Genomic DNA, 49,735 nt, shown 5'->3' on the forward strand with positions numbered 1-49,735 from the left:
GGCGCGCGGCGCCCTCGGGCCCGTCCTCGACCTGCCGCCCGCGGAACGCGACGTGCTGCTGCGCACGCTGTCGGTCTGGTACCAGGAAGGCCGCTCGGCATCGCGCGCGGCGGCCCGGCTGTTCTGCCACCGCAACACGATCATGAACCGGCTGCGCCGGGTGGAAGGCCTCAACGGCAACTCGCTGGAGGACCACCGCTATCTGCTCGCCTGCTACTTGGGCCTGCTGACGCTGGAACTCATGCCCGCGGCGGTGCCGTTCCCGGCCGAGGCCGCCGCCACTACCTGAGACGGGGACACCGAAGCGGTTGCGCCGCCCGCTGTCGCGACCGCCCGAGTGCTCGCGACCGCTCGAGCCGGCGCGCCTGCCCAAGCCGTCCGAGCCGTCCGTGCCGTCCGGGCCCCCGACACTGTCGCCACGGCCTGACCACCGCACCTGACGCTGTGCGCGAGCACAGCCGCAGCCCCCCGGACGCTGGACGTTCGCCCATCGATCGGCGCCGTGCGGTCCGCGAGCATCTACCGCACTGCGTACCGCCCTTCCGCGCGCCCGTGTTCCGGCCGGAGGCACCGGCCGAGTGCCGTGCCCCGCCGGCCGTCCGGCCCCGCCCGGCCCGACGTCAGGAGACCAGGCCATGACGACGCACGCCCGCACGCCCCGGCACCCCCGCACACCCCGGCACCTCCACTCGCTCCGGCACCCCCACGCGCTCCGGCGCCGCCGCACACCCCGGCTCGCCCTCGCGCTGCTCGCCGCCACCGCGCTCGTGGCGACCGGATGTGCCGCGGAGTCCGATTCCTCGAAGATAAGACCGCAGTCGTCATGGCAGGCCGTCGCGTCCGGTCCGGGGGTGGACGACAAAGTGGTCAGGCTCGGCGCCCTCACCGACCTGAGCGGCGTCTACGCGACCCTCGGCAAGAGCCTGACGCAGGCCCAGCAGCTGTACTTCGAGCGCTTCAACGCCGCCGGCGGAGTCTGCGGCCGCAAGGTCGAACTCGTCGTGCGCGACCACGGATACGACGTCAAGCGCGGGGCCGCCGCGTACGCCGAGATCGCCCCGCAGATCGCCGGACTGCCGCAGCTGCTCGGCTCGCCGGTGGTCGGCGCGGTGCTGCCCGACCTGGCCCGCGACCGGCTGCTGGCCATCCCGGCGGCGTGGCCCTCATCGATGCTGAAGGAGAAGTACGTCCAGATCGTCGGGGCCACCTACGACATCGAGATGATCAACGGAGTGGGCTTCCTGCTCCAGGAGGGCCGGATCGCCGCGGGCGACAAGATCGGCCACATCTACTTCGAAGGCGAGTACGGCGAGAACGCCCTGACCGGCGCCAGGTACGCCGCGGAGCAGGCCGGCCTCACCCTCGTCGAGCAGCGCATCAAGGCCACCGACGCCGACATGGCAGCGCAGGTCGCCGCGCTCAAGCGGGCCGGGGTCAAGGCGATCCTGATGAGCACCGGCCCGAAGCAGTCCGCGTCCGCGGCCGGCACCGCCGCCGCGGTGGGCCTGAACGTGCCGATCGTGTCGAACAACCCCGGCTTCTCCCCGCAGCTCCTCGCCACCCCGGCGGCGGCCGCGCTGCAGAAGAACTTCTACGTCGTCAACGCGGTCCAGACCGCGAACGCCCAGGTCTCCGGCGTCATCGAACTGGTCTCCGCGTACCAGGCCCGCTACCCGGACGCGCCGCTGGACAGCGCGGTGTCGCTCGGCTGGGTGACCGCAAAGGTCTTCGGCGACAGCCTCAAGCGGGCCTGCGACGCCAAGGACCTGACCCGCGAGGGCATCCTCGCCGCGCTGCACACCATCGACCAGTTCGACTCCGGCGGCGTCACCGCGGTGCTGGACTTCAGCAAGATCGGCCATGTCGGCACCCGGCAGTCGTTCATCCAGATGCCCGACGCGAACGCCAAGGGCGGCCTGGCCGGTATCGCCGGACCGCTGCCGTCCCAGATGGCCATGCAGTACCCGATGCCCGGCCAGACCTGACGGCGCGGAGCCTTCCCGGGTGGGAGCGCACAGCGCGCCGACACGTGTCGGGTTTATCCAATACCCGCCGGTAGCCGGTCCTGGACGCTTGCCACGCGTCGCCTGGCGCTCCCCCTCCAGGAAGGTTCCGAAGCATGTCTGCACGCAAGCGGTTCGCCGCGATCGGCCTGTCCGCCACGATGCTGTCCGGGGTCGGCGTCGCGCTCACCGCGACCGACGCGGCGGCCGCCACGTACGCCTGCAACTACACGCGGACCACGAACCCGTACCGCACCTACGCCGGGCACTACAGCGGCAGCACCCACATTCCCACCAAGGGCAGTTGGAGCAAGGCCAACATCGAGGCCCAGTGCCTGCTGAAGAAGGACGGCTGGAACCCCGGCCCCATCGACGGCATCTACGGTGACCAGACCCTCTCCGCCGTCATGTACATGCAGGCGCGCTACGGCATCGGCATCGACGGATACATGGGCCCGGAGTCCTGGCCGATCCTGCGCTACTTCGCCTGACCGGCGCGGACCGCGGTGCCCCGCCCACCGGCGCACCGCGGTCCCCAGGGTTCGTGACGGACCGTCACTCCCAGACGGTGACCTGGAACTTGACCGGCGTCTCGATGGCCACGGCAGTGAGGACCTTGAGGTAGGCCGTGTGCCCCTCGTCGGTCTGCACGCAGTACCGGGCGCCGCGCGTCAGGTCGCCGGCCTGGTAGCTGCCGCGCTTCTGGACGGCGTCCGCGCATTCGGCGGCGGTCGGGTCGGGGCCCTCGGCGGGCAGCAGCGCGAGGGTGTTGGGGGAGCCCTCGGTGACCAGGCCGGGGGAGCCGACGTTGAAGAGGGCGACCAGGTCGGCGCTCTTGCCGGACGGCATCGCCAGCGGCGGCGCGGTGTCCAGGTCGAGGTAGTTCTGGCCCGGCTTCAGGGTGATCTCGGCCGGACCGGACAGCACCTTGGCGGGCGCGTCCGGGGCCGGCGCCGGCGGTCCGGATGCCGACCCGGTGGATCCGGCAGACCCCGACGACCCCGACGCGCCGGCCGACGCGTTCCCGGCGGCACCGCCCGACTGGCCGCCCGACTGGCCCCCGCCCGACTGCCCGCCGGTCGCGGACTGCGTCTCCCGCGCGGTGTTGTCCGCATCGGACGACGAACCCCCGGCCGCCCAGATCGTCACCAAGATGCCGATCACCGGGATCACGATGCCGACGACCCACCAGGCCCACTTCGGCTGGCTCGAAGCGCTCACTCGACTCTCCGCACGCTGTGGTTCCTCGAAGCGTGGCGACCCTACCAGCGGGATTCGGCTGCGGTCGGGGTGCGGACGCGGAGCGGACGGGCCGATATCGTCGTGCACGAACCGCCCCGACGGACCGGGAGTGACCGTGACCGTGCCCAGTTCTGCCGAGCAGTCCGCTTCTGCCGTCGCCGAGCTCAGCGGTGTGAGCGTGCGCAAGTACACCACCGGTCAGGTCATCCTCGACGGCATCGACTGGACGGTACGCGCGGGCGAGCACTGGGCGCTGCTCGGTCCCAACGGCGCCGGGAAGACGTCGGTGCTGCGGCTGGTCGGGGCCACCATGCACCCGACGACCGGCACCGTCGACGTGCTGGGGCACCGGCTCGGGCGTGTCGACATGCGCGAACTGCGGGCCCGCATCGGCTTCGTGTCCAGTGCGCAGAAGGTGCCGCTCGACGAGACCGCGCACACGGTCGTGCTCACCGGTGCGACCGGCACCATCCAGCCGCTGTGGCGCAAGTACGACGACGCCACCCGGCAGCGCGCCCACGAACTGCTCGCCGAACTGGAGCTCAAGGAGCTTGCGGACCGGCCGTACGGGGTCTGCTCGGGCGGCCAGCGGGCCCGCATCCTCATCGCCCGCGCGCTGATCGCGGACCCCGGACTGCTGCTGCTCGACGAGCCGTTCAACGCTCTGGACCTGCCCTCGCGCGAGGACCTCATCGACGCCATGCACCGGCTCGCCGAGACCCGCCCCGCGCTGGCCACCGTCACGGTGACCCACCACCTCGAGGAACTCGCCCCGAACATCGGGCACGTACTGCTGCTGCGCGACGGCCGGGTGCAGGCGTCGGGTGCGGCCGCCGAGATCCTGACGGGCGCGCAGATGACGGCGTGCTTCGGGCGGCCGATCGAGGTCGTCCACCACGAGGGCCGCTGGTCGGCCCGCTCGGCCCGCGGCGGCATCCGCAGCTGAGCCTGCGCCTCCGGGTCCTCCCGACCGGCTCCGGCCGCCGTTCCGCCGAACCGTTTCCGGCCCTCTGCATCCCTGCGGGTTCCCGCATGTTCCCGCACCTCGCGCGCTGCGGGAACGGCACTTCACGGTGGTGAAACCCGACGCCTCGTTGTGTCCAGCGGCCCTTGCCCCGACAGGTTGACGGGGCATCAGCTTGCTTCGGTCACATTCCCGTGTCGGCGCGAGAATCGTTCCCGCAAACTCTTGCGGAGGAACGTTCCCGCATCAATACTCACCGACACCTGCCAGGACGCGTCGTCCGTTGGCAAGCATCTCCGGGCTTCTGCCGTCCCTCCGAAAGGGGTGGGTTCTTTGCGCATTTTCCGAACTACCGCACTGGCCGCCGCACTGGTCCTGTCCGCCGCGGCCTGCAGCGGCGGAGGGAGCAGCGACAACTCCTCCGACTCCGGCAAGCCGTACGAGATCACCAACCTCACGCCGCCCGGCAAGGGGCCGGTCGACCAGGTCAAGTGGTCGCTGTACGCGGAACCGCAGACCCTGGACTACGCCTACGCCTTCGACTACCCGATCAACGCGGTACTGGCGAACGTGTGCGAAAGCCTCCTCCGGGTCACCCCGGAGTTCAAGCTCACCCCGGGCCTCGCGGCGAGCTTCGCCAACCCGGACCCGCTGACGTGGACCTACAAACTGCGCAGCGACGTGAAGTTCCACGACGGCACCGCGATGACGTCCAAGGACGTCGTGGCCAGCCTCGAGCGCCAGATGGACCCCGAGGTCGGCTCGGTCTACGCCACCGTCTTCAAGGACGTCGAGTCGATCAAGGCCACCGGCCCGCTCGACGTCACCATCAAGCTCAAGCGCCCCAACGTCCTGCTCAACGAGCAACTGGGCGCCTCCGCGGGCACCATCGAGAGCGCCGACTTCCTGGCCAAGGCCGGCAAGGACTACGGCAACCCGCAGGGCGGCGTGAACTGCACCGGGCCGTACTCCCTCAAGGAGTGGAAGCCCGGCACCGCGATCACCATCAAGAAGAACGACGCCTACTGGGACAAGTCGCTGACGCCCCAGGTCGGCGAGCTCGAGTTCGTCTTCATCCAGGACCCCGCCGCGCGCGCCAACGCGCTCATCACCGGCGAGGTCGACGGCGGCTACCTGCTGCCCACCGACGCCTACCAGAAGCTGCAGGCCGGCGACGGCAAGCTCTACTTCGGCGACATCACCGGCAACTACTCTGCCGCGGTCACCAACCTCAAGGGCGCGCTCGGCGACCAGAAGGTCCGCCAGGCGCTGTCGCTGGCGATCGACCGCGAGGGCATCATCAAGGCCGGCCTCAACGGCTACGGCGTGCTCGCCAAGGCGCCGATCCCGGCCTCCGGCTGGGGCACCATCCCCGCGGTCCAGGCCGCCCAGCAGTACACCGACCTGCCCGAGCCGAAGCAGGACCTCGAGGCCGCCAAGAAGCTCGTCGCGGAAGCCGGCGCGACCGGCAAGAAGATCGTCGTGGCGACCAGCCCGCTGGCCACCGAGATCACCGTCTCCACCAACGAAATCCAGCGCGCCGGCCAGGCCATCGGCCTGGAGGTCGAGCTCAAGACCATCTCGCCGGACGCGTACACCGCGCTGTTCACCGACCCGAGCGCGCGCGACGGCATCGACATGCTGGTGACCAGCGGCTACGACGTCACGCCCGACCCGCTGGAGTTCTACCAGACGCTGCAGACCGGTGAGTTCGCCAACTACGGCAGCTGGTCCAACCCCGAGTACGACGCGATCATCCAGGAGGCCCTGGGCACCGCCGACCCGGCCGCCCGCGCCGCCCTCACCGCCAAGGCCCAGGCGATCGCGCTGCGCGAGCTGCCCGGCATCCCGCTGTGGGAGTCCCCGCTGTCGCTCTACATGAGCAAGCGGATCACCGGGGCGACCTCCAACATCAGCCACCTGTCCTTCCCGTGGGCCGCCACCCTGGGTGCCGCGGGCTGATGAACCGCAACCTGCTCCGGTTCATGCTGGGGCGCGTCGTGGGCCTGGTGCTCGTGCTGCTGGCGACCTCGTTCGTGGTCTTCAGCGCCGTGCACCTGGCCCCGGGCGACCCGGTCACCTTCCTGATGCGCGGGCGTCCCATCACGCCCGCGGCCCGCGAGGCCATCACCGCGCAGTACCACCTCGACGAGCCGTTCCTGAAGCAGTACTGGATGTGGCTCACCGACGTGCTGCAGGGCGACTTCGGCCGCTCGGTGCAGTTCCGCCAGGACATCGGCGACCTGGTGATGCAGAAGCTGCCGCTGACCGGGTTCCTCGTCGGCTACGCGATGGTGCTGATCCTGGTGGTCGGCATGACGCTCGGCGTCGTCTCGGCGCTGCGCCCCGGCTTCGTCGACAAGCTGGTGCTGGGCTGGACCGGCTTCTCCATCGCCATCCCGTCCTACCTCGCGGGCACCATGCTCGCCTCGGTGTTCGTGGTGAAACTGGGCTGGTTCCCGGGCTTCGGCGGCGGCGAGGGCTTCACCGACCGGCTGTGGCACCTCACCCTGCCGGCCATCGCCCTGGCCCTGACGTTCGCGGGCCTGCTGGCCCGCGTGACCCGGTCCGCGATGCTCGACGAGCTCTCCCGCGAGCACGTCGAGGTGGCCCGCTCGCGCGGCGTCCCGGAAGGCCAGGTCATCCGGCGGCACGTGCTGCGCAACGCGCTCGGCCCGATCGTCACGGTGATCGGCACGATGGTCGCCAGCCTGCTGGTGGCCACCGCCATCGTCGAGCAGACCTTCAGCATCAAGGGCATCGGCTCGATGCTGATCGGCGCCGTCACCGCCAAGGACTTCCCGGTGGTCCAGGCACTGACCCTGCTCGTGGTCGCGGTGTTCCTGGTCGTGAACCTCATCGTCGACCTGCTGCAGCCGCTCATCGACCCCCGCGTGACCCTTGGAGGTGACAAGCGATGACGAGCCCCGCGCTCATCCAGGGCGGCGGACCGTCGGCCCTGCCGGTCACCCGGCGCGGCGTGCCGCGCCGGATCCGGGCCCTGGCCGCCAACGGTCCGCTGTTCACCGCGGCCGGTTCGTGCTCGTCCTGCTGGTCCTGGCCGCGGTGTTCGCCCCGCTGATCGCGCCGTACGACCCGAACGAGATCAACCTCAAGAACTCGCTGGCCGGTTCGAGCCCGGACCACTGGCTCGGCACCGACCAGTCCGGCCGCGACCTGTTCTCCCGGCTGCTGTACGGCGCCCGCACCGGCCTGCTCGGCCCGCTCGCCGTGGTCGGCGTCTCCACGATCCTCGGCATCGCCATGGGCGTGGTGGCCGCGTGGCGCGGCGGCTGGGTCGACTCGCTGCTGTCCCGCTCGATGGACCTGCTCTTCGCGTTCCCCGCGATGCTGCTGGCGATCCTGTGCGTCGCGGTCTTCGGGGCGGGCATGACCGCGCCGGTGATCGCGATGATGATCGCCTACACGCCGTACGTGGGACGCCTGGTGCGCTCCATCGCCCGGCAGGAGCAGGCCCGCCCGTACATCGAGTCGTACAAGGTCCAGGGCTGGTCCGGGTGGGCGATCTGCACCCGGCACCTGATCCCGAACATCACCCCGACGGTGCTCGCCCAGTCGGCGATCAACTTCGGGTACGCCCTGGCCGAGCTGGCCGGCCTGTCCTTCCTCGGCTTCGGCGTCCAGGCGCCCACCGCGGACTGGGGCGTCATGGTCAACGAGGGCCAGAGCCCGCTCCTCAAGGACGTCCTGATGCCGGCCCTCGCCCCGGCCACCGCGATCATGCTGGCCGTGGTCGCGTTCGGGATCGTCGGCGAGGGCATCGCCGACCGCATCGCGAAGCGGGAGAAGTGACCGGCATGGCCGAGACGACCACGAGCACGGACATGAGCAAGGGCAAGAACAAGAGCACGGCGGCCTCTTCGCCGGCCGCCGGCCCCGGCGGCAGCGCCGAACCGCTGCTGGACATCCAGGGCCTGACCCTGCGGCTGCCCGCGAGCGCCGCGGCCCGCCCGATCCTGGACGGGATCGGCCTGCACGTCGGCCGGGGCGAGACCGTCGGCTTGGTCGGCGAGTCCGGCTCGGGCAAGTCGGTGGCCTGCCGCAGCGTCCTCGGACTGCTGCCGCGGACCGCCGAGACCGAGGGCGCGGTCCGGGTGAACGGCACCGACGTGCTCGGCCTGGACAAGCAGGGGCTGCGCGACATGCGCCGCAACAAGGTCGCGATGGTCTTCCAGGACCCGCGCGCCTCGGTCAATCCGATGCGCCGGGTGGGGGCCTTCCTCACCGAGGGGCTCCGGGTGCGCGGCCTGTCCAAGGCCGATGCGCTGGCCCGCGCCGAGCAGTTGCTCGAAGAGGTCGGCATCCGCGACCCGAAGGGCGCGCTGCGCAAGTTCCCGCACCAGTTCTCCGGCGGCATGCTGCAGCGCGTGGTGATCGCCGCGGCGCTGACCGGGGACCCCGAACTGCTGCTGGCCGACGAGCCCACCACGGCTCTCGACGTCACCACGCAGGCCGAGGTCGTCGGCATCCTGCAGCGCCTCCAGGCCCGGCACGGGACCGGCATGCTCTTCGTCACCCACGACCTGGAGCTGGCCGCGGCCATCTGCGACCGGATCTACGTCATGTACGCCGGGCGGATCGTGGAAAGCCAGCCGGCCGCCGACCTGTTCGCGCGGCCCCGGCACCCGTACACCGCGGGCCTGCTGGCCTCCACACCGCGCCTGGACCCCGATGCGGAGCCGCCCAAGCCCATCCCGGGCCGGCCGGTGTCGCTCGCCGAGGCGCCCACCGGCTGCGCGTTCGCGGACCGCTGCGCGTTCGCCGAGGACCGCTGCCGCGCCGAGGCGCCGCCGCTGGTGACCCAGGGCGCGGTGTCGGTGGCCTGCCTGCGCGCCGACGAAGGGATTCTGCCGTGACCAAGGAGAAAATCCCGGCTCAGGCGTCCGATCCAGGCGAGACGGCCGGACCACTGCTCGAAGTCGCCGGCCTGTGCCGGACGTTCGGCGACCACAAAGCCGTCGACGACGTCGCCTTCACGCTCGCAGCGGGCGGCTCGCTCGGCATCGTGGGCGAGTCCGGCTCGGGCAAGACCACGACCGCGCGCATGCTGGTCGGCCTGGAGACCCCGGACGCCGGCAGCATCAGGGTGGCCGGGCACGAACGCGCCCGGCAGCCCCGGAACCGCGCCGAACGCCTGCGCCGGGCCCGGGAGATCCAGATGGTCTTCCAGGACCCGTACCTGTCGCTGGACCCGCGCATCACGGTCCGCGACAGCATCGGCGAAGTGCTCCGGCTGCACGCCCCCGAGCTGGGCAAGACCGGCCGGGCCGAGCGGCTGGCCGAACTCCTCGACCAGGTCGGCCTCGGCGCCCGCGAGGCCGGCGCGGTGCCGCGCCGGCTGTCCGGCGGGCAGCGCCAGCGCGTGGCGATCGCCCGCGCGCTCGCGGCCTCGCCCAAGGTGCTGATCCTGGACGAGGCGGTCGCCGCCCTCGACGTGTCCATCCAGGCGCAGATCCTCGACCTGCTGGTCCGGATCCGGCGCGAGGAAGGCATCGCCTACCTGTTCGTGAGCCACGACCTCGCGGTGGTCAAGCACATCACCGACGACGTCGTCGTGCTGCGCAACGGCCGCATCGTCGAGGCCGGGCGCACCGCGGAGGTACTGGCGAACCCGCAGCACCCGTACACCCGCCTGCTCATCGACTCGGTGCCGTCCGAGGACTGGGATCCGGACCGGATCGCGGAGAGCAGGCGCGCCCTGGCCGCGCTGGAGGCCTGACACCCCGGAGGCCCGCGGCCGCCGCCCGCCGGCGCGGCCGCGGGCCTTCGGGCGCCGTACAAGTCCGTACCACCGAGGCTGAGGAGTCAGCATGCCGTCCGACGTGCCCACCGATCTTGCGTACCTCTCCGCGACGGACGCGCTGGCCGCGTTCCGCACCCGCGAACTGTCCCCGGTCGAACTGCTCGACGCCGTGCTGGCCCGGGCGCAGGAGACCGAGCCGGTCGTCAACGCCGTCGTCGAGTACCTCCACGAGGAGGCGTACGCGGCGGCCCGCGAGGCCGAGCAGCGCTACCTCGGCAAGGGCGGCGGCGACCCGCGCCCGCTGGAGGGCGTGCCGGTGGCGGCCAAGGAAGAGCACCCCATGCAGGGGCGCAAGCTGCAGCTCGGCTCGCTGCTGCACGCCGACGACGTCGCCGAGGTCACGCACCCGATCATCGAGCGCATCGCGGCGGCCGGCGGCGTGATCCACCTGCGCACCACCACCCCGGAGTACTGCGCCGCCGGGTTCACCCAGTCGAAGCTCTGGGGCGTCACCCGCAACCCGTGGAACCCCGAGTACTCGTGCGGCGGTTCGTCGGGCGGCTCGGGTGCCGCGCTGGCCGCGGGCTACGCGCCGCTGGCCACCGGCTCGGACATCGGCGGATCGATCCGCATCCCGTCGTCGCTGAACGGCGTGGTCGGCTTCAAGCCGCCGTTCGGCCGGGTGCCCGCGCTCGCGCCGTACAGCCTGGACCAGTACTGCCACGACGGCCCGATGGGCCGCACGGTCGCGGACGTCGCACTCCTGGAGAACGTCATCGCCGGGCCGTGGAAGCGCGACGTGGTCTCGGTGCGGCCCAAGCTCGTGCTGCCCGAGACGTACACCGGTGCGCGCGGCGTCGAGGGCATGCGCATCGCGCTGTGCGTCACCCTCGGCGAGTACCTCGTGGACCCGGTGGTCGCGGCCAACACCCGCGCCGCGGCCGAGTCGCTGCGCGCCGCGGGCGCGGTGGTCGAGGAAGTCGAGATCGCCTGGACCAAGGAAATGATCGACACCGCCTACAAGACGCACTTCGCGGCGATCATGGGCGACGAGGCGCTGACCGCGGTGCGCGAGGCGCCGGACCTGGTGAACCCGTACCTGGCCGCCTTCGCCGAGGATGCCGGCAGCGGCGCCGTCTCGATGATCGAGGGCATGGCGCTGGAGGGCCGCATCTACGCCGAACTCGGCGAGCTGCTCGACCAGTTCGATGCGCTGGTGTGTCCGACCACTGCGGTGCCGGCCTGGGTCGCGGACGAGGACTTCACCGCGACCAAGCTCACCGTGGCCGGTGTCGAGCTCGGCACGTACATGGACGCGGCCATGACGCTGCCGTTCAACATCTGCAGCCGCGTGCCGGTGCTCGCGGTGCCCTCCGGCTTCGCGCCGAACGGCGTGCCGACCGGCATGCAGATCGTCGGCAAGACCTACGACGACGAGACGGTCTTCCGGGTCGGCGCGGCCCTGGAAGAGGTGCGCCCGTGGGCGTACGCGGCCGGGTCGCGTCCGGCTCTCTGACGGGCTTCACCGCTCCAGCCCGATCCACGGCAGCTCTGAGAGGGACCCATGACCAGCCATCAGCTCTTCATCGACGGCACGTTCGTGGACGGCACCGGCGACGGCGCCTACGAAGTGCACAGCCCCGCCACCGGCGAACTCGTCGGAACCGTCCCGGTGCCCACCGCCGCGGACCTGGACGCCGCCGTCGCCGCGGCGACCCGCGCGCAGGCCGACTGGGGCCGCCGCACCGTCTGGGAGCGCGCCGCGGTCCTGCACCGCGTCGCCGACGAACTCGACAAGCGCCTCGACGAGTTGGCCCGCCTCACCGTGCTGGAGCAGGGCAAGCCCCTGGCCGAGGCGGTCAGCGACATCTCCGAGACCGCGATGCTGATCCGCCTCCAGGCCGAGGACGCGATCCGCATGTACGGCGCCACGATGCCCTCGCTGTTCCCGAACAAGCGGCTGTTCACCACGTACCGCCCGGTCGGCGTGTGGGGCGTCATCACCCCGTGGAACTTCCCGCTGCACTCGGTCGTCGAGTTCGCCGCCCCGGGCCTGGCCATGGGCAACGCCCTGGTCGTCAAGCCGCCCGCCAACACGCCGCTCTCGGTGCTCGCGGGCATGGAGGCCTTCGCCGCCGCCGGGCTGCCGGACGGGCTGATCAACATCCTCCCCGGCGACGGCATCGTCGGCGACGCGCTGGTCCGGCACCGCGGCATCCACGCCATCGGCTTCATCGGCTCCTCGGCCACCGGCGCCAAGATCCAGGCCGCCGCCGGCCTCAAGCGCTCCATCATGGAGTGCTCCGGCAACGGGCCCCTGGTGGTCCTCGCGGACGCCGACGTCGAGGCCGCCGCCAAGGCCGCGGTGTACGGCGCCTACTTCTGCGCCGGCCAGGTCTGCTGCGCGACCGAGCGCGCCCTCGTCCACCAGGACGTGCACGACGAGTTCGTCGCGGCCGTGCTGCGCGCCGCCGAAGACGTCGTGCTCGGCGACCCGTTCGACCCGGCCGTCAACCTCGGCCCGCTCAACAACGAAGGCGTCGCCGCCAAGATGGACCGGCACGTCGCCGACGCCCGGGCCCGCGGCGCCAAGATCCTCACGGGCGGCAACCGCCGCGCCGGCATGCCGACCGACCTCTACTACGAGTTCACCGTCATCGACGGCGTGCCCTTGGACAGCCTGGTCTCCCGCGAGGAGTCCTTCGGCCCGGTCGTCCCCATCATCACCGGCACCGACGACGACGACCTCCTGCGCATCGCCAACGACGACGAACTCGGCCTGCAGGGAGCGGTGTTCACCAAGGACATGGGTGCCGCCTTCCGGTTCGTCGAGGAGATGGCGGTCGGCCAGGTCGTCGTCAACGACAGCACCTGCTTCTGGGACGCCAACATGCCGTTCGGCGGCGCCGGCGGCCGCGGCACCGGCTGGGGCCGGATGGGCAGCCGGCTCACCCTGGAGGCCATGTCCGACGTCCGAACCGGAGTCTTCACCGTATGACCGCCGACGCCCACCGCACCGCGCTCGCCGGCACCGCCGCCGCGCCGTACTGGCTCGACCGCCCCGAACGCCCCGAACCCCTCCCGCGCTTGACCGCGGACACCGCCACCGACCTCGCCGTCGTCGGCGGCGGCTACACCGGACTGTGGACCGCGCTGCTGGCCAAGCAGCGCGACCCGGACCGCGACGTCCTCGTCCTTGAGGCCGGCACCTGCGGGCACGCGGCGAGCGGCCGCAACGGCGGATTCTGCTCGCCGAGCCTGACCCACGGACTCGCCAACGGCGCCACCCGCTGGCCCGGCGAGATCGCCACGCTCCAGCGCCTCGGCCACGCCAACCTCGACGCCTTCGAACGCGACCTGGAGATCCACGGCATCGACTGCGGCTTCGCCCGCACCGGCAAGGTCTCCGTGGCGGCCACCCCCTGGCAGGCCGACGCCCTGCGCGGCGCCGCCGAACTCGGAGCCCGGCACGGCGAGAACCTGCGCCTGCTCGACCGCGCCGAACTCCGCGAGTTCGTCGACTCGCCGCTGTGGACCGCGGGCCTGTGGCACCCGGACTACGCGCTGCTCGACCCCGCCCGCCTGGTGTGGGGGCTGCGCGACGCGTGCCTGGCCGCAGGCGTCCGCATCGCGGAGCGCACCGAGGTCACCGCGCTGGACACCAAGCACCCCGACCGCGTCCGGCTCACCACTCCGTATGCCGAAGTCACCGCGCTCCGCGTCGCGTTGGGCACCAACATCTACCCGCCGCTGCTGCGCCGCCTCGGCATGGCCATGGTCCCGGTCTACGACTACGCGCTGACCACCGAGCCGCTCACCGAGGACCAGTTCGCCGCGATCGGCTGGACCGGCGACCACGGAGTCACCGACTCCGGCAACCAGTTCCACTACCTGCGCAAGACCGCCGACGGCCGGATCCTGTGGGGCGGGTACGACGCGATCTACCCGTTCGGCGGCCGCGTCGACGAGGCGCTGACGCAGCGCCCGGCCACGTTCGACGTGCTGGCAGCGCAGTTCGCCGAGACCTTCCCGGCCCTCGCAGGGGTTTCCTTCTCCCATGCGTGGGGCGGCGTCATCGACTCGACCACCCGGTTCTGCATGTTCGCCGGCACCGCGGCCGCCGGACGGGTCGGCTACGCCCTCGGCTTCACCGGACTCGGCGTCGGCGCAACCCGGTTCGGCGCCGAGGTCGTGCTCGACCTGCTCGACGGCCGCGAGACCGAGCGCACCCGGCTCGAGATGATCCGCCGCAAGCCGCTGCCTTTCCCGCCCGAACCGGCGCGCTACCTGGGCATCCAGGCGACCCGCTGGTCGATGGCCCGCGAAGACCTGCACGGACGCCGCAACCTGTGGCTCCGTACGCTGGACCGCCTGGGCCTGGGCTTCGACTCCTGACACCGCACGAAACCATGAACGGGGAGACGCGTCAGAACATGGACGACCAGCATCCGGCGACGCCGGGAGCTTCGGCGCTCCGCAGCGCACGAGTCGCCGCGGGACCGCTCGACGACATCGACCGGCGCATCATCGCCGCCCTCCAGGCCGACGGACGCCGCGCCTACAGCCAGATAGCCGAAGACCTCGGCATCCCGGCCTCGTCCGTGCGCTACCGCGTACAACGCCTCGAGGAAACCGGGGTACTGCAGATCGTCGGCATCGCCAACCCGCTGACCATCGGGTTCGACCGGCTGGCGATGATCGGCATGCGCGTCCGCCCCGGCACGGCCCACCAAGTGTGCTGCGAGCTGCGCGAATTGCCGGAGACCTCGTACGTCGTCATGACCGCCGGGCAGTACGACGTCATGGTCGAGGTGATCTGCCGGGACACCAGCCACTTCACCGACCTGCTCAACCGCCGCCTGCACCTGATCGACGGAGTGGTGTCCACCGACTCCTTCTTCGTCCTCGAAGTGCACAAGCTCGCGTACGGCTGGGGCGTCGGCGGCGTCGAGACCGGGCTGCTCGACACCCCCGGCGCGCACGGCAACGGCGCGCTGGACCAACGGCCGGCGCGCTGACGCATCGCCTCCGGCCGGACCGCGCAATTCTGCGGAAAACTGCCCCGGACCGCAGTCCTGCCGGCGAAGTGGTTCCGGCAGGACCGCGTGTCGATGTCAGGGATCAGGTGACCCGATTGTCGTTGATGAAGGTCTTGTAGCCGCCGGTGCCCGCCGCGGCGCCGATGAAGCTGAGGCCGATCTGCACGTTCTCCTGGAGGTCGTACACGCCGCCGTTGCCGGCGCTGCGCGTGACGCAGGAACCGTAGCCCCCGGTGACTGTCATCTGGTACCCCGGGCCGTACGGTTCGGCGACGTCCACCCAGGCCGAGTAGCCGTTGGCGGCCGAGTCGCAGACGGAGATGACGTCCCCGTTCTCCTTGACGTAGACCGTGACGCCGGAGGCGATGTACCTGTGGTCCCACGTGGTGGGGACCGGGTCCGGGGCGGCCGAGGCGGTCGGCGCGGCTATGGCGCTCAGCGCTGCCAGGGCCGCGGCCCCGAACAGGCCGCCGACGACGCGATGCGCGCGCCGGGAGCGCTTGGTGGTGGGGCTTGTGGTGATGCGGGGCATACGTGTCCTCTCGCAGGTCGGTCAACTGCGGTCACCGTAGAACCCATGATCACGCTGGGGTGCCGCGCTGGCGTGATGTGGATGACGCACGGCTCCCTTTGACCCGAATTGCGGTTATACCAGAGCCGGTTGCCCTCGATAATCCGTCAGGTCCCGAGGCGAGCGGATGCGCGAATTGGCCTGATGCGGCTGATCGAACCGGGCACCCGGCGCGGTCGCGACCGCGGTCGCCACGGCCGGCGGATCGAACGAGCCCTCGGAAGCCGCGACGTCGCCGACCGTGGCTCCGGTTCAGGTTCCGTGACGAAGCATCGATGGCGCGACGGGGTGCGCGGGCGATGGCGCACCCCGCCGTATGTGCCCGCGCTCGGATCGGTGTCCTGACACCCCATCAGCCCGTCGCGGGTGCTGATAACGCGAAGCGTTCACCCTTTTTGCGCGAGCCGGGGAAGCCGCACAGGCAACGCAATGACCGGGTCCCTACATTGTCGCCAGCAACGCCCGACACCACAGCTGGAGAGCCCATGAACCACGCCGCTCCCCTCCGCGCCGACTCCCCGCCGGCCCGAGGCGTCAGCCGGATCAGCGGCGTGACCACCGCCCGCGCCGCCGGACAAGCGTTCGCAAGCTTCGTCGGCAACAACCAGAGCTGAACCCGGACGGCACCGGTCGGCCACGAGCGGCCGAACGGCGCGATGACGATACGCGTCTGCCCGAACCGGCTACGTGGATCACCAAGTGCCCCGTATTCATTGCCCGTTCCCCTTGGCGCCGATGACCGCACGACGCGAATCGCCGCCACCTGCCGGACCGCACAGCCGCGGCCCTGGGCGTCGAGACCAACGGTCTGCCGATCTTCTTCCCCAGGGAAACGGGACGACGCATCCCCTCGGCGGACCACACCGACGGAAGACCCCTCCATCTCCTGCCCTGACCTGCTGCGCCTCGTCGCGTGCCCGTGTTCGGGCCACGCGGGACACGGTCGGCGGACGCTGAGGGTTCCCACATTCATGAGCAATTTGCGCGCCCTGTGCGCGCCTGCGTCGGACCAGGAGGCAGCCGAATGAGCTATGTCGCAGCAAACCCGAACGTCGGGTCCGGCTACGCCTCCGCCGACCCGGCGACGCCGACTGGCTCCGCGACGGGAGACGTACCCAGGAGAGTGCCAAGCGTCGCCGTCCCGACGGGACGGCCCGAGGCATGCGGTGGCTGGCCGCCCGAGGCCCGCGCACTGTGCGGTCACTTGCGTGAACTCACCGACGAGGCCGGAGAGTTGGTGTACGGCCTCGACGACTCGCTGCCGGACCTCGTCGGGGCTTGGATCGCCTCGCTGCGTTCCGACCGGACCCGCCATGCCTACGCACGCGCGTTCGTGGTCTGGGAGGAGTACGTCCGGGCACGCGGCGTCCACCCGCTGCGGGTCGACTTCCCGCTCGCCGACTCCTTCGCCGGTCATCTGAAGACCGCGCGGTCCCTCAAGCAGGTCGGCGGAGGCGGGAACTCGGGCGCCCCTGCCCGATACGCACCCGTCGGCCCCCCGTACCAGCCGACCACGCAGACAGCCCTGCTCTCCGGAGTCAGATCGTTCTACGTCCGCGTGGTCCGCCGCCAGGGCCTCGCAGTAAGCCCGTTCGCGTTCGCCGAGCTGCTCGCGGTGTCCCCGCTCGGTTGCGGAGGCGGCAATCCGCCTTCCGAAACCGCGCTGCTGATCCAAACCGCCCGCCAGTACTCGCGGCGCGCGTTTGCGCTCTGCACGATGCTGTACCTGATCCGCCCTCGCATGGGCGAACTGCTCGCCCGCGACGTGGAGCATCTCGGCTACGACCGAGGGCACCACACCCTGCCGTTCACGGCCCAGGACGGCCGCACCCGACCGGTCCCGATACCGCCGCTCGCCTGGCACGCGCTGGACCTCTATCTCGGCGGCCGCAATTCCGGCCCGTTGTTCATGATGCACAACCGGCGCCGCGTCACCGAGGACGTGGCACGGAAATGCCTCCGCGACATCGCCATGCGCGCCGAACTGCCGGACCGACCAGACATGTTCGCTGCTCCGGCCAACAGATACCCGGACCTTGCCGATCGTGCCGTGGGCCCCGAGGCAGCGACGGGAAGGCAGGAAGCGATCGGTGAATCATCGATGCGAAGACCATGAGCGCCATCGGATCCCAGCAACTCCGCGCCTTCGCGAAACGGCGCGCCCCCTGCTTGCAACGGGTCGAAACCCGTTGACCGGTGCGCAAGCCGCTGTCCGCGTACGCGGGTGCTTCGGGCAGCTGATCGCAGCGGCCGGGCAGGCAGGTGCGGGAACGGTCTCCCGTTGCCGGCCTGCCTGCCCGGCGGCATCCCGCCAACGCACGGACCACGGAGAGAACGTCATGCTCGAAGTCCCCGCACCGCACGAACCGGGCTCGCCCAGCCCTTCAGCCGGCAGCAAGCCGCGGCCCCGGGGCCCCCTGCCCGAGACCGTTCTGGAGGCTCTGAGCGGCTCCGGCGGAAGCCTGGAGGCCACCTGCGCCTTGCTGGACACCGTATTCGAGACGCGGATGCTGCAGGTCTTCGAGGTGGTCAGGGCCGTGCGCGCGCAAGCCGCGGCGGAGCCGCTCGGGGCACCGGATGACGCATGGGCGTACCTCGAGGCCGCCCAACGGGCCGAACCCGGTGCTGTGCGGGGCCTGTTCCTGCATCCGCAGACGGGTCTGTGGGCCGCTCAACTGCTGCGCCGCCTGGCAGAACCGACCTCGGACGCGTCGGATGCCGGGCGCCCGCCGCTCTGGGTCGAGGCCGGCTACCTGAGCCAGTTGGCGGTGTCTGCGATGCTCCGCGCGAACCTGGAGGGCACACTGACGGTGCCGTTGCGGAAGGGCACGGTGGTCCTGCCCGGTCTCGGACGCCTCCGGCTCGGCAGTTCGGCAGCGGATTGGGACCGCGCCGTCGCCGACGTGCACGACGGCCGCATCATGCTCCGGCACGGGAACGTCACGGTCCCCGTTCCCGCGGACCCGACGGCGCAGACCGACGCGTGGGAGCCGACGCGCATCCTGCGCGTCGAAGCCAAGGGCGGGGCCGTCTCGATCGGCATCGGTGTCGAGGTCGACGATCTGGGCCCCTGGGGATTCGGCGACGGCGCGGATCCGGTCGACCGCCTGGACACGCCTGCGGCCGCACGCTGGCAACGCACCCTGCAGGGCGCCTGGAGTGTTCTGGTCCGCGACCATTTCGAAACCGCTCCCGCCATCGGCTTCGGCGTACTGACCGTGATGCCCCTGCCCCGCGCCGAATACCTGCGGCCGCGCAGCGCCTCGACCTCCGACGCCTTCGGATGCGTCCTGATGTCCGAGCCCGAGGGATGGGACGAGGAATCCCGGGCCGTCCAGGCCGCGGTGACCCTCGTTCACGAGATGCGCCATTCGCTGCTGAACGGCCTGCTCGCGCTGACCCCGCTCGTCGAGGACCACGACGGACTCTTCCACGCGCCCTGGCGCGATGACCCGCGACCGCTGACCGGCATACTCCACGGCGCCTACTCGTTCTCCGCCGTCACCCGCTTCTGGCGCGAACAGCTCACGCGCGAAACGGCTTCCACACCCGAACACCTCTTGGCGGCATTCGAGTTCGCCCTGTGGCACCGGCAGACCTCACAGGTCGCCGGCCGTCTGGCCGCGAACCTCCATCTCGCCCCCCAGGGCCGGTCCCTGGTCGCGGGCCTGCGGCGCGACCTCGCCAGTTGGGACATGCGGGACGTCCCCGAAGCCGCGGCGCGCATGGCCGCACTCGCGGCCCGGTTCCACGCATCGGGATGGCGCGCACACCACACGCGGGTCGATCCCGCGTTGGCATCCGCGTACGCCGACGCCTGGGAGGCCGGCGGCCCGGCCTCCCCGCAGGGGACCTACCTGTCCCGCATCAGCCCTGATCCTCAGGCATGCGGACTGGACGCCCTCGGATACGCCGCCCGCCATCTGATCGTCTCGTCCGCCCTTCACCAGCAAGGACGCCCCGCCCCGGCCGACCCGGACGACCTGCACGCGGCCGACGTGGCGCTCCTGAGCGGCGACGAGGAGGCCGTCGACTTGTACGCGTACGAACTCGCCGAGCCCGGCGCCCGGCCGGCGGCCTGGGCCGGACTGGGACTCGCCTTGCAAGAGCGCGGGCGTCCCCAGGATGCTCCGGCCGCGGCGGCGCTGCTCGACCGCCCCGAACTCGCCCTCTCCGTCGCGGAACTCCTCCGCCGGCGCCGCGGCCGGATGCCCATCCCGCTCGCACTCGCCCGCTGGATGACCGACGCCGGCCCGCGTGCCTGATCGCCCCCGAAGCGCGCCCGGGCAGCCGTCCGCCCCCGAAGAATCCCACGTGAACGCCGCCCCTCCCACGGCGATCAACTCCCCCTCTACCAAAAAGGATTCGTCATCATGCCCAGTGAGCACGCACTGCCCAGCAGAAGAACCTTCGGCCGGCGGGCGGTGGGCCTGGGCGCCGCGGCCGGCGCCGGCGCGGTGGCCGTCGCGGCGACCCAGTGGTCGGCCGACGCGGACACCGCGGGGTCCACGTATGCCGTCAACGTGCGCGACCACGGCGCCAAGGGCGACGGCAAGACCGACGACTCGGACGCCATCCGCGCCGCCGTGACGGCGGCGATCGCCGGACGCGTGGGCGGGGCCGCGCAGAAGGAGGTGTACTTCCCGCCAGGCAACTACAAGGTGACGAAGAAGGACACCTTGATGTGGTCGCCGACCGGCGGCAGCGCGGACCAGATCTTCGGCCTCCGGTTCCGCGGCGCGGGACCGCGCGTGACCAACATCGACTTCGCGACGACGTTCGGTGCGAACCCCGACCCGAGGGAGAACAACCTGATCACCGCCGCGGTGCGGCTGCGGTACACGTACTTCCTGGACATGAGCTTCCGCTCGACCAACCCGAACAACCGCTTCGCGTACCTGTGGTCGCGCGACGGCGACGACACCGCGCTGCACTACCCCCAGTACGGGGTCGGCCAGAACCAGTACTTCGTGTACCAGAACGTCGAGTGGCGCGGCGTGTGGGACCGGGTCATCGGCCTCGACGGCGACAAGCAGGCCAACAACAACAGCGAGCACCACTTCCTGATGTGCTCGACGGACACCCAATCGCGCTACACGGACGCGTTCCTGCACTGCGGCATCACCAACCCAGGTGCGAACTCGCAGCAGAACCAGTTCCTCAACTACTTCATGATGTCCTGCAACTTCGCGCTGGCAGGCGGCGACTTCTTCCGCTTCGACCGGGGCGGTTCCATCAACGTGCTCGGCGGCTCGTGGTCGATGGTCGGCACCGACCCCGCGCGCTACTTCTACATGCCGCTCGGCAACGGGGACATCACCGCGACCCGGCTCAACGTCAACGGTGTGCGCTTCGAACCCAAGCAGAGCCCCGACCAGAGGATCATCGACTGCGGCTGGGGCAACGGCAACGTCACCTTCACGTCCTGCTCCGACATCGCCGCCGTGCAGGTCCCCGGCGCCGCCAACTACAACCTGCACCGCTACACGGGCACGCAGAACCGGATACCGATCGTCCGCTACCAGGACTGCATCCTGGCCGGCTACCACCTGGTCGACAATCCGGGCGCGGCACTCTCCAAGGGCAAGATGATCTACGAGGGCTGCCGGTTCTACCACTCGAACCAGGCACTCGGCCCGGCCTCCGGGACGTCCTTCCTCCGCTACACCGGCCCCACCGGCCGGTACGCCTTCCGCGACTCCTGGGACACCGCCGACATCAGCGGCTGACGTCAGGACCCGACGTAACGGATCGGCTCTGCGCCGCACTTGCGGCTCCCGGAGGGCGCTCCGGGCCCAGGGCCGAGGTTCCGCCTGCGGCGCAGGCACGCCGGGCCGGCCTCTCCTTTCCGAGAGGCCGGCCCGGCTCCGGACAGCTCAGGTAGGTCCGCTTCGTCGCACGTACCCAGGAGCGGGGCTACCAGGCACCCATGGCGGGGATCTTGGCTCGGACCCACTGCTCCCAAGCCGGTTCGAATTCGTCGTAGGGCATTCCGGTCGCCTTCTCGATGCTCGCCTTGACCACGTCCCGGCGGGGGTCGGTGTACTGGTCGATCACCATCGCGAATGCCTTGCGAGCACCGTATTTCTCGGCGACGAACTGCACCGCGAGGCGGCCGAGCGCGTAGGACGCGGCGACCACCCGGGCGTCTGCGTCCTCGAACTCGGTGTCGTCGGGCAGGTGTCCGCCGAACGGGTAGCCCTGCAGCGCCGCTTCGAGGGCCTTCGCGGTCTGGGGATTGTTGACCACCTCGATGTACTGGGCGAAGCCCTCCACCAACCACTTCTCGGGGACACGGCGGGTGCCGCTCAGCGGGGCCACGAGGGCGTGGGCGATCTCGTGCTCGAAGATGCTGGGCACCCCGGGGCTGTTGCCCTTGGCGGTGAAGAAGCTGGTGGAGGTGTCCACGACGATGCGCGAGACCCCCTGCCCCGGGCCCTTCCTGATCGCCTCTTCCTCGGACTCGGCATCGGGGGCAGGAGTGTAGGCGTCGTCGACGTGCCGGTTGAACCAGATAGCGACACCGGCCTCGCTGCCACCGTCCTGCGACCCCTCGCGGTACATGGCGTCGAACACCTTGCGGTCCGGTTCAAGGACGACGACGAAGCCCTGGGCGGTGGGCGTCCCCGGCGGGACGTTCTTGGACCACAGGGCCAGATTGGTCTCCGCCGCCTTCTGTGCTGCACCGGAATGCTGCTTGACCAGCGCCGCGTTGGCCGCGCTCGCGATGACGACCGCGTTCGCGGAGGACGCGACCTCGATGTCGTCGTACACGTCCCACGGAGCCGGGTAGTACGAGCGCGGGGCAGCGGTGTCCCCGGCGACGTGGGACACCGTCATACGCCACTGGTTCTTGGATTCCTCGCGCGTCTGGGTCGTCCACACATAGCGCTCGGCGACGGCGTAGGTGTCCACGTTCCTGATGCGGTGGACGAAGGCGACCTTGAGCTGCCCGTTGGCGTCGGGACGGCCTATCGGCTGGAAAGACACCTCATCGAAGGGCACCTTGGCCACGTTGCGGAAGAATATGCGCTGCTGATCCACAGCCGCCCCGGTGAAGCCGGCCAGATAGGCCGCCTCGTCCTTGGTGGTGAGCGCGGCGGTCAACTGCGAGGCCAACCGGTCCCACACGAAGTCCGTCGAGCCCGCCGGACCCGAACGCTCCTCTTGCAACAGGCTGCAGCCGCTCACCATGCACAACAGTGCAATCAGCACCGCCAGCGCACCCTGGCGCCGACGCGGAACGGCGCGCACGCCACCCCGCCGATCTCCGTACGGTGTGGCCAATCTTGACGCTGCGGCGCGGTGGTCGAGCATTACTCCCTCTCAATCGGAACCGTCCACGGCCCGCTTCTCCGGCGAAGGCCTGAAACGCCGCGCAGAGCATCGCCACACATGTCGGGAAAATGGTGGGGCCGTGACATGGCATGTGCGTTGCCGCGCGGACATTCAGGGTCCGGGCGTGAATCGGGCACGGGAAATTCAGGCTTCTTGCCTGAGCGGTCTCCAGGGGTCGCCGATGCCGGTGCACCAGGTGGCGATGAGCTTCTCGGCGCTGCACCATGGCAGTCTCTTGCGCACAGGCATGCGGGTGCTCACCTCTGAAGACGCATACGGGAAACCAGACTTGGACCCTCGGTCGAGTGCCGCGTCGCCCCCGATGGCGTCTCCAGGTACCGAAATTCCGATCGGAATCTAGGGCTCCGGATCGTACTTTGCAATCCCAAGCGCACGGTCAAGGCGTGCCGGTCAAGTATCGACAAGTACGACGACAGCAGTCGCCGCACACCCGCAAACCACGCCATATCTGCCGGCCGGGACCGGCTCGGTATCCGCGCCACGCCGAGCAGCATCCGAACCACGCGGACAGGAAGTCGATTCAATACGCGACCGCTAAGGTGCCACCGCCGGTTCTCCTTACGACCCATGGGAGTCACACATGGCCCACAGCGCCGCAGTCCTCGCGGGGCGCACGCCCGCCGAACTCATCGACTCGCCCGCGATCGAAGCCGGCTCGCCGCTCGGCATCGTGCTGCGGACCCAAATGGAGACCGACTTCGAAGGCATGAGCGGCTTCTCCAGCTATGCCGAAACCCAGAGTGGCTTCTCCAGCTACACCGAAGCGTCCAGCGGATTCTCCAGCTACACGGAAGCGCCGAGCGGCTTCTCCAGCTACACGGAAGCGCCGAGCGGCTTCTCCAGCTACACCGAGGCGCCGAGCGGCTTCTCCAGCTACACCGAGGCGCCCAGCGGCTTCTCCAGCTATGTGGAGAACGACGCGAACTAGCAATTCCGCCGGCGTCCTTGTTCATGCGCCGGCCCGCTGTGCCCGGGCGCCATGCTCGCGCGGGTGCAGCGGTCTCCAATTGGCCTCATGGCCAGGAGACCGAGGAGACCCGTCAGCCCCGGGGGAAGTTGCGAAGGGAACAACGCGGAATGGAGCTGTCAGCTCCGGTGCGAATGCCGGTAAGCGTCGAGTGGCCGAGGAACATCCGGTCCCACCTGTCGCTGGGTTCCCTCTGGCGCCCCGTGCCCTTGCAGCACTTCGTCGTCAAGGTGCACAGCCGTTGCAATCTGGCCTGCGACTACTGCTACTTGTACGAGATGGGCGACCAGTCCTGGCGTACCGCCAGCAAGGCGATGTCACCCGAGGTCGCCGACCGGACAGCCGCCCGCATCGGTGAACACGCTCGCGCCCGGCACCTGGAGAAGGTGACCGTCATCGTGCACGGCGGCGAACCGATGCTCGCCGGGATGCGACTGATCCGGCACCTCGCGGAGGCCGTGCGCCGGGAAGTCCCGTCCTACACCGAAGTTTCCCTGGCCATGCAGACGAACGGCCTCCTCCTGGACGACGCGAATCTCGACGCGTTGCACGCGCTCGGCATATCCATCGGCGTGAGTCTGGACGGAGACGCCACCGCCAACGACCGCCACCGCCGCCGTGCCGACGGCCGCGGCAGCCACGCCGAGGTGGCCGAGGCGATCGCGCGGCTCCGCGACCCGTCCCGTCCCGGCCTCTACAGCGGCCTGCTGTGCACGATCGACCTGGCGAACGACCCTGTCGAGGTCTACGAGGCGCTGCTGGAGCATGCCCCGCCGACCATTGACTTCCTTCTGCCGCACGGCAGTTGGGACGAGCCTCCGCCCTCGCGCGCACCAGGGACCACCGCCGCCCCCTACGGGGAATGGCTTTCGGCGGCCTTCGACCGCTGGTACGACGTCAAGCAAGCAGAGACGAGCGTGCGGCTGTTCCGCGACACCATCGCGCTGGTGCTCGGCGGTACGGGCAAGTCCGAGCAGATCGGCCCGGGGCCGGCGACGGTGGTCGTCATCGACACCGACGGCATGATCGAACAGGTCGACACCCTCAAGTCGGTCTACGACGGCGCCGCGGCCACGGGGATGTCCGTCGCCACCCATTCCTTCGACGATGCGCTGCGCCACCCGACCCTGGCCGTGCGCCAGATGGGCATGGCCGGCTTGGGCGTGACCTGCCGCGCCTGCCGCGTGCGGGAAGTGTGCGGCGGAGGCTACTTCACACATCGCTACCGCGCCGGCGTCGGCTTCGGCGAACCTTCTGTCTACTGCCCGGACTTGATCGCCTTCATCGAACATGTCCAGGCGCGTGTGGCCGCAACCGTCGCCACGGCGACCCCTCCGGGAGGCAAGGCATGACCACCCGTCCTCCGGTGGATCCGCGGCTGATACCGCCCCCGGTCGTCGCACTCGGACCGGACGCACCGGCCGACACGTCCGCAGCGCGGCCGCCCCGGACGGTACGCGAACTGGTCGGCGACCTGCGCGATCTCGGCGTGCAGAGCAGCGACGTACTCCTGGTGCACTGCCGCTTGCGCGACATCGGCGCGGTGGAGCGAGGCGCGCGAGGAGTCCTGGCCGCCTTGACCGAAGCGGTGGGGAAGAACGGCACGCTGGTCCTGCCGGCCTTCACCGAGCTGAACTCCGATACGTCGCTGCCGTTCCAGCGTGCCACGCACGGCTTGAGCGACGACGAACTCCAGGCCTACAAGAGCAAGATGCCGCCGTTCGACCCCGTCTGGACGCCGGCCTCGCCCACCATGGGCGCGCTGGCAGAGGTGCTCCGCCAGGCGCCGGGATCAGTGCGCAGCTCCCACCCGCAATCCTCCTTCGTGGCCCGGGGATCGCTGGCGGACGGCATCGTCCGGCACCACAACCCGGTGTCGCACTTCGGCGAACAGTCTCCGCTGGCAAGGTTGTTCTCTCTCCCCGACGCCAAGGTGCTGATGCTCGGCGCGGGCTTCTCGGCGTTCACCGGCTTCCATCTGGCCGAGTACTACCAGTCCAGGATCGCCACGCGGATGTACCGCTGCGTCGCGCCCGACTGGCTCGGTCGCCCGATGTGGGCCTCGTACGAGGACGTCCTCCTCGACCTCGCCGACTTCGACCGGATAGGCGCCGATCTCACCGAGCACATCCCCATCGCACAAGGCCTCGTGGGCAACGCCCAGAGCAGACTGGTGCCGCTCATCCCCGCAGTCGCCTTCGCAGCGGACTGGATGGCCCGCAACCGCACGAACGGCGCTCCGGCCGTCGCCTGACCGACCGGGCTGCGCACCTTACGTGTCAGGCCTGTTCGACCGGTAGGCCACGGCCGACTGCACCCTCATCTGGAACCAGCAATCACCGACCCCTGCGAACCGGCGGGTACCGCAGTTCCCGGTGCCGTGCCGGCCCGCACAGTCACGGGCGCGGACGCCAGCGCAGGAACACGCACTCATCGGCGCCCGCACGGAGCATGAAGGGCAGGCCGAGGCGCCCCAAGGAGAACCCCGCCCCCGGAACCAGGGTCGTGTAGCCGCTGCGAGCGTAGAACGCGCCCAGGTCGCGGTCCGCCTCGTACGCGCCGTATAGCAGGCGGTAGCCGAGCTGCTCGTAGACCTGCCCGGCGCGCTCCAGCAGGGCCGAGGCAATCCCCTGGCCGCGGGCGTGCTCGGCGACGGCCAGGCCATGGACCTTGGCGATGAACAGGCTCAGCGCCAGGCACCTCTGCGGGTTGTGGCCATGCCGGGCGGCCATCGCCATCACAGTGCCCGGCGCGGTTCCGGACAGCACGCCGACGACCTGGTCCCGCGCGTCGGTGGCGACAAGTGTCAGGCACACACTCGCCAGCGCCTCGTCCGTCGGGAGACTGGTGAAGGACCTGGCTGCCGCCTCCCGGTACGCCGCCTCCGAGGCCAGGCCCGCGAGCATGCTCGACGCGGCGGAGCCGTCCTCGATCGCGGTACGCAGCGACGGGTCGAACGCGACCTGGTCGCCGGCGGTGCCCATCAGCGCGTCGGCCGCCCCCGCGTCTTGCGGGCGGGCCAAGAGCAGGCGGGTGCCCGCCGGTCCCTGCCAGCCCGCACGCAGCCGCTCCGCCGTCAGCGGCGCCGACACCTGCACCTTCCTGGTCACGCGCTTGCCCACGACGACACCTCCTCCGAGAGCTCCAGCCGCCACCTTGCTGTGCAGTCAAGCACCCGAACATCCGAACCGCGAAAACCCCGGCCGACCACGACAGGTTCCTCCAAGAACATTGTCGCAGCGGCCCCACCTTCGGCTCGGGTCTCCTCGTCGGCGAACTACTCCCACCACCAGCTCACAGGCGGCTGCCCGGCCCAGTGCCGAGTCGGTCACGGACGCCCTGCACCGCCTCAGCGAGGATGCGAGACGTCTCGGCCATGGCGGACTTCCCGTCGGGGTCGTCCTTGGCGAGGACCTCTGCCGCGTGGACCGGGTTGCCGTCGTCGGGTGCCGTTCGATCTTCACCTCTCGCGACCACCACACGATGAAAACGCAGCCGTCAGGTCTGTCGAAATACCCCCATACGAAGCGGCCTACGGCCTGCGTAAACGCTGGTCAGGAGGACAGGATTTGAACCTGCGACCCCTTGTCCCCCAGCTGGCACGATCAGGACTCCCGAGGATGACCGCCACGTCCCCGCGAGCGTGAGCAGCATGGCGATCAAACCATTGCGCGCCCTCGGTCGCTCCTGGGGGTGGCCACCACCAGATCCCGACGGGGCGATGTCCGCGACTGGCAGTGGAAGACGGTGCGTCCAACCGGCCGTTGGACCCGGTCGGCCGGGCCCCCTGCCTCTGCGGCGGCCCCTCTCGTACGCGGGACGGTGTACCTGCGGGCGGGAGGCACCGGCCGACCCGGCACCGCACGAAGAGGGGGCAGGACCGTGTTCATCCTCGACGCACGCTTCTGGACCGTCCTGGTCCTGGTCATCGCCTGCGCCGCCGCCCTGGCCGCACTGGCCGGCGCCGCACTGGGCGGGCCCTGGCATCACCGCCACCCGCGGCACCGGCGCTGACCGGACCCGGCGATCGGAGAGCTGCAAGCTGGCCAGGCCCGCGGGCAGTCCGACGCCCCGGCACGCATCCGAACGTGCACCCACGCACCGATCCGTCCGTCCACCGGCGCCGCCGACTCACCGAGCGGCGCGCACAATTGGGGGAACCACCATGGCCAGTTCGCACCAGCACCGCTTCGCCGGCGGCTTCCACTTGTCCCGCCGCAACCGCAGCACCACCGATGGCACCCTGGCGGCCGCCGACTCCGCAGCCGTCACCGCGACATCGATCCGCGACATCGCGACCGCGACGCTGCGTGTCGTCCTCGGCTTCGTGTTCCTGTGGGCGTTCCTCGACAAGACCTTCGGCCTCGGCTACGCCACCAAGTCCGGCAAGGCCTGGATCGACGGCGCGCGCCCCACCGAGGGCTTCCTCTCCCGCGTCGATGTCGGCCCGATGGCCGGCACCCTGCGCGGCTGGGCCGGAGACCCATGGGCCGACTGGCTGTTCATGCTCGGCCTTCTCGGCATAGGCATCGCCGTCATCTTGGGCATCGGCCTGCGCATCGCCGCCGTCTCCGGGACCGTGATGATGGCGCTCATGTGGATCGCCGAATGGCCGCCCGCCAAGCACAGCGAGTCCGGTGCCGCGACGATGTCCACCAACCCCTTCGCGGACTACCACGTCATCTACGCCTTGGCTCTGATCGCCCTCGCCGCCACCGCGGCCGGCACCCGCTACGGCCTGGGTACCTGGTGGTCCGAGCGTCCGTTCGTCAAGAAGTACGCCTGGCTCCGCTGACTTCCTGTCACCACACAGCAGTTGCGCACACGGGCAAGGTGCCCGCCGGACCGGCTCCGGCGGGCCTCCCCAGGCGCAAACGTCCGTCGCGTCGCCCGGCAGCAAGCCCACGGGCACCACCGCCCGTAGCCGCCGCAAGCGGCCTGGCCGGCGCATCCGCTTGGAGGGACCCGACATGATCGCCGACGCACACGCCCCGGAGGGCGGTACCGCCGACCCGATACGGCCGTGGCGCCGCAATCCGCTCCGCACCCGCGCGCACTGCCTGTACGACGTGTTCGTCGGCCTCCTGGTCGCCGCGCTCTGCGCGCTTCCGCTGCTCGGGTACGTCGCGGCGCGCGCCCAGCTCGACGACACCGAGGCGCGGCGGCGCACGGCAGTCGCGGAGAACCGGGCGGTACCCGCCGTCCTGGAGCAGAACGTGCACAGCGTCGGCCGCTCGCCGGGCCGCAGCGGTCCGACCAAGGCACGGGTGACGTGGACCGTCACCGACGGCACTTCGCGGACCGATCGCGCACCAGTGGCTTCCACCGGCTACAAGGGGGATGCCGTCACCATCTGGCTCGATCGGTCCGGAAGCCCTGTCGCAGCCCCGATTGCGCACAGCCGTCTGCTCGTGGATGCGATCGGCCTCGGCATGCTCTGCGTGATCGGCGGCCTCGGCGTCCTCCTGGTCCTCTACGCCGGCGGGCGCACCGTGTTCATGCGTACCCGTATGGAGGCCTGGGCCCGCGAGTGGCAGCAGACCGGCCCGGCCTGGGCCGACCGCACCACCTGAGCAGCCTCGGCGAGACCACGCCGGCTTCCTGCTTACTACGGCGCAGTCCGCTTTCAGCGCACGTCACGATCCCCGGAGGGACATCATGGGACACCAGCTCGTGCGGTCGGTGATGACGACCGGCACCGCGTCCGTCGGCCCGGACGCCGAGTTCAAGGAGATCGTCCGTATCCTGCAGACCCGCAAGGTCAGCGCCGTACCGGTCGTCGACGCGAATGGACGCGTCCTCGGCGTCGTCTCGGAGGCCGACCTGCTGCGCAAAGAGGCCTACGCAGGTGGGGAAGACGGCGCCCCCGAGGCCACCCGCGGCCTTTTCGGCGCGCACCGGGCCCGAGCCAAGGCCCGAGCCGTGCGGGCTTGCGAATTGATGAGCGCTCCCCCGGTCACCATCCGCGCGGACCGGTCGGTCGTCGACGCTGCCCGCCTCATGGAGCGCCGCGGCGTCAAGCGCCTGCCCGTGGTCGACGCCGACGGGCGCCTGGAGGGCATCGTCAGCCGGTGCGACCTGATCCGGGTCTTCCTGCGCGACGACGAGCAGATCCGCGCCGAGATCACCGAGGACGTCCTGACCCGCGCCTTGTGGATCAACCCCGCCGCCGTCGCCGTCACCGTCGACGGCGGCCGAGTGCACCTGGCCGGCCTGCTGGAGTTCAAGAGCCTGATCCCCCTGGTGGTACGCCTGTGCCGGGCCGTCGACGGGGTCGTCGACGTCACCCACGCACTGCGCTTCGACCACGACGACACACACCGACTGCCGTCGCGACGGCGGCCGATCGGCATCGCCGACCAACGCATCGCCCGCCTGTAGCCGCCCCTGCCTCCGCCGCGGCGGTCCGGTCCCCGGAACCGGGCCGCCGCGGCGGACTTCCCGGGACTGGAAACCCGCGCCACCGAACTCCCGCTGGCCGGGAAGGTATTCGGGAAGGATCGCCGTGTCGAGCGCCCCCCGCCGGCCGGCCGCCACCCGGAGGAGCGCATCCCCGCGGCGCACCGCGAAGTTCACCGGTCTTACCGCCAGTAGGCCTGCACGGTGAAGACCACTCGTCCGACCTGTGCAGAGGGAAGCAGCTCCATCGCCTCGGGGCGCTCCAGCTCGTCACGGGACGGTGTCGTCGCCGTCGGACACCCGCGGTTCGGCGTCGGTGGGCTGCCTGTCCGGTGGATCAGCGGCGCCGGAATCGCCCGTCGGCAGTGAGCGGTCGCGGTGCCACAGCCGATACGCCGCAACAGCGGTCGGCAGCGTCGGGAACATCCGGGCCTCGCCGACCGAAGCGGCCAGGCCGTAGGCAGCCAGGTCCTCCCGCAGTTCCTGCTTGACGCGGGCCATGCCGAAGACGATCCCGCGTCCGGTCAGTTCGGCGCGTACGGCTTCCAGCGAGTCGAGTGCGGTGATGTCCACCTCGGCGATCGCCTCCGCGTTGAGCACGAACCACTCCACCGGGTCGGTCTCCGCGGCCACCGCGGCCAAGGCGCGCCGCCGGAAATCCTCCGCGTTGGCGAAGAACAGCGGCGAGTCGTACCGGTAGACCACGAGGCCTGGGATCTTGCGGGCCGCCGGATAGTCGTCGACATCGTGCATCCCCGCGACACCCGGGACAACCCCGAGAACCGCATCGTGCGGCCGTGCGACCCGGCTCAGCAGTTCCGCGACCGACAGCCCCACCGCAACCAGCACGCCATAAAGGATGTCCAACGCCAGAACTGCGACGAGACATCCCAGCGCCAGCAGGAATTCCCGCCGGCGGAAGGACAGCAGCCGCCGGAAGCCCGCCACGTCGACCATCCGCACCGCGGCGAAGACCACCAGAGCTCCGAGGACCGCCTTGGGCATGTCGGTCAGCAGCGGGCTGAGGAACAGCAGTACGGCGAGCACGACAGCAGCGGCGGTCAACGCATATGCCGGGCTGCGGCCGCCTGCCGACTTCGCCAGCGCCGTGCGGCTGGCGCTGCTGCTCACCGGGAATCCGTGCAGAAGCCCCGCGCCGACGTTTGCCGCCCCCAGCGCGAACAGCTCCTGGTTCGCGTCCAGCCCCGGCTTGTTGTCGCGCTCCTCGAACGCCCGAGCCGTGAGGATGACGTCGGTGTAGCCGACCAGGAGGATCCCCGCCGCCGGGATCAGCAGCGCTTCCGTATCGCCCAGGACCGGCCACGCCACACCGGGCAGGCCGGCCGGGATCCCTCCGACCACGTCGACGCCACCGCGATCGGCAAGCCCGAAGACGGCGACCACTGCCGTCCCCAGCATCACGGCCAGCAAGGGCGCGGGGAGCCGCGGCCAGAACCGCCCCACGACAAAGAGCAGCGCCAGCGCTGCCGCACCGAACGCGACTGTAGGCCAGTGCACTTCGGACACATTGGCGACGAACGAGCGCAGCTTCGGCCCGAAGCCGTCACCGGACACCGTGACCCCGGTCAGCTTCGACAGCTGGTCCACCGTCAAGATCGCGGCCAGCCCGGTCAGATACCCGATGAGCACCGGCTGCGAGAGCAAGTCCGCGACGAACCCCAGCCGTACCAGCCACGCGACCATGAAGAGCAGCCCGACCAGAACGGCGAGCGTCGCCGACAAGGCCGCGTACCGCGCCGGATCGCCGCCCGCGAGCGGCCCGACCACAGTCGCGGTCATCAGCGCGGTCGTGGACTCCGGACCGACCGCCAGCAACCGTGACGACCCGACGAAGGCGTAGACCACCATCGCCGGCAAAATCGCCCACAGCCCGGACACCGGCGGCAGGCCGGCAACGGTCGCATACGCCATGACCTGCGGCACCAGGTAGGCCGCGACCGTCACGCCTGCCATCAGATCGCCGCGCAGCCATCCGCGCTGGTATCTCCGAAGCACCCCTATCCCCGGAACTGCGGGCACCAGGCGCCGCCGCCACCGCTCGACGTCACCTGCAGGCCGCGACATGGGACCCTCCTGGTCGAACCGTGCTGCGTCCGGCGACTCCGGCCGTTCTCCGAGCATGGGACGTGGGGTGGTCGACCGCACAGGGCCATCCGCACCGCGGCTCGGCACGGATGATCAGCCGGTGGGCACCAACAGCACGGCGGAGTGGGCGTGATGCAGTGCTGCGTAGGCGACGCGTCCGATGGTGCGTCCGCAGTCGCGGGGACGCGGATGCAATGCCACGACGGTGAGCCCGGCGCTCTCGGAGAGGTCGACGAGCGCGCCCACGGGCGGGCGGTTGATGACACTCTCGGCGACCTCGACATCGGGGAACGCAGCACGGAACGGTGTCGTGACCTCGGCGAGCATCGTTTCGGCGTCCCGCTGGGCGGCGGCGAAGGCTGCTCGACCCGGCGGAGGCGGAACGGCGTGCAGGCCGAAGGCCGGCGGAGGAGGGAACGACCAGGCGTGGAAGGCATGAACCGGCACGTGTCGCAGTGCCGCTTCGTGGAAGGCGCCTGCCACGGCCGGTGCGCAGGTCGCGCCGGAGACGCCGACGACGACCGGGCCACATGGCGCAACGGTGCCATCGGTGACGTCGGCCCCGGGCGGCGTCCCGCGCTCGTCGGCGGGGACCACCAGCAGGGGGCAGTGGGTGCGTCCGGCCAGCTTGCGGCTGACCGAGCCCAGGAGCATGCCGGTGAATCCGCCGAGGCCGCGGCGGCCGACCACGAGCAGCCCGGCGCGGGCCGAGACGGCTTCGAGCACGTCGGCGGCATCGGCGTGGACGACGTCCGTGGTGACGATGAGGTCGACATGCCGGCGCCGGGCCTGCTCGGCGTGCCGGTGCAGCGCCTCGACGCCCGCGTCGTGCAGGACGCCGTGCCAGTCGTCGGGAGCAAACGCCTTGGGCTCCCAGGCGTGCACCAGTTCAAGCGTGGTCCCGCGCAGGACCGCTTCGTCGGCGGCCCAGTCGACGGCATGCTGCGCGAAGTCGGAGCCGTCCACGCCGCAGATCACGTGGCCGGTCGGAGCGGGGGTGCCGGCGGTCACTGCATCCTCCTTCGGTGCTCCCGGCCAGGTGGCCGGGGACGTTGCCGTCCACCGTCTCGCCGGGCGGCGTGCATGTCACGGGCCGTTCGACCCGGTGTCCGGCCGGGAATCGATGTACCGCCGACCCGGTCGCCGTGCTCGGTTCACACCTTGGTCCACGTGGGTGCGACCTGCGCCTCAGGGCCGAACCGGGCCGGCGCGTCGACCGGACATGGGGTCGCTATAGGCCGATCGGCCCTGCACAGCGTCGCGATCGGATGGCCAAGCTGAGTGTGGGCGTCTATCCATGCTCTCAGGAGGACGTTCCCATGTACCACCAGCGCGTTGAATCCCAGATGACCACGGATGTCGTCACCGTCCGGCCCGGCACTCCGTTCAAGGAGGTCGTTCGCATCCTGCGGGAGCACCGGATAGCAGCTGCTCCCGTGCTCGACGGAGACGAAGTCGTCGGTGTGGTTTCCGAATCCGACCTCCTGCGCAAGGAGGCCGAACGTGACGGCCCCGCCCCGTTCCCCCTCCGAATCCTCACCCGCCGCGCGGTACGCGCCGCACGCGAAAAGGCCCGAGCTGCGACCGCCGGGGCGCTGATGACCTCTCCGGCCGTGATCGTCGAACCGAGCACGCCCGTCGCCGACGCCGCTCGGCTGATGGAACGGCACCACGTCGCGCACCTGCCGGTAGTCGATCCCTCCGGACGTCTCTGCGGCATCGTCAGCCGCGGCGATCTGCTGCGCGTGTTCCTGCGGCCCGACGACCGAATCGGCAACGAAATCCGCGACGACATCATCCGCGACACGATGCGCGTCGATCCGAGTACCGTCGACGTCCACGTGGCCGACGGGATCGTCGACCTGTCCGGTCGGCTGGAACGCAGGTCGCTCATCGGCATCCTGGTCCGGCTGTGCCGCGGCGTCGACGGTGTCGTGGACGTCCGCGAACACCTCGCGTACGCGGACGATGACATGCGCATCCGCCCGCCCATGGTGCCGTCGCTCCCCGGAACGGGAGCCCACCAGGTCTGATGCCGGCGCCCTCGACCGGAACCCCCAGGCCCGCGTATCGGCGGCTCGGCTCGTCAGCGCTGTCGTACGCCGGTCAGAGTCCCTGTTCCGCAAGGCCGCGGGGGTAGGCAGCGCTCCACGAAAGGACGGTCCCAGGACCGTCCTCAGGCGGGGCGATCTCGAACCTGCCATCGAACTCGACCGCCCGGGCCGCCAGGTCGGCAAGACCGCCGACATGCTCCGGTGTGGCGGGGATTCCCGTTCCGTTGTCCGTGACGGTGATCCGGATCTCGTCCGCGGCGTTGTCGAGCAGCCCCTCCAGTCGCAGGACCGGTGCGAATCCGAGCTGCTCCGCGGCTTGGTCACCGAGTCGCAGGATGCCCGCGCGCAGGCTGCCTGGCTTGCCGCGCTCGCGGGCCTTGAGCGAGACGATCGCGGAACGGATCAGCCGAATGGTCTCGTCGAGCTCGTCGACGGTCTGCATGATCAGGTCGACGGCGTCGCGGCGGTCGACCATCCCGGTGATGCCCTGGAGGGACATGCCAGTCGCCAGCAACCGCTGGATCGCGACATCGTGCAGGTCGCGGGCGATCCGGTCGTGGTCCTGGAAGACCGTCAGCAGTTCGGCATCGCGACGGCGCTCGGCGATCTCCAGGGCGAGTGCGGCATGACCGGCGAACCCGGAGATCATGGAGATCATGGAGATGGTCTCCTCGGCGAAGGCCGGTCGGCCGGACCGTGCCATGACCTGCAGGACACCGCGAATATGCCCGACCGTGCCCAAAGAGAGCATGAAAGCCGCCCCGATGCCCTGGTAGACGTCGCCGATTCCCGGATGCCGAACCCGCGGATCGGCCGACAAATCCTCGGAGACGGCCGTCTCTCCGGACGTGTAGACCTTTCCGGCCAGGGTGGCGCCGCCACCGAGGACGAGTCCGCGCACACGGCCCGCGCGTTCGCCATCAGCCGTTTCGACGACGAGATCCTCGGTGCCGGCCACGGGAACCGCGATGGTGACCAGGTCGGCACCGGCCATCTCGCGTACCGTGCCGGCGACGGCGCGCAGGGCGTCGGACGGATCGGCGCCGGAAAGCAGGCTCCGGGTAAGGTCCGAGGCGGCGGTCAGCCGTCGTTCGCGGCGGCGGGCCTGGTCGTAGAGCCGGGCGTTCTCGATCGCCACGCCGGCCGCCGCCGCGAGGGTTCGCAGAAGAGCCTCGTCGTCCTCGTCGAAGTCCGCCCCGCCTTGCTTCTCGGTGAGACAGTTCGTCCAGGCGCATCCGCGGAATCGGAGGTCGATCCGGTCCCGGGGAGCGGTCGTCGGTCGACTGGGCCCCGTCCGGCATGGTCGCTCCCGAGGTGACAGCCCACGCGTGGCGGCCTCGAAAAAACGGGTTTGCACCATTGTGTGGCCGACCTTGCGCGCCGCGCCAACGGGGCGGGGTCGTTCGGCCCTGGCGGGTGCGACCGTGCGCCGCGCATCGTGAGTCGGTCCGAAGATTGCGGAGGTGATCTGTCATGCACACGGCTCGCACTGCCGGCAGGGAGAGCATCGTCCAGCGCTTCCGTGCCCACCACACAGATGACGCCGAGCGGATGTGGGTCCTCGGGCCGCCGGCCCTGACCGGGCTTTCGGCGGTTTCCGTGCTCTTGGTGGGCTTGGTGCTCCTGGCGCTTGCCCGCTGCCGGGCGACTGCTGCAAACCGGCCGCCCGACGGGAAATCGCCGGCATCTCGGAAGACGGCGCCACCGGAGGGCCCGGTCTGAGGAGGCTTCGCAGCTCGGGCCGGGGGCGGGCAGCGAGCGGGGACGCCCAGGGCCTTTCGGCCCGTGCGCTGCCGCGCCGAAAGGGCGACGCTGGCACCAGGGACCGGTGCGCGTCCCCGCGCACATCGCCGGCTTCCCCTCGCCAGGCCAGGAGGCGTCATGAGAACCGCGCGGAACCCACTCGGACCGGTTGCCCGACAGCGGGCGTGGGTGGTCGAGACCCCCGGCCCCGCAGCACGCGGCTCCTTGCAGAAACAGCGCCGCCCGCTCCCCGACCCCGGGCCGGGCGAGGTACGCGTCCGCGTGGAGTGCTGCGGCGTGTGCCGCACCGACTTGCACCTGGCGGAGGGGGACTTGACGCCGCACCGGCCCAGCAGTGTTCCCGGCCATGAGATCGTCGGCCGGGTGGACGCACTCGGCCCTGGCGCAGCGCGCTTTGCTCCGGGTGACCGGCTCGGGATCCCGTGGCTGCGGCACACGTGCGGCGTGTGCCGGTACTGCCGTGCCGGGCGCGAGAACCTCTGTCCGGCCTCGGAATACACCGGCTGGGACGCCGACGGGGGCTTCGCCGAGTACGCCGTCGTTCCCGAAGCCTTCGCCTACGCGCTGCCCGACGACGCGGATCCGGCCGGGCTCGCCCCGCTCCTGTGTGCCGGCATCATCGGCTACCGGGCGCTCGAGCGCGCCGAACTGCCGCCCGGCGGGCGCCTGGGGATCTACGGCTTCGGGGCGTCGGCGCACCTGGCCGCCCAGGTCGCCCTCGCCCGCGGGGCCACCGTCCACGTCATGACCCGGGCCGAGCCGGCCCGGGTCCTCGCCCGCGAACTCGGGGCGGCGTCCGCCCAGGACACTTATGATCCGCCGCCCGAAATGCTCGACTCGGCGATCGTGTTCGCGCCGGTCGGTGACATCGTCCCGGCCGCCTTGGCGGCACTCGACAGATCGGGGACTCTCGCCCTGGCGGGCATCCACCTCACCGACATACCGGCGCTCAACTACCAGCGGCACCTCTTCCAGGAACGCCAGCTACGCAGTGTCACCGCCAATACCCGTCAGGACGGCGTCGAATTCCTGCGCCTGGCGTCGGCCATCGGCATCAAGGCCGCCACGACCCACTACCCGTTGGACCAGGCCGACCGGGCGCTTGCGGACCTCGCTGCCGACCGGGTCCACGGTGCTGCGGTGCTGTTCCCCGATTGACCGGCAGCGGCCGCCGACGCGCGAACAGCGGGTGCCAATACCTGCGCCGGGGTGGGTGAGCTCAGTCGTCGAACGGGTAGGGCAGCACCGGTTCGAGGCTGAAGTGCACCGGCCCCGCGCCTGCCGGACCGGGCCGGCGCTTCGGCTGTCCGGCGACGAGGGCGACGATGTCGCGCGCCGTCAGCATCCCGGCCAATGCACCCGAGGCATCCAGCACGGGAAGGGCATCCGCACCGACCTGGGTCATCAATACGGCTGCCCGTGACACCGGTGCATGGTCGTGGATCACCGGATGCTGCTCCGATATGAGGTCCAGGACACGTGCCTCGCTGACGGCCGTGGCAGGAGCCGCACATGCCACTGCGAGTTCAGCGCGTTCGAGTATGCCCAGGCACCGGCCTTCGCTGTTCATGACGGGGAGGTGGTGGAATCCCGTGCGCTGCATGATTTCCCAGGCCATCAGGACCGATTCGTCGTCCGCGACCGTCACCAACGCAACGCTCATCACGTCCCTGACCGGTGTCGCAACGAGGTCCTGCGCCGAGCCTGCCGACTGTGTGTTCGCTTCGTCGTCCATCACAAACCTCCAGTGCCGCGCCCGCGCGGTCCGTTCGTGCGTCCCGTTCGTCGAGCCGCCGCTCGGTGCCCCGTCGGAACCAGGAGACCGCCCGAAGAGCGGCGGCGCCAGGGCCGACCGGCCCTGTAGGCCAGCACGTCCTCGGCGGGAGAGTGTGTCTGAAGGCGTCGGGCACGGCCGCAGGCCGCGGCCGTGCCGGCCCTTCGTCGGCAGCCCGGTCGACGGCGCTGTGCACTGCGGCGCGGGCCCGTCACCGGCCATCAGGACGAAGGCCACGGCGACGGGCCTGCGGCACGCAAACCCGGTGCATGTCCTGGTCGCTGCGGGCGACACGCTGCATCTCTGCTCGGTAGTCGTCGGCCGGCAGAACCTCCGCGGCCAGAGCAGCGGTCAATGCCGACTCTTCGTCTTCCAGGTCTCGCGCGCAGGCATCGCGGTCCGTCACTTGCCACACGAAGCCGCGTGCCCGACGCCGCAGGAGCCGCCTCGGCCACAGTCGACGCAGCACGCGCGAGGGCAGCACTATCAGCACAAGCATCGACACGATGAATAGGGCGAGAACTGTTGCGGTCACGATGCCACCTCCCACAGTGGCCCCTGACACAGATCCAACGCCGGAGCCCGCGCGGTGGACAGGGCCGAACGACCCACCCGCCTGTCGTGGCATCCCGTACTCCGATACGGAGACCGTGCTTGGCCGAAGGGCTCACCGTGAGTGGCTTCGGAAGCGGTACTTGCCGCGGCGACTCTGTGCTCGAGGCAGGAATCGACCGCGTGTCCACCTGGTCGGTATGCGGTTGACGAGCGCCGACGCGGTCGGACTGCGCCGGGCCGTTCGGCCCTGTGCCCGCATCACGGCGGGCGGCACCCTGGAACCGTCGGACCCGACGACCGGCCGCGGCCGCGGACTCGGGAAACTCCGAAAAGGGAGCGGCACCGTGAAAGCACAAGCAGGCGACTGGCTGGTCGTCGAATCCCTGCACGTCGGCGAGCCCCGACGCATCGGCCTCGTGACCCGGGTCGACCACACCGACGGCTCACCGCCGTACTGGGTGCGGTGGACGGACGACGACCACGAATCGCTGTTCTTCCCCGGCCCGGAAGCACACATCGAACAGCTCGAGGCCCTCTACCCGTCAGCACGGCGCTGACCGTGCCGCCCGGCGTCGAACACGACGGGTGGACCCTCCGCTACGCGGGCTTCGACCCGCAGCAGGAGGGCCTGCGCGAAGCGCTGTGCGCCCTGGGCAACGGCTATCTCGCAACCCGAGGCGCAGCTCCCGAAACACAAGCCGATGCCGTCCACTACCCCGGGACCTACCTGGCCGGACTTTACGACCGCAGCGTGACCCGCCTGGCCGGACATGCGGTCGAGAACGAGGACCTCGTCAATATCCCCAATTGGCTTCCGCTGACGTTCCGAGCACAGGACGGGGACTGGTTCACGGGCCGTGCGCAGGAGATCGTCGAGCACACTGTCGCACTGGACATGCGGCATGGCATCCTTTCCCGTCATTCCAGGGTCCGCAACGCGGCGGGCCGGATCACCGCGGTGAGGCAGAAACGCCTGGTACACCTCGTCTTTCCGCACATCGCGGCGTTGCAGACGACGCTGGAGGCGGAGAATTGGTCAGGCGGGCTCGAGGTCCGCTCGGCTGTCGACGGCGGCGTCCGCAACACTGGTGTTGCCCGGTATCAGGGGCTGGCCGACTGCCACCTTGCGCTGCGGCGCAAGCACACGGCGGACGCCGGGGTGATCGTGCTCGAAGCCGAGACGCCGGCGTCGAGGGTACGCATCGCCACCGCGGCAAGAACACGCCTCACCACCGGTGGGCCACCGTCCGAGGTACGGACGTGGACCGACGCCACCCGGATCGGGACGGACATCGCCGTGCCGGTCGCACCCGGCCGCCGGGTCGTCGTCGAGAAGGTCGCCGCCGTGTACACCGGCCGCGACCCCGCGATCGGCGATCCGGTGCAGGCCGCCGTGCAAAGCGCCGGCGAGGCGGCGGACTTCGAGGAGTTGGCCGCATCGCATGCGCGGCACTGGGCCGAACTGTGGTCGAGGTGCCATCTCGACCTGGAGGGTGCGCCGGAGACCGAGCGAACCACCCGCCTGTACACGTTCCACATCCTCCAGACGCTCACGACGCACACGGCCGAGCTCGACGCGGGGGTCCCTGCCCGCGGTCTGCACGGCGAGGCATACCGCGGCCACGTCTTCTGGGACGAACTGTTTGTACTCCCCTACCTGAACCTGCGGCTGCCCGAGGTCAGCCGTGGCCTGTTGCGCTACCGCTACCGCAGACTCGGCGCCGCACGACGCGCCGCGCACGACGCGGGATACCAAGGAGCCATGTTCCCGTGGCAGAGCGGCAGCGACGGCCGCGAGGAGACACCAGCCGTACACCTCAATCCGCAATCGGGGCGATGGCTGCCGGATCACAGCCACCTGCAACGGCACGTGGGATCAGCTGTCGCCTACAACGTGTGGCAGTACTTCCAAGCCACCGGAGACCACGCATACCTGGCTGCCGAAGGCGCCGAACTTCTCATCGAAATTGCCCGATTCTGGGCTGACCTTGCGCGCTACGATCCCGTCCTGCGGCGCTACCGCATCCGCGGAGTGATGGGCCCCGACGAGTACCACGACGCCTACCCGTGGGCCGCGGAGCCGGGACTGGACGACAACACGTACACCAACGTCATGGCTTCGTGGGTACTGCACACCGCAGGTCGCGCGCTGGACTTGCTGCCCGCGTACCGCCGAGCCGAACTCGCCGACAGGCTGCGTCTGGGAAACGGCGAACCCGCGCACTGGGATCATGTCTCCCGCAAGCTGCGGGTGTGCTTCCACGACGACGTGATCAGCCAGTTCCACCGCTACGGCGATCTCGCCGAACTCGACTGGGATGCCTACCGGGAGCGCTATGGCGACATTCGGCGCCTGGACCGGATCCTGGAAGCCGAGGGCGACACTCCCAACCGCTACCGGGTATCGAAACAGGCCGACGTGCTCATGCTGGCCTACCTCTTCCCACCCGACGAACTCGCCAGGATCTTCGCCCGCCTGGGATATGCATGCGACCACGACCTCCTCGATCGCACCATGCGCTACTACCTGCAGCGCACCGCCCACGGCTCGACGCTCAGCGCCGTCGTCCACGCCTGGGTGCTGGCGCGGAGCGACCGCGCCGCATCGGGCCGCTTCCTGCACGAGGCCATGGCCGCCGACGTCCACGACGTCCAAGGCGGCACTACCGCCGAAGGAATACACCTGGGCGCCATGGCCGGCTGCCTGGACCTGCTGACCCGCGGATACCCCGGCATGGAAGTCCAGGAAGACACCCTCGTCCTCGACCCCGCATTGCCGGCGGGCATCGGCCCGCTGGAATTCCACCTCCGATACCGCGGCCATTGGGGTGTCCGGGTACACATCTCCCACCGTGCCGCATCGGTCTCCCTGCGCCCGGGGCAGCAGGCGCCGATCCGGGTGCGGATCGGCAGCGGCGAAGGCACCGTCGAGGCCGGGAGCACGTGGCGCGTCGCGCTGCCTCCGCGGGCCTGAGGTCGGAGCAGCCACCTCTGCGCTGCTCCGCGGGGTCATGGGACGGGGATCAACAGCACGGCGGAGTGGGCGTGGTGGAGTGCCGCGTACGTGACACGGCCGATGGTGCGGCCGTAGTCGTGGGGGCGGCGGTGCGTGGCCACGACGGTGAGCGCGGCGCCGTCGGAAAAGTCGATGAGCGCTCCCACTGCTGGGCGGTTGACCACTTCCTCGGTGGCTTCGACGTCCGGGTAGGCGGCGCGGAACGGCGCGACCACCCGGGCAAGCATGGCTTCTCCGTCGCGCTGCGCCTCGGCGAAGGCGGCGCGGGCCGAAGGGGGCGAGATGGAATCGGGGGCGGGCGTGGGCGGGAACGCCCAGGTGTGCCACACGCGGAGCGGCAGGTTGCGGAGGGCCGCCTCCTGGAAGGCCCATTCGACGGCCGGGGCGCAAGTGGCGTCGGATACCCCGACGATGACCGGCTTGGCCGACCTGGGGGTGCCTTCGTCGGCGCCGGTCCCGCCGGTTGCGCCGTGGGCGTCGGCCGGGACGACGAGCAGGGGGCAGTGAGTGAGCCCGGCCAGTTTCCGGCTGACGGAGCCCAGCAGCATGCCGGTGAATCCGCCCAGGCCGCGGCGGCCGACCACCAGCAGGCCGGCCCGGGCCGAGGCGGCTTCGAGTACGTCGGCGGCGTCGGCGCGCACGATGTCCGTGGTGACGCGGAGGCCGGGCCGGCGGTGTCGGGCGTGTGCGGCGTGGCGCTGCAGTACCTCGACCCCTGCGTCGTGCAGGAGGCCTGCGTACCAGTCGTGGCGTGCAAAGGCCTTCGGTTCCCAGGCATGCACCAGTTCGAGGTCGGTGCCGCGCAGAACGGCTTCGTCGGCGGCCCAGTCGACGGCGTGCTGCGCGAAGTCGGAGCCGTCGACGCCGCAGACCACGTGACCGGTCGGGGCAGGGGTTCCGGTGGTCATGACGTACTCCTCGGGTACCTCGCCCGACATGGCCGGGGCCGGTCTTGCCTTCTTCTCCACCGTCCGTCCGGGTGCCGGGGATGTCATGGGCCGTTCGGCCCTGTGGCCCGGACGGGGGCGGGCTGACGCTGGTGGGGTACGACGGCACGGTGCCGTTCCGGCCGGTTCGAGGAGGCCATCATGAACGCGCATGTGGAATCGCCGCCCAAGGTGGGCGAGGTGATGCACGGCCCGGTCGTGTCCGTCGCGGCGGACGACTCGCTGTGGACGGCCATGGACGTGATGCTCGGCCGCGGCCTGCGCCACCTGGCGGTGGTGCGCGGCGAGACGGTCCAGGGTGTGCTGGCCGACCGGGAGTTGGCGGCTGTGTGGGCGATGAACCCCCTGGGGCTGAAGAACGTGCGGGCTGCCGATGCCCTCGCTCCGAACCAGACGTTCATCGGCCCGGAGGTCGACGTGGTGGCCGCGGCGCTGCGCATGCGCGCGGCGGGTGCCGACGCGTTCGTGGTCGTGGACGAGGCACGCAGGCCGCTCGGCATCGTGACCGACCACGATCTGCTCGGTGTTCTCGCCGGCCTGCTCGGCGGGGAAGGCGAAGGCGTCGGAGCCCCCGCTCCGCGCTACCACGGAGCCGGACACCCGACGCTGCTGCCGGACTGAGGAACGACGCCATGAATGCATGGCAGCACGCGGTGGGGGAAGCAAAGCACGGCATTGCAGGAGGGCCGTCCGGCCCTGTGCATGCCCATCGCGACAGGTGACGATCGGCTGATGCAAAAAGAAGCGGCAAGCCCGGGCGGTCCCGGGTGGACGGGAATGGCCGAGCTCGACCGCGCCGAGGCGATGGCGCTTCTGGGCGGGGTCGAGGTCGGGCGGGTGGTCTTTTCCCAGGCGGCGCTTCCGGCCGTGCGGCCGGTCAACTTCGCCGTACTGGGCATGGACGTGGTCTTCCGTACGCGTGGCGGCTCCCCGCTGGCCCGGGCTCTCGACGGCAATGTCGTCGCGTTCGAGGCCGACGAACTGGATCCCGCCGACCGGACCGGCTGGAGCGTGGTGGTCACCGGGCTCGCCGAGGTCCTCGGCCCCGGAGCGGAATACGACCTGCTGGAGGCAACACTCCCCGCACCCTGGGCGCCGGGCGCCTACGACCGGGTGGTCCGGATCCGGGTGCAGTTGGTGACCGGACGGCGCATTCCGCGCGCCGGGGAAGACGTGCGTCAGCCGCGCCTGCCGTCCGCCGGACCGGCATCGGGGTAGGGCGCCTGCCACGTCACCACAGTGCCCGGGCCTCCGCTCCGGGCAGCCACCGAGAAGGTGCCGCCCAGTTGCGCCGCGCGCGCGGCCAGGTTGTCCAGACCGCTGGAGCGCGTGCGATCCGCGGGGATCCCGATGCCGTTGTCCGTGACGACGGCCGTCACCGACGTCGGGCCCGCCTCCAGCGATACCTCGACGCGGGTCGCTTTCGCGTGGCGCGCCGAGTTCGAGATCGCTTCCCTCAGTACGGCAAGGATGTGTTCGCCGAACTCCTCGGGCGGCGCGGTGTCCAGCAGGCCTTCCAGGCGCAAAGTCGGGGCGAAGCCGAGCTGCTCGGCCGCTTGGTCCGCCAATTGGAGGACGCGGGCGCGCAGCCCGGTGGCCTGCCCGCGCTCGCGGGCCTTGAGCGAGAAGATCGTGGAGCGGATCAGCCGGATCGTCTCGTCGAGGTCGTCGACGGTCTGCATGATCATGTCGGCGGCGTCCTTGCGGCCGACGATGCGGGTGACGCCCTGCAGGGTCATGCCGGACGCGAACAGCCTCTGGATGGCGACGTCGTGCAGGTCGCGGGCGATGCGGTCACGGTCCTGGAAGACGGTGAGCAGTTCGGCGTCGCGGCGGCGTTCGGCGACCTCCAGCGCAAGCGCAGCGTGGCCGGCGAAGCCGGAGACCATGGCGACGACAGGCTCGGAGAACGCGGGACGTCCGGAGCGCGACATGACCTGCAGCACGCCCCTGACGTGGTCGGCTGTGCCGAGCGGCAGCATGAAGCCCGGTCCGAAGCCGCCATAGATGTCGTTGACGCCGTGATGCTGCACACGCGGGTCGGCCGAGAGATCCTCCGAGACCGCGGTCTCGCCGGAGCTGTAGACCTTGCCCGCCAACGTGGCACCTCCGCTGAGGACCAGGCCGCGGACGGCGTCGGCCCGCTCGCCGTCGGCAGCGTCCACGACAAGGTCGTCGGTGCCGGGCACCGGCACGGCGATGGTGACCAGGTCGGCACCGGCCATCTCGCGCACAGTGGCCGCGAAAGCACGCAGGGCATCGGAGGGGGCGGCGCCGGACAGCAGGCTGCGGGTCAGGTCGGACGCGGCCGTCAGCCATTGCTCGCGGCGCTTGGCCTGGTCGTACAGGCGAGCATTGTCGATGGCGACGCCTGCGGCCGCGGCGAGCGTGCGGAGCACGGCCTCGTCGTCCTCGTCGAAGTCCGCGCCGCCGCGCTTCTCGGTCAGGTAGAGGTTCCCGAACACCTCGTCGCGGATCCGGATCGGGACGCCGAGAAACGTGTGCATCGGCGGGTGGTTGGCAGGGAAGCCGAAGGAATCGGCGTGGTCCGAGATCTCGTGCAGCCGGACCGGGTGGGGGTCGCGGATGACCAGGCCGAGGATGCCCCGGCCGGACGGGAAAGGGCCGATCTTGGCGATGGTCTCGGCGTCCATGCCGACCGGGAGGAAGCGTGCCAGGCGCTCCTCGTCGCCGATCACACCGAGTGCCCCGTACTGGGCGTCCACCAGTGCGATCGCCGATTCGACGATGCGCCGCAGGACTGTCTCCAGTTCCAGATCGCTGCCGACTGCGAGGACGGCCTCCAGAAGGGTGTGCACCCGGTCCCGGGTGGCGCGTACGACACCGATGTGGGCTTGGAGTTCGTCGAGCAGTTCGTCCAGGCGCATGCGCGGAATAGGGGCGCGTTCGCGCGCCTCGGTCGGTTCGGCTTCGTCCGGCATGACTCTCCCCAAGCGGCTGAGGCAGCTCCTGTCCGCCCCGACGCAGTCGTTGGCGCCATTCTCGCGCCCGACGGCGTCTTTTGCGAGCAGGGCACCGCATGTGCGAGCGCCCGTTCCGGAAGGAACGGGCGCTCTGAGCTGCACGGAGGGCGGCACGGGGTGTGTCAGGGGTCAGGCCTTGGTCCAGACGGGTGCGACGGCCTCCCACTCGCGGGCCCAGGCGCCCATGCGGGAGCGCGTGAAGGCAGTGTGCTCGGCGGCGTAGAACACGAGCAGGACCCCGAAGCCGGCGAGCAGGGTCAGCACCCCGGCGCCGACCGCGTCCAGGACGACGCGGTCGTGCTGCTTGGGGGCTTCGGTGGGGTTGCCTGCAGGGTCGAGCCAGATGGTCGTCCGGTCACCCTTGTCACCGGACGAACCGACCGGTGCCTTGCCCAGCTGTACGGTGCCGTCCCCGGTGGTCCAGGACACCGTCGCCTTGGTGTGCCCCGTACGCAGTGCGGATCCCGTGCCATACACGTTCTGCTGAAGCACGGCGGTCACCGGGTGGTTGTCGGCGGCGACGCGCCTGCTCCGGTCCTCCGAGATGTCGAACTGGGCGCGCCCGGCCACGAACCCCAGCACCGGCACGGCCAAGGCCGCGAGCACGAGCAGGGCGACGAACAGCTCGTGTGCGGCCTGACCGCGGCTTCGCATGGGGTTGCGGTGCAAGCGACGCCCGGGTCGGCTGGGCGGACTGCCCTTCGGCTGTTCTGCCTGGGCGCTCATGGGGGTTCCTCCACTCGGCTGCGCCATCGTCGGGGATTGGTTCGGGTGGCGGAGACCCGGCCCTCGGGTTCAAGGGCACTGTCGCCGTCCCGTCCAATCTGCCGGGGCCTCCGCTGCCGCACACGGGGCATGGGGCCCGGGCGGAGGGGCCGTTCGGCCTGTCACCGGGCCGGAAGGCCACGGCAACAGGCGTGTGCGGGACGTCATTTCGGCGGCAATGCGGAGCCGGCCCACTGCCAGCCGCTGATCTCCGGCATGTCCTCGCCGTGCTCGCGGATCCAGTCGTGGTGCCGCGCCCGCATGTCGAGCATCGACTGTCGCACGGCTGCCGCTTTTCCGCCGAGCGAAGGGACGCGGTCGATGACGTCGACGACACGCTGGTAGCGGTCCATGTCGTTGAGGACGACCATGTCGAACGGCGTCGTCGTGGTACCGACCTCCTTGTAGCCGCGGACGTGGAGATGGTCGTGGTTCGCCCGCCGGTAGGTCAGGCGGTGGATCAGCCACGGGTAGCCGTGGTAGGCGAAGACGACCGGCACGTCGGTGCCGAACAGCGCGTCGTACTCCTTGTCGGGCATGCCGTGCGGGTGCTCGTCGTGCGGCAACAGGCGCATCAGATCGACGATGTTCACCACGCGTACTCGCAGGTCCGGGAGGTGGCGGCGCAGCAGGCCGACCGCGGCCAGCGTCTCCAGGGTCGGTACGTCGCCTGCGCAGGCGAGCACGACGTCCGGGGTGCCTTCGTCGTTGGAAGCGAACTCCCAGATACCCGCCCCGCGGGCGCAGTGCAGGCGGGCCGCGTCGATGCCGAGCCAGTCCGGGGAGGGCTGCTTGCCGGCGACGACGACATTGACCAGACCGCGGCTGTTCAGCACGTGCTCGGCGGTCACCAGAAGGGTGTTGGCGTCCGGCGGGAAGTACACCCGCACGACCTCGGGGCGCTTGTTGACGACATGGTCGACGAAGCCGGGGTCCTGGTGCGAGAAGCCGTTGTTGTCCTGCCGCCACACATGCGAGGTCAGCAGGTAGTTGAGTGAGGCGATCGGCGGACGCCAGCCGAGTTTGGCCGACTCGTAAAGCCACTTGGCGTGCTGGTTGAACATCGACGAGACGATGTGGGTGAAGGCTTCGTAGGTGGAGAAGACCCCGTGCCGGCCGGTCAGCAGATAGCCCTCCAGCCAGCCCTGGCAAGTGTGTTCGGAGAGCATCTCCATCACCCGGCCGTCTGCGGCCAGGTGCCGGTCGACGTCCAGGTACGGGCCCTGCCATGCCTTGGGGCTGGCCTCGAACACCGCGCCGAGGCGGTTCGACTCGGTCTCGTCCGGGCCGAACACCCGGAAGTCCCGGCGCGCGGCGCTGGCGGCCATGACGTCGCGCAGCCACTCGCCGAGTGCCCGGGTCGGCTCGGACATGGTCGCGCCGGGTTCGTCGACCTTGACGGCGTAGCCGTGCACATCGGGCAAAGGCAGGGTGCGCACGAGCGTGCCGCCGTTGGCATGCGGTACGGCGCCGAGCCGGGTCTCGCCGACGGGCACGTTCGCCAGGACGGCGGCGACAGGCCCGCCGTCCGCGTCGAAGAGTTCCTCGGGCCGATAGGAACGCAGCCAGGCTTCGAGTTGCCGCAGGTGCTCGGGGTTCTCGCGGACCTGTGCGAGCGGGACCTGGTGGGAGCGCCAGGTGCCTTCGACCTGGATGCCGTCGACCTCGTGCGGGCCCGTCCAGCCCTTGGGGGTGCGCAGGACGATCATGGGCCAGCGCGGCCGCCCGGTCGCGGCCCCCGAGCGCGCGGCGGTCCGGATGCGTCCGATCGCGTCGAGCGAGCGGTCCAGGGCCCGGGCGAAGGCGGCGTGCACCGCATCGGGGTCGCTGCCCTCCACATACAGGGGGTCCCAGCCGTAGCCGCTCAGCAGCGCGTCCAGTTCCTCGCGCGGCAACCTGGCCAGCACGGTCGGGTTGGCGATCTTCCAGCCGTTCAGGTGCAGGATCGGCAGCACCGCACCGTCGGTGACCGGGCTGAGGAATTTGGTGCCGTGCCATGAGGTGGCAAGCGGCCCGGTCTCCGCTTCGCCGTCCCCGACCACACAGGCCACCACCAGGTCGGGGTTGTCGAATGCGGCACCGAACGCGTGCGACAGGCTGTAGCCCAGCTCGCCGCCCTCGTGGATCGACCCGGGGACTACCGGGGCGATGTGGCTGGGCACGCCGCCCGGGAACGAGAATTGGCGGAACAGCGTGCGCATGCCCTCGGCGTCGCGTGGCACGTCGGGGTAGCGCTCGCTGTACGTGCCGTCCAGCCACGCGCCGGCCAGCGCGGCGGGGCCGCCGTGGCCGGGCCCGGTGACATGGATCATGGTGGTGCCGCGGGCGCGGATGACGCGGTTCAGGTGCGCGTAGACCAGGTTCAGACCGGGCGAGGTGCCCCAGTGGCCGAGCAGCCGGGGCTTGACGTGCTCCGGCCGCAACGGTTCGGTCAGCAGCGGGTTGTCCATCAGATAGATCTGGCCTACCGCAAGGTAGTTCGCGGCCCGCCACCACGCCTTCACGGCACTCAGCTCGACGGTAGGGGCGTCGGCTGCCGGAACGAGGTCGGTCATGGTTCCCCCTCGGGGACATGCGCGGCGCCGGCATCCCCGGCGCTCCTGGCGCCGCTTTCGACCCTGCCAAGCGCTGCGGACCTGCGACAGGGCCGAACGGCCCTGTGGGTCGCCATCCCGGTGCGGGACGCTCGGACCGAGACGGCTTCCCGCCGTCTTCCGTCCCTTGGAGCAACCATGAACGCCACCACCGCCCCGCAACAGCCGGTGCCCCCTGCCGCGGATGAGGTGCCCGACGTCGCTTCGGTGATGAGTCCCGTGGTGGCGGTCGACGTGCAGGACTCCTTGTGGACCGCGATGGACGTCATGCTCACCCACGGCCTGCGGAACTTGGTGGTCACCCACCAGGGCATAGCCCGAGGCGTGCTGTCCGACCGAGACTTGGCCGCCGCATGGGCGAAGGACCCGCTCGGGCTCAAACACCGCCGCGCCGAACACGCCCTGGCGCCGGCCCAGAGCTTCATCGGTCCGGACATCGACGTGGTCACCGCCGCAGCGCGCATGCGCCAACTCGGCGTGTGCGCACTGGTCGTCGTCGAATCGACGCTGGTGCCCCTCGGCGTGGTCACCGACCGGGACCTCCTCGACGCACTGACCGCGCTGCTGCGCGACACCGGCCGACGCAGCTGACATGCGTCGGCCGGCACTGAGACACTGGAACCCCCGCTGCGGAAGAAGTGAGCCGTGATGCCGACCCCGAGCGCCCCGATCCGCGTGTTCCTGCTCGACGACCACGAGATCGTGCGCCGCGGCCTGTCCGACCTGCTCGGCGCCGAACCCGACATCGAGGTCGTCGGCGAATCCGGCTCCGCGCAGGAGGCCGTCCGCCGCATCCCGGCCCTCGACCCCGACGTCGCGATCCTGGACGGCCGGCTCCCCGACGGCAGCGGCATCGACGTCTGCCGCG

47 protein-coding genes (1 of these 47 only partly in view) are annotated in these 49,735 nt (G+C 70.7%); 33 read left to right on the forward strand and 14 right to left on the reverse strand.

All coding sequences use genetic code 11. The annotated features are described in order from the left end of the window. The 3 genes from LZ495_RS16925 to LZ495_RS16935 form a co-directional block, all read left to right on the forward strand. Positions 1 to 289, forward strand: partial view of a PucR family transcriptional regulator gene (locus LZ495_RS16925; protein WP_235053053.1) — the final stretch only. 941 nt of this gene lie to the left of the window's left edge; only the last 289 of its 1,230 coding nucleotides appear in the window; the start codon falls outside the window, past its left edge; the stop codon is at positions 287 to 289. A 346-nt stretch (positions 290 to 635) separates the two neighbouring features. Beyond that, positions 636 to 1,985, forward strand: coding sequence for an ABC transporter substrate-binding protein (locus LZ495_RS16930; RefSeq protein WP_235053054.1), 1,350 nt, complete (start codon positions 636 to 638; stop codon positions 1,983 to 1,985). A gap of 134 nt (positions 1,986 to 2,119) precedes the next feature. After that, positions 2,120 to 2,494: a peptidoglycan-binding domain-containing protein gene (locus LZ495_RS16935; protein ID WP_235053055.1), complete on the forward strand. Its 375-nt coding sequence runs from the start codon at positions 2,120 to 2,122 to the stop codon at positions 2,492 to 2,494. 64 nt (positions 2,495 to 2,558) lie between these two features. Here LZ495_RS16935 and LZ495_RS16940 read toward each other — a convergent pair whose 3' ends face one another. Continuing rightward, positions 2,559 to 3,224, reverse strand: a complete 666-nt coding sequence (locus LZ495_RS16940) for a hypothetical protein (protein WP_235053056.1) — start codon at positions 3,222 to 3,224, stop codon at positions 2,559 to 2,561. 136 nt (positions 3,225 to 3,360) lie between these two features. On the opposite strand from LZ495_RS16940, the gene LZ495_RS16945 reads away from it, so the two are divergent. From LZ495_RS16945 to LZ495_RS16995, 11 genes are all read left to right on the forward strand, one after another. Next, on the forward strand, positions 3,361 to 4,191 hold the full coding sequence (locus tag LZ495_RS16945; RefSeq protein WP_372498580.1) for an ABC transporter ATP-binding protein: 831 nt from the start codon (positions 3,361 to 3,363) through the stop codon (positions 4,189 to 4,191). A 342-nt stretch (positions 4,192 to 4,533) separates the two neighbouring features. Continuing rightward, positions 4,534 to 6,171, forward strand: a complete 1,638-nt coding sequence (locus LZ495_RS16950) for an ABC transporter substrate-binding protein (protein WP_372498581.1) — start codon at positions 4,534 to 4,536, stop codon at positions 6,169 to 6,171. Then, on the forward strand, positions 6,171 to 7,130 hold the full coding sequence (locus LZ495_RS16955; protein WP_235053058.1) for an ABC transporter permease: 960 nt from the start codon (positions 6,171 to 6,173) through the stop codon (positions 7,128 to 7,130). Before LZ495_RS16950 ends, LZ495_RS16955 begins: the two co-directional genes overlap by 1 nt. Further along, positions 7,127 to 7,291 carry a hypothetical protein gene (locus LZ495_RS16960; protein ID WP_235053059.1) on the forward strand — a complete coding sequence of 55 codons (165 nt, stop codon included), beginning with the start codon at positions 7,127 to 7,129 and terminating at the stop codon, positions 7,289 to 7,291. Before LZ495_RS16955 ends, LZ495_RS16960 begins: the two co-directional genes overlap by 4 nt. Beyond that, positions 7,249 to 8,022 (forward strand): ABC transporter permease, encoded by a 774-nt coding sequence (locus LZ495_RS16965; protein ID WP_235053060.1) that lies wholly within the window; start codon positions 7,249 to 7,251, stop codon positions 8,020 to 8,022. Before LZ495_RS16960 ends, LZ495_RS16965 begins: the two co-directional genes overlap by 43 nt. Positions 8,023 to 8,027: 5 nt before the next feature. Next, positions 8,028 to 9,086 carry an ABC transporter ATP-binding protein gene (locus tag LZ495_RS16970; RefSeq protein ID WP_235053061.1) on the forward strand — a complete coding sequence of 353 codons (1,059 nt, stop codon included), beginning with the start codon at positions 8,028 to 8,030 and terminating at the stop codon, positions 9,084 to 9,086. Beyond that, positions 9,083 to 9,949, forward strand: a complete 867-nt coding sequence (locus tag LZ495_RS16975) for an ABC transporter ATP-binding protein (RefSeq protein ID WP_372498582.1) — start codon at positions 9,083 to 9,085, stop codon at positions 9,947 to 9,949. Before LZ495_RS16970 ends, LZ495_RS16975 begins: the two co-directional genes overlap by 4 nt. 91 nt (positions 9,950 to 10,040) lie before the next feature. Next, positions 10,041 to 11,489, forward strand: coding sequence for an amidase (locus tag LZ495_RS16980; RefSeq protein WP_235053062.1), 1,449 nt, complete (start codon positions 10,041 to 10,043; stop codon positions 11,487 to 11,489). Positions 11,490 to 11,537: 48 nt separating this feature from the next. Continuing rightward, a complete protein-coding gene (locus tag LZ495_RS16985; protein ID WP_235053063.1) occupies positions 11,538 to 12,971 on the forward strand; it encodes an aldehyde dehydrogenase family protein in 1,434 nt (477 codons plus the stop codon). Continuing rightward, the gene (locus tag LZ495_RS16990) at positions 12,968 to 14,368 is read left to right on the forward strand and encodes an NAD(P)/FAD-dependent oxidoreductase (protein ID WP_235053064.1); all 1,401 of its coding nucleotides are present in this window, start codon (positions 12,968 to 12,970) and stop codon (positions 14,366 to 14,368) included. The genes LZ495_RS16985 and LZ495_RS16990 overlap by 4 nt, the downstream gene beginning before the upstream one ends. 38 nt (positions 14,369 to 14,406) lie before the next feature. Next, positions 14,407 to 14,991: an Lrp/AsnC family transcriptional regulator gene (locus LZ495_RS16995; protein ID WP_235053065.1), complete on the forward strand. Its 585-nt coding sequence runs from the start codon at positions 14,407 to 14,409 to the stop codon at positions 14,989 to 14,991. 103 nt (positions 14,992 to 15,094) lie between these two features. Here LZ495_RS16995 and LZ495_RS17000 read toward each other — a convergent pair whose 3' ends face one another. Next, a complete protein-coding gene (locus LZ495_RS17000; RefSeq protein WP_235053066.1) occupies positions 15,095 to 15,544 on the reverse strand; it encodes a hypothetical protein in 450 nt (149 codons plus the stop codon). 524 nt (positions 15,545 to 16,068) lie between these two features. Between LZ495_RS17000 and LZ495_RS44050 the strand changes: the two genes are divergently transcribed. The 4 genes from LZ495_RS44050 (at position 16,069) to LZ495_RS17015 (ending at position 21,312) form a co-directional block, all read left to right on the forward strand. Beyond that, the gene (locus LZ495_RS44050; protein ID WP_268822910.1) at positions 16,069 to 16,197 is read left to right on the forward strand and encodes a hypothetical protein; all 129 of its coding nucleotides are present in this window, start codon (positions 16,069 to 16,071) and stop codon (positions 16,195 to 16,197) included. 590 nt (positions 16,198 to 16,787) lie between these two features. Next, on the forward strand, positions 16,788 to 17,699 hold the full coding sequence (locus LZ495_RS17005; protein ID WP_235053067.1) for a site-specific integrase: 912 nt from the start codon (positions 16,788 to 16,790) through the stop codon (positions 17,697 to 17,699). Positions 17,700 to 17,922: 223 nt separating this feature from the next. After that, positions 17,923 to 19,848 (forward strand): HEXXH motif domain-containing protein, encoded by a 1,926-nt coding sequence (locus LZ495_RS17010; protein ID WP_235053068.1) that lies wholly within the window; start codon positions 17,923 to 17,925, stop codon positions 19,846 to 19,848. A gap of 108 nt (positions 19,849 to 19,956) precedes the next feature. Further along, positions 19,957 to 21,312: a glycosyl hydrolase family 28-related protein gene (locus LZ495_RS17015; RefSeq protein WP_235053069.1), complete on the forward strand. Its 1,356-nt coding sequence runs from the start codon at positions 19,957 to 19,959 to the stop codon at positions 21,310 to 21,312. A gap of 187 nt (positions 21,313 to 21,499) precedes the next feature. On the opposite strand, the gene LZ495_RS17020 is transcribed toward LZ495_RS17015, so the two are convergent. Beyond that, positions 21,500 to 22,798 (reverse strand): hypothetical protein, encoded by a 1,299-nt coding sequence (locus LZ495_RS17020; protein ID WP_235053070.1) that lies wholly within the window; start codon positions 22,796 to 22,798, stop codon positions 21,500 to 21,502. Between the two features lie 724 nt (positions 22,799 to 23,522). Between LZ495_RS17020 and LZ495_RS17025 the strand changes: the two genes are divergently transcribed. The 3 genes from LZ495_RS17025 to LZ495_RS17035 all read left to right on the forward strand — a co-directional run bounded on the left by LZ495_RS17025 (position 23,523) and on the right by LZ495_RS17035 (position 26,163). Then, positions 23,523 to 23,870 carry a hypothetical protein gene (locus LZ495_RS17025; RefSeq protein ID WP_235053071.1) on the forward strand — a complete coding sequence of 116 codons (348 nt, stop codon included), beginning with the start codon at positions 23,523 to 23,525 and terminating at the stop codon, positions 23,868 to 23,870. 242 nt (positions 23,871 to 24,112) lie between these two features. Then, a complete protein-coding gene (locus tag LZ495_RS17030) occupies positions 24,113 to 25,261 on the forward strand; it encodes an FxsB family cyclophane-forming radical SAM/SPASM peptide maturase (protein ID WP_235053072.1) in 1,149 nt (382 codons plus the stop codon). Then, complete coding sequence (locus LZ495_RS17035) at positions 25,258 to 26,163, forward strand: AAC(3) family N-acetyltransferase (protein ID WP_235053073.1); 906 nt, start codon at positions 25,258 to 25,260, stop codon at positions 26,161 to 26,163. Before LZ495_RS17030 ends, LZ495_RS17035 begins: the two co-directional genes overlap by 4 nt. 142 nt (positions 26,164 to 26,305) lie before the next feature. On the opposite strand, the gene LZ495_RS17040 is transcribed toward LZ495_RS17035, so the two are convergent. Together LZ495_RS17040 and LZ495_RS17045 are read right to left on the reverse strand one after the other, a co-directional pair. Then, on the reverse strand, positions 26,306 to 27,031 hold the full coding sequence (locus tag LZ495_RS17040) for a GNAT family N-acetyltransferase (RefSeq protein ID WP_235053074.1): 726 nt from the start codon (positions 27,029 to 27,031) through the stop codon (positions 26,306 to 26,308). Positions 27,032 to 27,203: 172 nt separating this feature from the next. Further along, positions 27,204 to 27,386 (reverse strand): hypothetical protein, encoded by a 183-nt coding sequence (locus tag LZ495_RS17045; protein ID WP_235053075.1) that lies wholly within the window; start codon positions 27,384 to 27,386, stop codon positions 27,204 to 27,206. 405 nt (positions 27,387 to 27,791) lie between these two features. On the opposite strand from LZ495_RS17045, the gene LZ495_RS44055 reads away from it, so the two are divergent. The 4 genes from LZ495_RS44055 to LZ495_RS17060 all read left to right on the forward strand — a co-directional run bounded on the left by LZ495_RS44055 (position 27,792) and on the right by LZ495_RS17060 (position 30,290). Next, positions 27,792 to 27,923, forward strand: a complete 132-nt coding sequence (locus LZ495_RS44055; RefSeq protein ID WP_268822911.1) for a hypothetical protein — start codon at positions 27,792 to 27,794, stop codon at positions 27,921 to 27,923. 151 nt (positions 27,924 to 28,074) lie between these two features. After that, on the forward strand, positions 28,075 to 28,704 hold the full coding sequence (locus LZ495_RS17050) for a DoxX family membrane protein (RefSeq protein ID WP_235053076.1): 630 nt from the start codon (positions 28,075 to 28,077) through the stop codon (positions 28,702 to 28,704). Positions 28,705 to 28,879: 175 nt separating this feature from the next. Beyond that, complete coding sequence (locus tag LZ495_RS17055; RefSeq protein ID WP_235053077.1) at positions 28,880 to 29,482, forward strand: Rv1733c family protein; 603 nt, start codon at positions 28,880 to 28,882, stop codon at positions 29,480 to 29,482. 85 nt (positions 29,483 to 29,567) lie between these two features. Beyond that, a complete protein-coding gene (locus tag LZ495_RS17060; RefSeq protein WP_235053078.1) occupies positions 29,568 to 30,290 on the forward strand; it encodes a CBS domain-containing protein in 723 nt (240 codons plus the stop codon). 288 nt (positions 30,291 to 30,578) lie between these two features. Here LZ495_RS17060 and LZ495_RS17065 read toward each other — a convergent pair whose 3' ends face one another. Further along, positions 30,579 to 32,393: a SulP family inorganic anion transporter gene (locus LZ495_RS17065; RefSeq protein WP_235053079.1), complete on the reverse strand. Its 1,815-nt coding sequence runs from the start codon at positions 32,391 to 32,393 to the stop codon at positions 30,579 to 30,581. A gap of 114 nt (positions 32,394 to 32,507) precedes the next feature. Beyond that, positions 32,508 to 33,425, reverse strand: coding sequence for a universal stress protein (locus LZ495_RS17070; RefSeq protein WP_235053080.1), 918 nt, complete (start codon positions 33,423 to 33,425; stop codon positions 32,508 to 32,510). 41 nt (positions 33,426 to 33,466) lie between these two features. Between LZ495_RS17070 and LZ495_RS17075 the strand changes: the two genes are divergently transcribed. Continuing rightward, positions 33,467 to 34,447: a CBS domain-containing protein gene (locus tag LZ495_RS17075; RefSeq protein ID WP_235053081.1), complete on the forward strand. Its 981-nt coding sequence runs from the start codon at positions 33,467 to 33,469 to the stop codon at positions 34,445 to 34,447. A gap of 73 nt (positions 34,448 to 34,520) precedes the next feature. On the opposite strand, the gene LZ495_RS17080 is transcribed toward LZ495_RS17075, so the two are convergent. Next, the gene (locus LZ495_RS17080) at positions 34,521 to 35,606 is read right to left on the reverse strand and encodes a GAF domain-containing sensor histidine kinase (RefSeq protein WP_235053082.1); all 1,086 of its coding nucleotides are present in this window, start codon (positions 35,604 to 35,606) and stop codon (positions 34,521 to 34,523) included. 743 nt (positions 35,607 to 36,349) lie between these two features. Here LZ495_RS17080 and LZ495_RS17085 point away from each other — a divergent pair. Further along, positions 36,350 to 37,390: a zinc-dependent alcohol dehydrogenase family protein gene (locus LZ495_RS17085; RefSeq protein WP_235053083.1), complete on the forward strand. Its 1,041-nt coding sequence runs from the start codon at positions 36,350 to 36,352 to the stop codon at positions 37,388 to 37,390. A 61-nt stretch (positions 37,391 to 37,451) separates the two neighbouring features. Here LZ495_RS17085 and LZ495_RS17090 read toward each other — a convergent pair whose 3' ends face one another. Both LZ495_RS17090 and LZ495_RS17095 read right to left on the reverse strand, forming a co-directional pair. After that, a complete protein-coding gene (locus tag LZ495_RS17090) occupies positions 37,452 to 37,967 on the reverse strand; it encodes a CBS domain-containing protein (RefSeq protein ID WP_235053084.1) in 516 nt (171 codons plus the stop codon). A gap of 250 nt (positions 37,968 to 38,217) precedes the next feature. After that, the gene (locus tag LZ495_RS17095; RefSeq protein ID WP_235053085.1) at positions 38,218 to 38,541 is read right to left on the reverse strand and encodes a hypothetical protein; all 324 of its coding nucleotides are present in this window, start codon (positions 38,539 to 38,541) and stop codon (positions 38,218 to 38,220) included. 364 nt (positions 38,542 to 38,905) lie between these two features. Here LZ495_RS17095 and LZ495_RS44880 point away from each other — a divergent pair, with 364 nt between their 5' ends. Continuing rightward, positions 38,906 to 39,118 carry a DUF1918 domain-containing protein gene (locus LZ495_RS44880; RefSeq protein ID WP_235053086.1) on the forward strand — a complete coding sequence of 71 codons (213 nt, stop codon included), beginning with the start codon at positions 38,906 to 38,908 and terminating at the stop codon, positions 39,116 to 39,118. A 2-nt stretch (positions 39,119 to 39,120) separates the two neighbouring features. Beyond that, positions 39,121 to 41,535 (forward strand): glycoside hydrolase family 65 protein, encoded by a 2,415-nt coding sequence (locus LZ495_RS17105; RefSeq protein ID WP_235053087.1) that lies wholly within the window; start codon positions 39,121 to 39,123, stop codon positions 41,533 to 41,535. Between the two features lie 35 nt (positions 41,536 to 41,570). Here LZ495_RS17105 and LZ495_RS17110 read toward each other — a convergent pair whose 3' ends face one another. Continuing rightward, complete coding sequence (locus LZ495_RS17110) at positions 41,571 to 42,485, reverse strand: universal stress protein (RefSeq protein ID WP_235053088.1); 915 nt, start codon at positions 42,483 to 42,485, stop codon at positions 41,571 to 41,573. Between the two features lie 180 nt (positions 42,486 to 42,665). Between LZ495_RS17110 and LZ495_RS17115 the strand changes: the two genes are divergently transcribed. Beyond that, positions 42,666 to 43,145 (forward strand): CBS domain-containing protein, encoded by a 480-nt coding sequence (locus tag LZ495_RS17115; protein WP_235053089.1) that lies wholly within the window; start codon positions 42,666 to 42,668, stop codon positions 43,143 to 43,145. A 156-nt stretch (positions 43,146 to 43,301) separates the two neighbouring features. After that, a complete protein-coding gene (locus tag LZ495_RS17120; protein ID WP_235053090.1) occupies positions 43,302 to 43,742 on the forward strand; it encodes a pyridoxamine 5'-phosphate oxidase family protein in 441 nt (146 codons plus the stop codon). Here LZ495_RS17120 and LZ495_RS17125 read toward each other — a convergent pair. From LZ495_RS17125 to LZ495_RS17135, 3 genes are all read right to left on the reverse strand, one after another. Next, positions 43,703 to 45,466 carry a GAF domain-containing sensor histidine kinase gene (locus tag LZ495_RS17125; protein ID WP_235053091.1) on the reverse strand — a complete coding sequence of 588 codons (1,764 nt, stop codon included), beginning with the start codon at positions 45,464 to 45,466 and terminating at the stop codon, positions 43,703 to 43,705. The genes LZ495_RS17120 and LZ495_RS17125 overlap by 40 nt on opposite strands. A gap of 171 nt (positions 45,467 to 45,637) precedes the next feature. Next, a complete protein-coding gene (locus LZ495_RS17130; protein ID WP_443732546.1) occupies positions 45,638 to 46,261 on the reverse strand; it encodes an Rv1733c family protein in 624 nt (207 codons plus the stop codon). 176 nt (positions 46,262 to 46,437) lie between these two features. Continuing rightward, positions 46,438 to 48,828, reverse strand: coding sequence for a phosphoketolase family protein (locus tag LZ495_RS17135; protein ID WP_235053093.1), 2,391 nt, complete (start codon positions 48,826 to 48,828; stop codon positions 46,438 to 46,440). A 177-nt stretch (positions 48,829 to 49,005) separates the two neighbouring features. On the opposite strand from LZ495_RS17135, the gene LZ495_RS17140 reads away from it, so the two are divergent. Together LZ495_RS17140 and LZ495_RS17145 are read left to right on the forward strand one after the other, a co-directional pair. After that, complete coding sequence (locus tag LZ495_RS17140; protein WP_235053094.1) at positions 49,006 to 49,458, forward strand: CBS domain-containing protein; 453 nt, start codon at positions 49,006 to 49,008, stop codon at positions 49,456 to 49,458. Between the two features lie 57 nt (positions 49,459 to 49,515). Then, a partial coding sequence (locus LZ495_RS17145) for a response regulator transcription factor (RefSeq protein ID WP_235053095.1) occupies positions 49,516 to 49,735 on the forward strand: 220 nt, incomplete at its 3' end.

The sequence above is a fragment of the Yinghuangia soli genome (genome assembly GCF_021502675.1).
Taxonomy (GTDB): Bacteria; Actinomycetota; Actinomycetes; order Streptomycetales; family Streptomycetaceae; genus Yinghuangia; species Yinghuangia soli.

Excerpts from the sequence above, each read along its gene's own strand:
- LZ495_RS17125 (WP_235053091.1), bottom strand. The coding sequence starts at position 45,466 with ATGCCGGACGAAGCCGAACCGACCGAGGCGCGCGAACGCGCCCCTATT.
- LZ495_RS17130 (WP_443732546.1), bottom strand. The coding sequence starts at position 46,261 with ATGGCGCAGCCGAGTGGAGGAACCCCCATGAGCGCCCAGGCAGAACAG.
- LZ495_RS16935 (WP_235053055.1), top strand. The coding sequence starts at position 2,120 with ATGTCTGCACGCAAGCGGTTCGCCGCGATCGGCCTGTCCGCCACGATG.
- LZ495_RS17050 (WP_235053076.1), top strand. The coding sequence starts at position 28,075 with ATGGCCAGTTCGCACCAGCACCGCTTCGCCGGCGGCTTCCACTTGTCC.
- LZ495_RS17000 (WP_235053066.1), bottom strand. The coding sequence starts at position 15,544 with ATGCCCCGCATCACCACAAGCCCCACCACCAAGCGCTCCCGGCGCGCG.
- LZ495_RS17140 (WP_235053094.1), top strand. The coding sequence starts at position 49,006 with ATGAACGCCACCACCGCCCCGCAACAGCCGGTGCCCCCTGCCGCGGAT.
- LZ495_RS16990 (WP_235053064.1), top strand. The coding sequence starts at position 12,968 with ATGACCGCCGACGCCCACCGCACCGCGCTCGCCGGCACCGCCGCCGCG.
- LZ495_RS16960 (WP_235053059.1), top strand. The coding sequence starts at position 7,127 with ATGACGAGCCCCGCGCTCATCCAGGGCGGCGGACCGTCGGCCCTGCCG.
- LZ495_RS17010 (WP_235053068.1), top strand. The coding sequence starts at position 17,923 with ATGCTCGAAGTCCCCGCACCGCACGAACCGGGCTCGCCCAGCCCTTCA.
- LZ495_RS17035 (WP_235053073.1), top strand. The coding sequence starts at position 25,258 with ATGACCACCCGTCCTCCGGTGGATCCGCGGCTGATACCGCCCCCGGTC.
- LZ495_RS16930 (WP_235053054.1), top strand. The coding sequence starts at position 636 with ATGACGACGCACGCCCGCACGCCCCGGCACCCCCGCACACCCCGGCAC.
- LZ495_RS17085 (WP_235053083.1), top strand. The coding sequence starts at position 36,350 with ATGAGAACCGCGCGGAACCCACTCGGACCGGTTGCCCGACAGCGGGCG.
- LZ495_RS17065 (WP_235053079.1), bottom strand. The coding sequence starts at position 32,393 with ATGTCGCGGCCTGCAGGTGACGTCGAGCGGTGGCGGCGGCGCCTGGTG.
- LZ495_RS17060 (WP_235053078.1), top strand. The coding sequence starts at position 29,568 with ATGGGACACCAGCTCGTGCGGTCGGTGATGACGACCGGCACCGCGTCC.
- LZ495_RS17015 (WP_235053069.1), top strand. The coding sequence starts at position 19,957 with ATGCCCAGTGAGCACGCACTGCCCAGCAGAAGAACCTTCGGCCGGCGG.
- LZ495_RS16955 (WP_235053058.1), top strand. The coding sequence starts at position 6,171 with ATGAACCGCAACCTGCTCCGGTTCATGCTGGGGCGCGTCGTGGGCCTG.
- LZ495_RS17135 (WP_235053093.1), bottom strand. The coding sequence starts at position 48,828 with ATGACCGACCTCGTTCCGGCAGCCGACGCCCCTACCGTCGAGCTGAGT.
- LZ495_RS16995 (WP_235053065.1), top strand. The coding sequence starts at position 14,407 with ATGGACGACCAGCATCCGGCGACGCCGGGAGCTTCGGCGCTCCGCAGC.
- LZ495_RS17055 (WP_235053077.1), top strand. The coding sequence starts at position 28,880 with ATGATCGCCGACGCACACGCCCCGGAGGGCGGTACCGCCGACCCGATA.
- LZ495_RS17110 (WP_235053088.1), bottom strand. The coding sequence starts at position 42,485 with ATGACCACCGGAACCCCTGCCCCGACCGGTCACGTGGTCTGCGGCGTC.
- LZ495_RS44050 (WP_268822910.1), top strand. The coding sequence starts at position 16,069 with ATGAACCACGCCGCTCCCCTCCGCGCCGACTCCCCGCCGGCCCGAGGC.
- LZ495_RS17090 (WP_235053084.1), bottom strand. The coding sequence starts at position 37,967 with ATGGACGACGAAGCGAACACACAGTCGGCAGGCTCGGCGCAGGACCTC.
- LZ495_RS17025 (WP_235053071.1), top strand. The coding sequence starts at position 23,523 with ATGGCCCACAGCGCCGCAGTCCTCGCGGGGCGCACGCCCGCCGAACTC.
- LZ495_RS17120 (WP_235053090.1), top strand. The coding sequence starts at position 43,302 with ATGGCCGAGCTCGACCGCGCCGAGGCGATGGCGCTTCTGGGCGGGGTC.
- LZ495_RS16980 (WP_235053062.1), top strand. The coding sequence starts at position 10,041 with ATGCCGTCCGACGTGCCCACCGATCTTGCGTACCTCTCCGCGACGGAC.
- LZ495_RS17115 (WP_235053089.1), top strand. The coding sequence starts at position 42,666 with ATGAACGCGCATGTGGAATCGCCGCCCAAGGTGGGCGAGGTGATGCAC.
- LZ495_RS16970 (WP_235053061.1), top strand. The coding sequence starts at position 8,028 with ATGGCCGAGACGACCACGAGCACGGACATGAGCAAGGGCAAGAACAAG.
- LZ495_RS16985 (WP_235053063.1), top strand. The coding sequence starts at position 11,538 with ATGACCAGCCATCAGCTCTTCATCGACGGCACGTTCGTGGACGGCACC.